We start from the raw sequence: 57671 nt of genomic DNA, 5'->3' as shown, positions 1-57671 counted from the left end.
AACTACGGAGATACTGCGAGTGATACCAAGTCTGTGCTTAAAGGCAACGGTTCTAGCTCCGACGCTAAAGTAATTGCAGTAGGTACGGGATCACAGAAACTGAATTACACCACTCAAGCTCAGCATTTTGGCAAAAGCACACCAAGTGATATGATCACTCGTGCAGTTATGCGTGATTCTGCTACTTCTATCATCAACGGAATCACCAAGATTGAGAAAGGTGCTACTAGAGCGGATGGCCAGCAAACGGAAAAAGTATTGATGCTGAGTCCAAAAGCCCGTGGTGACGCCAATCCGATCCTGCTTATTGATGAAGATGATGTTACAGCCGGCCATGCCGCTTCCGTAGGACAGGTCAATCACGAGCAAGTCTTTTACCTAATGTCCCGCGGAATTACACGGCATGATGCAGAGACTCTGATCATCTACGGCTTCTTGGCTCCTGTTGTGTCACAAATTCCACTGGAGGGACTGCGCAATCAGCTCCAATCTCTTGTGGAAAGGAAGTTAGTTCAATGATTAGCAACGCCATCCGGGAGCAATTTCCCATACTGAACCAAAATGTGAACGGACATCCACTAGTCTATCTGGACAGTGCTGCTACTTCACAGAAGCCTCGGAAAGTGATTGAGGCGGTCAAGTCGTATTATGAGTGGGACAACGCCAACGTACACCGTGGCGTCCATACTTTAGGCAGCCGAGCAACCGATGCCTACGAGGGAGCCCGGGAGAAGCTAGCTAAGTTTATTAACGCCCGCAGCACTAAAGAAATTATCTTTACACGCGGAACGACTACAGCATTAAATATTGTGGCCTCTTCTTACGGACCCTCTGCTGTGGGTGAAGGCGACGAAATCGTCATCACCTTAATGGAGCATCATAGTAATCTGATTCCATGGCAGCAGCTCGCTAAGAAGACAGGTGCTACATTAAAATATATACCGTTGCAACCTGATGGAACGGTTACGTTGGAAGCTGCCGAGCAGACGATTACGGATAAAACCAAGATCGTTGCTATCGCTTATGTATCCAACGTTATGGGAGTAACTCATCCTATTAAAGAGCTTGCGGCTATTGCTCATCGTCATGGTGCAGTAATTGTCGTAGATGGTGCACAAAGCACACCACATATGAAGGTCGATGTGCAGGATCTGGATTGTGATTTCTATGCACTATCTGGTCATAAAATGCTTGCACCAACCGGAATTGGCGCTTTGTATGGCAAGAGAGCACTTCTCGAAGCCATGGAGCCCGTCGAATTCGGTGGCGAGATGATTGATGATGTGGGTCTTTATGAATCCACATGGAAAGAACTGCCTTGGAAGTTTGAAGGCGGTACGCCGATCATAGCTGGTGCTGTTGGTTTAGGTGCAGCCATTGATTTCTTACAAGAAATCGGATTGGATGAGATACACCGCCATGAGAAAGCTCTTGCAGCGTATGCAGAGCAACGTCTGTCAGAGATCGAGGGTCTGAACATTTATGGTCCTCGGAATCGTGAAGTCGGCGTTGTCACCTTTAATCTGGGTGACGTTCACCCGCATGATGTCGCTACAGTGCTAGATGCGGAAGGTATTGCCATCCGCGCTGGTCATCACTGCTGTCAGCCGCTGATGCGCTGGCTGGAAGCCAGCTCTACAGCACGTGCAAGCTTTTATCTGTATAATACTGAGCAGGATGTAGATCGACTGGTGGACGCTTTAATCAAGACAAAGGAGTACTTCAGCTATGAACTTGGATGACTTATACAGACGCGTAATTATGGATCATTATAAAAGTCCTCGGAATCGCGGTTCATTTGAAGATGATGCTCTAAAAATCGAACTGAATAATCCAACCTGTGGTGACCGTATTACTCTTCAGCTTAAGGTAGAGGATGGAATTGTAAAGGATGCCCGTTATAATGGTGAAGGCTGTTCGATCAGTATGTCATCGGCTTCGATGATGACTGAGGCGATCAAAGGACAAACGGTTGAACGTGCGCTTGAACTGGCCGATAACTTCTCCTTACTGATGAAGGGTGAAGACGTGGATTTTGGAGATTACGAAGACATTGAAGCCCTTTCGGGTGTGAATAAATTCCCTGCGCGGATCAAATGCGCAACACTGGCTTGGAACGCACTTCGTAAAGGAATTGACGAAGAAGAGCAACATAAATAACAGTAGAACAAGGAGGCTGACACCATGGCTAAGAAAGCGCCTGATATGGAAGAATACCAGTACGGGTTCCGTGATGAGCATAAGTCGATATTCCAGTCTGGTAAAGGTTTGACGGCCGAAATTGTTAAAGAAATTTCAGCAATCAAAAACGAACCACAGTGGATGCTTGACTTCCGCTTGAAATCTTTGGAGCAGTTCCGTAAAATGCCAATGCCTACATGGGGCGGCAATATGGATGATTTGGACTTCGAGGATATTCAATACTATGTAAGACCTTCAGAGAAGCAAGGGAAGACTTGGGAAGAAGTTCCTTCCGAAATCAAAGAAACCTTTGATAAACTGGGAATTCCGGAAGCGGAACAGAAGTTCCTCGCCGGCGTATCGGCACAATATGAATCTGAGGTAGTCTATCACAGCATGCAGAAGAGCCTTGAAGATCAAGGGGTTATTTTTACAGATACCGACACTGCATTGCGTGAGCACCCAGAGCTTCTGAAAAAATATTTCGGGACGATCATCCCTCCAACCGATAATAAGTTTGCCGCACTTAACAGTGCAGTTTGGTCAGGCGGCAGCTTCATCTATGTTCCTAAAGGTGTGAAATGTGAAGTTCCTTTGCAGGCTTACTTCCGTATTAACTCCGAGAACATGGGACAATTCGAACGTACTTTGATCCTTGCTGATGAAGACAGCTTCGTGCACTACGTAGAAGGATGTACTGCTCCAATCTATAGCACGAACTCTCTGCACAGTGCGGTTGTTGAAATCTTGTGTATGAAGAACGCCCGCGTTCGTTATACCACAATCCAGAACTGGGCTCCAAACATCTACAACCTCGTTACCAAACGTGCGGTTGCAGAAGAGAATGCTACCATGGAATGGGTCGATGGTAACATCGGTTCCAAGCTGACCATGAAATATCCTGCGGTTGTTCTTAAAGGCCGTGGTGCTAAAGGTTCAGTACTATCCATCGCGGTAGCAGGTAAAGACCAGCATCAGGATGCGGGTGCCAAAATGATCCATTTGGCTCCAGATACAACATCCACCATTGTATCGAAATCCATCAGTAAACATGGCGGTAAAGTAACTTACCGTGGTCTAGCTTCCTTCGGCCGTCAAGCAGAAGGTGCGAAATCGAACATTAAATGTGATACGCTGATTTTGGATAATGAGTCCACTTCGGATACTATTCCTTACAATGAAATCATGAACGATAACATCGTTCTTGAACATGAAGCAACCGTGTCTAAAGTTTCTGAGGAGCAACTGTTCTACCTGATGAGCCGTGGCCTCACAGAAGCTGAAGCGACTCAAATGATCATCATGGGCTTCATCGAGCCGTTCACAAAAGAACTGCCGATGGAATATGCGGTCGAAATGAACCGTCTGATCAAGTTTGAGATGGAAGGTTCAATCGGTTAATAAGAGCGCTTATGAATGGAGGCCCGTCCTCCTAACGTTTATATTTCTTCAAAGCATCCGTAGATATTTTTCTACGGATGCTTTTTTTATGGGCACAATTGAAAAAATCCCCGAATGCTCCGGGGACTTACCTTTAATATTTTCAACTATCCATTTCCGGCAACGGCAATTCCACTGAAGGATCTGGCTCCCAGAGATGCCGTTCTAATCGCTGATGCTACAATGGTGTATTGGATCTGGCCAGTAAGCACATCGGTCGAAGGCGGATAGTCGACAGCGGTGATTCCAACCATTTCATATTGGGTCGTTGTATTATTAATGTTTCCGGGGTAGGTTGTACTGAAAATTAATACATTATTGCGGTAAATACTAAAAGTAACATCATTCTGAACTATAATGCTGACATCAACACTAAGTCTGGCAAAAGCATTCAATGTGACTCTCACTAAGCCTGCATTGGCAGGGGTAACATTTACTGTCTGAAGTCCAATGTCACCGAAAACTGCACCTGAACGAACCAAATTAAGACTTTGTGCATCCATAGTGCTGCCCTGTGAAATCCGCATATCAAGAAACTGTATACTCATCCTATTCACCTAACCTCTCATTGTTGATTTTATATTTTATGAGAGAAAGAATAGAATGGCACCAAATCATTGGCGGGGTTTTTTATATAGTAAAGGCTACTGTTTTGCCAGATCATTCACTTCTTTATTAAAAGCCTCTGAATATTGATTAAATTTACCTGCATCAAGTGTTAAGCTGTCATCGTTTGCTTTTGGAGGTGTCTCCTGGATCTGCTTATATAAAAGATCAATTTCTGGTGAAAGCTTGGCCCATATTTTCTTAATAGAATCATACTTAGTATCTAACTTGTTCATATATGTATCGTATTCTTTTTTCTCTTCCATGGCTTTGCCAAGCTGTTCGACCGTAAAGTCTATGTCCATGCTCGCTCCTGTACTGCTTGTACCACTTCTAGTGTATGAGATAACATCTACAAACCCTACATTCCAAATGTCGGCAATAACAAAATTGCTTATTTCTCTTAGCGTTTTTTCAGGTGAGGGTGCTGCTGTATCTGCTTTTGAGGAAATTTCCCCGAAATTAAACAAGTTTTTAGATTCGTTGATCGCTGTGTTTGCGTCCGTAGGGTTATTGTTATTTGTATTGCTACACCCTGAGAGAAGAATAATGGCGGTAATACAATATAAAATAAGCTGCTTTTTCAATATAGTTCCCCTCCATAATATAAGTAAAAAGTGTTGTATTACTATATTACGGTAAATTGTGGTAAAAGTTTTACATCTGAGGCAAATTTAAGACGGCGAAAAAGTGAACTCTTCGAAACCCGGAATAAATTCCAATAATTATGCAAAAAACCGAATAAAGGTCCTCCTAATATTACACGATGATTACAATATTCATGTAGATTCTTCATTCATCAGGATTAAGGAGGAAACACGAGCATTTTAAGATAACGAGGGTCCTTTATATCATGTAGATGCTGCTTTTTTCCGAAATAACCGCAAAAACGCGCAATTCTCCCCTTTGCCGCATTAAATTATGGATGATACACTGCATAAAGTCACTAAATTGTAAGCGCTAAAAAAAGCTAGCTTACGATGTAACATTTGCTTTATACAAAAAAACGCTTACTAGGTAAGCCTTAAGGAGGAGAGATATGGATGTTCTCAGGCAACTGCGCGGTTATTATCGAGAGAAGCTGCATTTTCTGATTCTTTCGATTATATGTTTGGCCGCTGCAACTGCAGTGGGGCTGATTACCCCCAATTTGTTAAGAAAGCTGATCGATGATGTTATTGTGCCACTTAAGTTTACAGAGGTGCCAGTGCTCGCATTGAGCGTGTTAGCTGTAGTAATAGTAAAAGCATGCCTGCAGTTTGCACATGGTTTTTTTGGAGGACGGCTAGGTAACTTTCTTGCATACCGGCTGCGTAATGCTTGTTATGAGAAGCTGCAATTCCTATCTTTCCGTTATTATGATACCGCGAAAACTGGGGATTTGATGTCCCGACTAACCGGAGATTTGGAAGCGATTCGTAACTTTATCGGTTTCGGTTTTGCTCAGTTGCTAAATGTCTTTTTTATGGTCATTTTTGGTTCGATTATGATGTTCTCACTCAATTGGCAGCTTACTCTAGTAACTTTGATTACGATGCCAATCCTGGCGTTTATTGCGCTAAAATTTGAGTCTAAGATTCACCCGGCCTTTCAAGAGATGCGCCTTGCGCTCAGTTCTCTGACTACGGCTGTACAGGAGAATATCACGGGTGTGCGCACCGTCAAATCGTTTGCGAGAGAGGCTCATGAAGTAGAGAAATTCTCGCACCGTAACGAACGTTATAAGAATAACCAGATTTTTGCTGCTGAGCTCTGGAGTAAGTTTTTTCCAGCGATGGAGTTTTTAGCATCGATCAGTGCAGCTATTCTGCTTGGAGTAGGCGGAACGTTAGTTATTAAGGGGAAAATGTCACTGGGCGAACTGGTTGCTTTTTTCAGCTTAATTTGGTACATCATTGGACCGATTTGGGGTCTTGGATTCCATATTAATAACTATACACAGTCCAAAGCATCGGGAGAACGTGTATTGGAAGTACTTAATCAGAATATTGATGTGAAGGATAAAGAGAACGCCCGTGAACTGGTACCTTCTGAGGTTAAGGGAGATGTAGCGTTTAATCACGTCACATTTGCTTATGGAAACAAAATGCCTGCGGTTACAGACATTGATTTTGAGGCTAAATCTGGTGCGGTTATAGGGTTCCTTGGAGGAACGGGCTCTGGTAAATCGACCATTACACAGCTGATGATGCGTGCTTATGACGTTAATGAAGGCAGCATCACACTGGATGGGATGGACATCAGAGAATACAATGTTCGCAGCTTGCGTTCACAGATCGCGACGGTCTTTCAGGAGACCTTCCTGTTCTCCTCCTCAATTCGCAACAACATCTCCTATGGGTTGAAAAATGTAAGCATGGAAGAAATTATCCGAGCTGCACAACTTGCCAAAGCCCATGATTTCATCATGGAGATGGAAGATGGTTATGACACTGTGGTGGGTGAGCGCGGAATGGGTCTTTCCGGTGGACAAAAGCAACGGATTGCCATCGCTAGAGCCCTGCTTAAGAATCCGCGGATTCTTATCCTCGATGATGCGACCAGCGCTGTCGATATGGAGACGGAGCACGAGATTCAAGCCGGATTCCAAGAGGTCATGAAGGGGCGCACTACACTTATTATTGCCCATCGGATCTCCTCCTTGCGCCATGCGGATCAGATTATCGTCATGAACGAAGGTCATGTACAGCAGCGTGGTACCCATAAAGAGCTAATTGAAGTGCCGGGTCCTTATCAGGATGTATACCGGATACAGTATGCTGATTATCTGGCCAGAGCGACCGGAAGAGGGGAGGAGTGAGGCATATGAAACTTGAAGCCAAACCAATGACCGCTACGGGAGCAAAAAATAAAGCAGCCGAGCAGCAAGAGCTGGATGAACGTTTTGTATATAAAGATGATGATGTCATCGATAAGGCTTTTGACTGGAAGCAATTCACCAGACTGTTCGGGTACATGAAGCCTTATGCAAAGCAGATGCTTCCATTGGTGTCCATCATGATGATTCTGGGAACTATCACGAAGTTGACCGTCCCGTTCCTAACAAGTTTAGCCATTGACCGTGCGATTGCACCAAAGGTGGGGAATCCCAGCTTATCTCTGCTATATTCGCTTACAGCAGGGGTAATCGTCTTATATCTGATTCAATGGATTGCGGGAGTATACCGGATTAAATACACGAACATCATCGGCCAAAGAGTGATTTATGATTTGCGCTCAGATTTGTTCAAGCATATTCAGAAGCTCTCCTTTAACTTCTTTGATAAACGTCCGGCAGGTTCGGTATTAGTGCGGGTAACCAATGATATCAACTCTTTGCAGGATTTGTTCACAAACGGGGTTGTCAATCTGATGATCGACTGCGTGCAGCTTATGGGGATTACCATTATTCTGCTAGTGATCAACTGGAAGCTAGGTCTTGCAGTAATGGTTACGGTTCCGATTATGTTCTTTGTTTCAACTAAGCTGCGCCAAAAGATTCGGATCGCTTGGCAGGATGTGCGGATGAAGAACTCCAGAATTAATTCTCATTTAAATGAATCGATTCAGGGAATCAGAGTCACACAAGCCTACACCCAAGAACAAGAAAATATGAATTATTTCGATGTTATGAATACCGACAGCAAAAAATCCTGGAACAAAGCCTCTGCGATGAACCAGGCGTTCGGTCCGATTATTGAGGTCACAGGTGGTTTTGGAACAATGATCCTCTTTTGGCTGGGGGCTTATCTGATCCAATCTGGAGAACTCACAGTAGGTATGCTGGTAGCATTCAGTTCTTATGTCAGCAACTTCTGGGACCCGATTAATCGCCTTGGGCAGATGTACAATCAGCTGCTTGTGGCAATGGCTTCCTCGGAACGGATCTTTGAATATTTGGATGAGCAACCTGCGGTTCAAGATAATCCTGGTGCTAAGCCAATGGGAACGATTCGTGGGGATATTAACTTTGAGAAGGTCATTTTTGAATATGAAAAAGGCCGGGCTGCATTAAAAGGTATTGATCTGGATGTAAAAGCAGGACAGTCGATCGCGCTCGTAGGTCATACAGGTTCTGGTAAAAGTACGATCATTAACCTGATTGGCCGGTTTTATGATATCAAAAGCGGCCGAATCACGATAGACGGTGAAGATATCCGCGGGGTTACGTTAGACAGCCTGCGAAGGCAGATCGGAATCGTGCTGCAAGATACCTTTATTTTCTCGGGAACGATTCGGGATAATATCCGTTTTGGCCGTCTGGAGGCTACAGATGAAGAAGTGGAAAATGCTGCAAAAGCCGTGGATGCCCACGACTTCATCATGAAGCTGCCCGGTGGGTATGAGACAGAGGTGGAAGAGCGCGGCAGCGCGTTGTCGATGGGACAACGTCAGCTTCTCTCCTTCGCCCGGGCGCTCTTGGCAAATCCGCGTATTCTAATCCTGGATGAGGCAACTGCCAGCATTGATACGGAGACAGAGCTGAAGATCCAGGAGGCACTCAAAATCCTGCTTCAAGGCCGAACCTCCTTTATCGTAGCGCACAGACTTTCTACCATCCGCCATGCGGATAAAATAGTCGTCCTCGATCACGGAGAGATTAAAGAAGAAGGAAACCATCATGAGTTGACATCCCGTGATGGGGTATACAACGGTCTGATCGAAGCGCAATTCCGCTTCCTATAGACCGACAGAACAGAACAGAACACAACAACAGCTCATTCCCGTTGCTTAGGCAACTGCGGTGTGGGCTGTTTTTTATAGGGATATAGGATGTAGAGATTAATGGGTCCGGGGTTAGAACAGGCAGACCAGAGTAGAGTGGAATATGGCATATAGGTATTACGGGACAAGGCAAAGGAAGAACGGCAGAATGGAAGAACAGCAGAACAGCAGAACAGCAGAACAGGGGAACGGCAGAACGGCAGAATGGAAGAACGGCAGAACGGAAGAACGGAAGAACGGAAGAACGGCAGAATGGAAGAACGGAAGAACGGAAGCACGGAAGCACGGAAGCACGGAAGAACGGCAGAACGGCAGAATGGAAGATTGGAAGAACGGCAGAACGGCAGAACGGCAGAACGGCAGAACGGCAGAACGGCAGAACGGCAGAACGGAAGAACGGAAGAATGCAAGAACAGCAGAGCAGCAGAACATAATACAGCAGGGTTAGATTTCTATTCAGTTACTTAGGACGTTTGGATACCCTGCCCGTCACACGCAGCTCAAACATTTGTGCACAAATATCTTGATGCCATTGTAGATCAGCTGTCTGTTCCGCTAATTGGATTTCATTTTGCAATCGGGCCAACTCATAGCAGTAGGTAGCGTTTATTTGCAGGCACTGCTGTTGTTCCGTTTCCTCAGCAGCAGTAAGCTGCCGTCTACGGCTCAGGGTGAACAACTCGGCAAGGCGTTCATGGACAGGAAGCATGCTTTTTTCCTCCTACAGCAATTTAAAACCACATATTAGTTTCGCCATGAGAAGAGAAATTCAAACGTTACGTCAGATAATTAAATTGAGGGGCCTTACTATGTTGAGGGTAGGAGGAACTATCTTCGAAGTCAGAAGGAAACAAGTAGAGGTGAAAATCGAGGGAAGTTTAGGAGTAATCAGGAAACGAATCGTTTAGTTGCAGTTTGTACAATAGTAACCGCCATTCTTGTTATAAAAATACTGTTAATTGCACTTTGTGCAGCTATTTTCGAGAAATGTGCTTATTAAGGGCATTTTCCTTAATTCTAGTTGCACAAAGTACAACTAAATCAGAAATCGGCTCGCTAGACGTGGATTTAGTTGCACAAAGTACAACTAAATCAGAAATCGGCTCGCTAGACGTGGATTTAGTTGCAAAAGTACAACTAAATCACAATTCAGCTCGCTAGACGTGGATACTGTTGCACAAAGTACAACAAAATCAGAAATCGGCTCGCTAGAAGTGGATTTAGTTGCACAAAGTACAACTAAATCACAATTCAGCTCGTTAGACGTGGATACTGTTGCACAAAGTACAACTAAATCACAATTCAGCTCGTTAGATGTGGATTCTAGTTGCACAAAGTACAACTAAATCAGAAGTCAGCCTGGTAGACATGAATTTTGTTGCACAAAGTACAACTAAAAAATCCCCCGTAGTCAAACCGGGGGATTTAGTGTACAAACAGCAGCTGTGAACCTTTTGCTAAACAACGCAGGACCTCAAGAAACGCCCTAGTCCATGTAGATTTCCACAATCGTAACGTTACGTTCGCGGGCTAGATCGACAAATAATCCATCGATCTTTACCAGCGGACGGAAAATATCAACTGGATTGTTCATGATAATCACACCTGTGTCCCCCGTGTTCAGTAATACTCGCTTGCCGATAAAGTTAGGCATTAAATGCTGTATAAAGGCTTGAACCGTTCTGCCGTTCAGCTTACCAAAGCTGAGGTCATTTAGTTCACGTAGGACAGAAATAAGCTCTTGCTTGGACTGATAGACGCGTTTAGAAGTCATCGCACTATAGATGTCAGCTACAGCAGCAATTTGCGCATAAGGATGAATATCGGATTTGGTTAGCTTATTAGGATAGCCAGAGCCGTCCTCACGTTCATGATGCTGCAAGGCTGCCAAGGCTGTATGTGAGTCATCCATAGAATTGCGGATAATTTCGTAGCCGTACTTAGTATGTAGTTTAACTTCTTCGAATTCTTCCGCGGTTAATTTCCCAGGCTTATTTAATAGTGCAGGTGAGATTCTACATTTTCCAATATCAATTAAATATCCAGCTCGTCCAATCTCATAGCATTCTTGTTTGGAATACCCAAGCCAGATTGCAATATAATAAGAGAGCATACCTACCTGCAAAGAGTGATTGTAGGTATAATTATCTTCGCGATCGAGCAGAAGCAGCAGGGAGACTACATCCTTTTGCTTGTCCAACGATTGAAGCGAAGGCTGAAGAATGTCGTTAACCACGGATTGGTTAAAGCTTCCTTTTAATAGTGCTTCCATATAAAGATTCTCAAAGCCGTCAATCATGGTATCAAAACTAGTGGTCACCGTCTGAATAATTGAAGGTCTGCTTAATGGGGCAGGTTCTTCCACTAACGTCTGGATATCAACATAATCAACTCCATGCTGCATCAGCTTGGCGATATCATCTATCTGGAGCAGCGATCCCTTTGGTAATACATGCAGACCTCTTGAACTATAAGCGTCTGAGTTGAGGTGATTACCAGGTTTTAGATCCGAGACGTGTACTCTCAATGCCTATGCCACCTTTTATCCGATTTTATCCAGAATATCAACAAAGTGCAGATTTTTCAATGAAAAAGGAGTGAAGATTAATTGTGGAGGGAATCGGCAGCCTTTTGTTCAGAGCCTACCCAGTGCTGGCCTGATTCATTGATGTCTTTTTTCCAGATAGGGACGGTCTGTTTCAGCAGTTCAATGGCCAGACGACTAGCCTCGTAACAGGTATCGCGATGAGGGGTAGAGACGGCAATGATAACGCTTGCTTCCTTCAGGCCTACAAGCCCAATGCGGTGGGAAATCGCGCAGCGTGCATTCCAGCGATTCTGCACCTCGTCACCAATTTCTTTCAGCTTGCTTAAGGCCATAGGAATATAGGCTTCATAGTCTAATGCTGTTGTACGTAGTTCTCCGGTCATTTCGCGTGTAGTTCCTACAAATAATAGGGATGCTCCATGATTGGCGTCGAGGACGGCATCCAGAAGCTTCTCAGCATTTAAAGGCAGATCCGTTATGCTATAGAGGCCGTCAGAAGTGCTCTCATATAAAGAACCATTCTCTCCACCGGAAACGGGAGGGATTAATGCAACTTCGGCAGACTCGGTGATGAGGGCTTCATCAGGTGCATATTCCCGGTCAATGGCGACCAAAGAAGTTCCAATTAGGGATGCTGCATCCGGATAAGAGGTTGAAAGGAGTTCTTTTAACTTCCCAGCGGTTAAGGGATTCTCTGTCGCATGAAAGGTCAGAGAAGATGAGCCGATAATCTCAGCCAAACCCGCGAACAGACGGATTGTGATATGCATACTTATTCACCTCTGAAATATGTTGTAATGTCTACAATATACCATAATGAGCCTGAAAATGTTATGCTAGGCTCTATAAGATCATGCATCGGCTGCTTCATTAAAGAGCGGCTCAACAGGTAGGAGGAATGTTGCTAATGGGGCATGTGCCGCAAAGACTGACCATACTTCATACCAATGATATACATAGCCATTTCGAAATGGTGAGTCCATTGGCAGCAGAAATCGAGAGACAAAGAGCTGCAGCGGGGGAAGAGCCTGTGCTGTTGCTGGATATTGGCGATCATATGGATCGTGCAGCCGTCGAGACAGAAGGAACTATGGGTCAGGCTAACATCGATGTACTTAACTTAACAGGATATGATACTGTAACCATCGGTAATAATGAGGGGTTAACATTCTCACAGGAGATGTTATCCTCTATTTTCTCCGGCTTACAGTGCCCAGTGGTATGCTGTAATTTTGTGGAGACTGCAACAGGGGAACCTCCCCACTGGATGAAGCGTCATGCCATCTTGGAGAAGGATGGAATCAGAATAGGAATAACTGGAGCGACAGCGGCATTTAGTTCGTTCTATTCCTTGCTGGGCTGGGATGCCCTGGATCCCGAGACAACCCTTCGGGAACAATGCCTTCTTTTAGCTCCCCAGGTGGATATTCTAATCATCCTTTCTCATTTGGGGCTTCCCGCAGATCGAATTCTGGCAGAGCGGCTGGAAGGTGTGCATGCTATTCTTGGTGGACATACGCATCATATGCTGGAAGAGCCGCTCATGATTAACGGAACAGCTGTATGTGGAGCGGGGAAATTCGGGCGTTACCTCGGGCGGCTTCAATTTGAGCGGAGAGAGGGACAAACTGGATTCAGTCTGGTGGCAGGTGAATGTATTCCGATTGACCCAGAACTGAAGGAAGAGGTTGTAGGTCCTGCCGCTACTATTCATTTGGAGCGTGGTCGTGAGGCTCTTCAGCAGACCGTTGCGATCACAGATCGTGAGCTTCCTTTGAATTTGCAGGGAGAATCCCCTTTTGGCAATCTTTTAGCCCAAGCTGTACGTAGATTTACAGGCGCCAGTTTGTCGATAGTTAACACAGGTCAGCTTCTAGGACCTTTGCCTGAAGGGGAGGTTACAACGGGAATGCTGCACGCCCTATGTCCTTCTCCCATTAATACCTGCGTAATCAAGCTGAAAGGCCTAGATATTCGCATAGCTTTGGAGCAGAGTCTTACGGAAGAATTTTATAATAAGGTGATTTTTGGGTATGGCTTTCGCGGGAATTATCTGGGCAGCTTAGCAGTAGATGGGATAAAAATCTTGTACGATCCGCAGCAGATACCGTATGATAACAATATTGCAGTTTTTGTCGAAGGAAATCCGCTGGAGGATGATAAAGAGTATAATGTTGGTACGCTGGACATGTTTACTTTCCGTGCAGGCTATGAGACGATCGCCAATGGGAAGGATCCTTTATTTTTGCTGCCTCATTTTTTACGCGACCTGCTTGGGATGGAATTGCAGCGCCCGGACAGTCTTGATGAATGCATGCTCACTCGCTGGCAGATCAAGTCTGAGTAAACCTGCAGCTTACAAGATTTACTTTTTGATTCCATTTAGACAGTGCTAGATTCCCAAAAAAATAGGAGGAAATTATGGACACGATTACAGCTATTATTTTAGCAATTGTCGAAGGGATCACTGAATTTATTCCTGTTTCTTCTACAGGACACATGATCTTGACCTCGAAGCTTCTGGGCTTTGATGAGCAGGATTCGATTATGAAGACTTATGAAATCGTTATTCAGCTAGGGGCAATATTGGCGATTGCGCTTGTTTACCGCGAGCGTGTGCTTAATTTGCTGGGCATTGGGCGTAAGAACTCAGGAAGAGGCGGTGTGATGCCGGCGTCTCGTTTGAACTTAATCCATGTAATACTTGGGATTGCCCCAGCACTAGCTGTGGCATTTTTTGCCCGCGATTTTATAAAAAGTCTCTTTGGGGCCACGACTGTTCTTTGGGCGCTTGTCGCCGGAGGGATTCTAATGATTATCGCAGAATGGGTAAATAGACGCAAAATTAGAGTTACAGCGCATGAGCTAGACGATCTTTCTTACGGACAGGCGCTGGCTATCGGGATGTATCAGATTATTTCAGTGCTGTGGCCAGGATTTTCCCGTTCGGGATCTACGATTTCCGGAGGGATGTTAAGTGGAGTTAGTTATAAAGCTTCTGCGGATTTCTCCTTCCTTATAGCCATTCCTATTATGTGTGCGGCTTCCGGATATGAACTGTTGGATTCTTATAAGAACTTCACTAGTGAGACGATTGGCTATTTTGTAATTGGATTTCTGATTTCTTTTGTAGTGGCTTATGTAGTGGTCATTTTGTTTATGAAATTGATTCAAAAGATTAGATTGACGCATTTCGCGATCTACAGATTTATTCTTGCTGCTATATTCTGGTTGTTTATTATGCGTTAATGCCCATAGGCAAAGACCTAGACACACCCGATGTTCTTCATGGTGCACCTGTCTGATCTCTACATAAACGGTATAGACAAAGCGTGTGACCCAAGGATTTCAAAACAGAATAGCATTTTACCGTTAAAGGCAGGAGTGAGCTAAGTGCGTTTAGTATCCGTGAATCAGCTTCAAGCAGGCATGAAATTAGGTAAAAAAATATATAATGATGAAGGTCTAACTCTCCTCGCGGATGGGGTGGAGCTTACTGATGCGTTGATCAAGAGGCTTGCAAGAATTGACATCGGTTATATTTACATAGAGGACTCTGTCACGGACGATGTTGAGATTATAGGTATGCTTCAAGATGAGACGCGCAATCAGGCACTGAAGGTGATTCGTAATCAGTTTCAGCAAATGACAGGCGCTTCAGGAATAAGTAAGGGATTCTACCATCTGGATAAAAAATTCTCAAAAATCATGGATAGCATCCTGGATGATTTGTCTTTACAAGAAGATCCGATGATCATGCTGCTTGATATGCACACTGCTGATAACTACTTGTACGTCCATTCCCTGAACGTCTGCTTGTACACTTTGGTGCTTGGCATTGCGCATGGGTACAGCAAAGAGGAGCTTCGAGTGATTGGTCTGGGTGCGCTGCTGCATGATATTGGCAAGACCCAAGTCCCGATAAAAATCATTCAAAAACCCGGCAAGCTCAGTGAAGATGAATTTCGGCATATGCAGGCACACACCGAGATCGGGTATCAGATTCTCAAGGAAGAACCGAATATCCCGCTGCTCGCGGCTCATTGTGCGCTTCAGCATCATGAACGCATTGACGGATCCGGATATCCGCGGGGATTAAAAGGACCTCAAATTCATGAATATGCCAAATGGTTGGGCGTGGCTGATTCCTACGATGCCATGACCTCCAACCGGGTCTACAAAAAGGCTATGCTGCCACATCAAGCCGTTGAGGCGCTTTATGTAGGTTCCGGTACATTGTATGAGCAGAAGCAGCTAGAGTTATTTAGAGATCGTGTGGCTATCTATCCACTTGGTCTTACGGTGAAGCTCAGTACGGGTGAAAGTGGAGTTGTTGTCAAAATAGATCCAAGTACGCCTCACAGACCGATCGTACGTGTGCTTACAGGGCCTGAAGGAGAGAAAGTCGTACCGTTCGAAAGGGATCTAGGAAAAGCCCTCTCCGTTGTTATCGTTGACGTCGCAGATCAAGGCGATTCTGTGGGAACGCCAAAATATTTATCATAGCAGCGAAGAGAGAAGAATAGGCTTGTCCGCATAACTCGCGGAAGCCTCTTCTTCGTCTCGCTGCTATTATTTTTTACAGTGAGAAAGCTTGTGAGGACAGTCCGAAAGACATCCGAAGTGCAGTTTTTCTGACTAACGTGGTATGATATAGGATAAGACACCGTTCAATCTTCATGATTATGGGTTAATAATAGGAATAAGATTTAAAGGAGCTAGTACAAATGAATGTTTTAAGACCATTAACATCTTCACCGAAGGAGCTGTCGCCAAGCTACGATCCATGGGATCCCATTACTTCTTTACGCAAGCATGGACGCCATGTGCTAACGAGTGTGGAATTTACAGTAACCAATTTATGTAATATGCGGTGTGAACACTGTGCGGTAGGTGATAGTTTAACCTCTAGAGAAGGGGATATGCTGCCGCTTAAAAATATGTTGGACCGTTTAGATGAAGTAGAGCATCTGGAGACTATTAGTATTACCGGCGGAGAGCCTATGTTTTTGGCCGGAACGGTGGATAATATCATAGTGCCGCTCTTAAAGTATGCCAAAGAGCGAGGGATTAGATCGCAAATTAATTCTAATCTGACGATGCCGTATGCTCGATATGAAAAGCTGCTTCCGTATTTGGACGTTATGCATATTTCTTTTAATTATGTGAACGGAGACGATTTTCATGAAGTTGGTTTTGCCAACAGCGGGCATGCTGTTTCAAAGGAAAGTGCATATCGGTTATATAATGCAATGATTGAGAATTCTCGACGGCTAAGTGAGGATGGTATGCTAATTTCTGCGGAAACTATGATTAATTACCGTACACATACTAAGCTGCCTGAAATTCATAAGTTGATTCTCGATATGGGCGCCAAACGGCATGAGGTACATCCTATGTACAACTCCAGCTTTGCTTCGGCGTTGCCAGTGTTGTCCTTGAATGAGATGCGGACGGCAATCCATAAACTACTGGATACCCGTGATCCGGAGATTTGGATGCTGTTTGGGACCCTTCCGTTTTTTGCTTGCAGCTTCCTGGAAGAAGACCAGAAGCTGATAAGCAGAATGCGCGCCGAGAAGAATGTTACCCTTCGCAATGATCCGGATGGCCGGAATCGAGTGAACGTAAACATGTTTACGGGTGATGTTTTTGTTACAGATTTCGCTGATATCGCAGCCTTTGGCAACATCGAGAACCAAAAGCTGGATGATATATTTATCGATTGGCAGACTAAACACCCGCTGAACCAAAAGGTGAACTGCCACTGCGATGCAGCAGGCTGCTGCGGACCTAATCTGTTAGTGGCGGATATGTATTATCCGGAAGTTGACTTCAAAACTAGAAAAGCGATCAATCTGTAGAAATGAGGCGTTGTTAAGTGGTGCATACGGAATTTGAAGTAGGGAGATTATTGCTTAATCTTTTGCTGGTTCTGGTGCTCGTATTATTGAACGGTATTTTTGTAGCAGCGGAATTTTCATTAGTTAAGGTCAGGCAGTCCCGCCTGACCCAACTTGTCAGTGAAGGTAATAAAATGGCTGGATATGCTCTGAAAGTAAATAAGAGACTGGACTCCTATTTATCCGCCACTCAGTTTGGGATAACACTTGCATCGCTGGGCTTAGGTTGGGTTGGAGAGCCCGCGATTTCTGAGCTGTTGGTCGAACCTTTAATGTACCAGATGGGGATCACCGATCATACCCTGATTTCTACTGTATCTGTGATTATTGGATTTTCGATCATTACATTTTTACATATTGTACTTGGGGAGCTTGCTCCTAAATCGCTCGCGATTCAAAGAACAGAAGGTTCGGCACTGTTGTTATCTGCACCCCTGATGTTCTTCTATAATGTGTTCATGCCTTTTATCTGGGTGCTGAATGCTTCAGCCAACGCGTTACTTCGGTTAGTCGGTGTGGAGCCTGCAAATGAAAGTGAAGCAGCACACTCGGAAGAGGAAATACGTATTCTGATGAATCAGAGCGCCAAGAGTGGCGTCATTGACAAAGATGAAATGAAACTAATGGATAATATCTTTGAATTCTCAGATCTGCTTGCACGTGAAGTCATGCTGCCTCGTACAGATATGGATGTGCTTTACAGCAATCTTTCGTTAGAAGAAAATATGAAGATTATTACCGAAACGAGACATTCACGTTATCCGGTTGCTCTGGAAGATAAGGACCGTATTATCGGATTTATTCATATTACCGACCTGTTGTTTGCTCCACCGGAGCAGCAGAATGATCTTACAACTCTGGTTCGGCCTATCCTTAACGTTCCGGAATCGATGGAGATCAGTCATACTCTTCGTTTTATGCAGAAGAATAAGGCGCAGCTAACGTTGGTTGTCGATGAATATGGCGGCACAGCAGGTTTGCTGACAGCAGAAGAGATTCTGGAAGAAATCGTAGGAGATCTGCATGACGAGTTCGAAGATGAGCGTCCAAGTGTGGAACATAACGGGGAGTATATCTCTGTTGAGGGCCGGATGCTGATTGAGGATGTCAACGATCTTACGGGTGTTGTGATTGAAGATGATGAGGTGGATTCCATCGGCGGCTGGTTGTTTAAGGAGCTGGAGGGTAATCCAACCAAAGGAAAACGTGTCAAAGTTGAAGATGTTATTTTTGAAGTCGAGGAATCAACAAGATTGCGTATCACTAGAATTAATATCCACCGGGAACCCCGTGTTGAGGATGAAGAAACCTCATCAAAATTGGACGAGGATAAAGAATAACCTATTAAAGATTGTAACGTATTGTTCCGGTTGATCAGGGATATAATGAACTCCTCCTGTAAGAGCTTTATGGCTCACGACAGGGGGAGTTTTTTGTGGACACATAAAGGACATAACGCTCGTCTATGCTAATGTTTATAAATTGTTTGAAAGCGGGGTCTAGATTGAAAAAGAAACTTCTTCTCGTTGAGGATGAAATTCGTATTCGTGAACTGGTATCTGATTATTTCTTACAGAATGATTGGGAAGTACTTGAAGCGGATAATGGAAGAGATGCATTGGTTTGGTTTGATTCACTGTTGCCGGATCTGCTGATTCTGGATATCATGATGCCTGCTATGAATGGCTTTGAAGTGTGCCGTGAAGTTCGTGAGAAATCAGCGGTACCCATCATTTTGTTAACCGCCAAGTCTACAGATGACGACAAAATCTATGGATTTGAATTAGGAGCCGATGATTATGTTACAAAACCATTTAGTCCAAAGGTGCTGGTAGCCCGGGCAAATGCACTCATGAAGCGGGTTGAAGGCACCCATCAGCCTGAATCTGGCATAATAAAATTTGGTTCCGGGATGTTTAATACCTTAGCTCATCGGTTGGAGGTAGAAGATGCGGAAGTGGAGCTTACCCCTAAGGAATATGATCTTTTATGGCTTTTAATACGAAATAAAGGGATTGTCATTTCAAGGGATACGATCCTCAGTCGGATCTGGGGAATTGAATTTGAAGGAGATTCCAGAGTTGTGGACAGTCATATTAAAAAGCTGCGAAGTAAATTGGGTTATGAATCACGTTTTATTCGTACGGTAATTGGCACAGGATACATGTTCGAGGAAGAGGCATGAGAAGACGGGGAATTACTTTTAAACTGTTTGTGATGACCGTTATCTTTTTCCTTTGCTTCTATGGCATGGTGATTCTAAGCCAATTGCTGTTGTTTGACAATTTCTATCAGAAGCAAAAAGAGCACCGCGTGGAGAAACACCTTAAGAGCTTTGCGGCAAGATATATAAGTGAGCCATGGGGAAGCACTCGAACCTCTCAGGAGCTTGTCCGGTTTATGCTGCGGAATAAAACACAAATGGTTATTTTGAAGCTGGATGGAAAGATGAATTCAGAAGATCCATTTCATATAAAGCTAATCGATGATGACGGGAAGAGTATGGTTGTTTCTTTATCCCTATTCATGAATCAGTACGGAGATTCACTGAGAGCAGCAAACATTAAAGTAGATGATCAGTTGAGCGTGGAAGGCGAACTTTTGGACGAAGACAGTGCTTCACCCGTTATACTCTACCCCATAAGCATTACAAAAAAAGGGGGCGGAACAATAGGGGAGACGGGAGAGACTGGGACGATTCATGCATCTGGTACTGTTGCCGAAGTTGTACTGCCTGATTTGAAAATATGGAATCCACGCCAGGGAATACTGTTTGAGGCTCTAGAGGAATGGTTTCCTTTGACACCGGCGCAGGCAGAAGACTTCAAAAATTTGAAAATACAGAAGCAAGACTGGATTGCTCCCTGGAGTGGGAGTCGCAATTCTGTGGTTATTCTGCCCCTGAAGCAAAGTAACGGAGAAATTGAATTACTATTCACAGTCACTTCATTACAGGAAGTTAAGGATTCGAACGATGCGTTGCGTTGGTTCTTTTTATATCTGGGAATGGGTGGTTTTGTCCTGATTCTGGTGCTTTCTCTCTTTTTCTCGAAAATGGTAACGCGTCCGCTAATTAAATTAAATAACATAGCCAAACGTATGGTTTCTCTGGATTTTACAGGGGACACATCGATTCGGCAGAAGGATGAGTTAGGCAGCCTTTCTAACAGCATGTTCACCTTATCACTAAGTCTGGATTCTGCTTTACGAGAGTTAAGAGAGGCCAATCAGCAGCTAGTTGAGGATATGGAGCAGAAACAAAGAATGGAGATCATGCAGCAGGACTTTTTTGCCAACGCCTCCCATGAATTGAAGACACCACTCAGTATTATCAAAGGTTTTGCTGAAGGCTTGGAAGATGGCGTTAGCGCCGGCAAGCAGGATCACTACATTAAGGTAATTATTGAGGAAGCCGATAAAATGGAGTTTCTTGTTAAAAATATGCTAGATCTAGCGCGGTTGGAGTCGGGCACGATTAGACTTCGGAAAACTTCCTTTATGTTAAGTGAACTGACGGAAAAGGTGACGGACAAGCTGGTCCACTTGCTGAGTGAAAAACATTTGGAAGTCATCATTATTCCTGCAAATGAATTACCGGTCTATGCGGATGTGAACTGGATCGAACAAGTTATGCTAAATTTTATGACCAATGCTATCAGGCATGCGGAAGAAAGAAGTTCTATCACCGTCAATATTGAGAGTCATGCCCAGACTATTGTATTCACTATTCAAAATATAGGAGAATCAATCCCTGAAGATCAGCTGGAGCAGATCTGGGAACGGTTCTATCGGTTGGAGCCATCCCGCAGTCGAATGACAGGCGGTACGGGTCTGGGGCTTTCCATTGCGAAGCGAATACTAGATATGCACGCTTGTCTTTATACAGTAAAAAATACGGAGAACGGTGTCAGCTTTACTGTGACCTTTGAAGGTTAAATCGGATCAACAGAAATACTGCTATGAAAGGGGTGAAATTGTATGAAATTGAACTGGTTGCCTTCAACGTGCACACTAGGAAACTTGGGACTAGGATCACTATCCTTGTATTTTACGATTCAAGAACGATATAGCCTAGCTCTATTAATGATATTACTCGCGGCAATATGCGATGTACTGGATGGATTACTGGCAAGAATATTGCAATGTACTAGTGAATTCGGTAAACAATTGGACTCATTGGCGGACATTATATCATTTGGTTTAGCGCCTACCTTCCTTATCTTGTTGTATAGGTTAGAAGATGCCCACTGGATTGGACCTGCAGCTGCAGTTTTCTTTTTGATCTGTGGCGCACTTCGTTTGGCCAGATTTAATCTGTCGGCGCCTTCCAAAGGGTTCGTGGGGATGCCGATTACTGCTGCTGGAGTCATTCTGTCGATGATTTCTTTACTAGATGAACGTATGAAACCAGGACTGGTCATCGGATTAATGGCATTGCTGTCCGTAATGATGATTAGCCGTATCCCATTTCCGTCCCTTAAAAAATCCTTCAACAGGAAGTGATACACCCATGCCTTGGATTATAGAGTTTATTTCACAGTACGGATATTTAGCCATATTTGGCCTTATGGCACTTGGGATTATCGGACTTCCTGTGCCTGATGAGGTGTTAATGCTGTTTGTAGGCTATTTATCCTCCGTTATGGTTTTGGATTTTTCACTTTCTGTATTGGTTTGTTTCATGGGATCCATCACAGGAATGCTTATCAGCTATACCATTGGTCTAAGGCTAGGGCAACCTGTGGTAGCAAAATTCGGCAAATGGGTTGGCCTTACACCCAAGCGTTTTGCGAGTATGAAAAAATGGTTTTTGCGGTTCGGAAACTGGGCGATTTTTATTGCTTATTTTATTCCCGGTCTGAGGCATGTATCGAGCTATATCTCTGGAATCAGTGCTATGTCTTTCAAAAAATATATACTCATAACGACTGCAGGAGCGCTAACCTGGTCACTTCTTTTTGTTTCCATCGGCTTTTTTGTGGGGGCTAAGTTTTCCTTTTTATAGCCATTGAAGTTTAACATTATTAATCGCAATTGAATGGAGCAAGATCAATGAATGTATTCAAGCGATTCTACGCGAATAGGACTACCAGACGCTTTTTTATTCTCGCACTTATTGGGTTGCTGCTGTACATGGTTCGAGGAATGCTTAATCTGGTACTGCTGACGTTTCTGATTGCTTTTGTCATGAACAGCTTTCAGATTGTGCTCAGCAAACGAATTGGTAAATTCATGAAGGTTAACAGTAAGGTGATTATTGTCATTTTATACCTTGCTTTAATCGCATTGATTGTACTGGCCCTTGCAAAATATCTTCCTAAAGTATTGGAGCAGATTAAGCAATTAGCCATCTTCCTCACCAATCTCAAGTCAGAGGATCTTCCGCAGAACAAGATTACATTATATTTGTATGATATGCTCAGGGACCTTAACTATCAGTCCTATATCAAAAGAGGCATCGATTATGTGCTGCAGGTTAGCAACTGGGGTGCAACTTTCGTTCTATCAACCATTTTAAGCTTTGTGTTTATTCTGGAGAAGAACCGGGTCGTCAGTTTCACTTCTAGGATGAGAGAGAGCAGGATTGCCTGGTTTTATATAGATCTGGAATATTTCAGCCGAAAATTCATCGTTTCCTTTGGGAAAGTAATAGAAGCGCAAATTCTCATTGCCATGTTCAATACCTGTCTTACTGTTATTGGCTTGTGGCTGCTTAACTTCCCGTATTTATTTGCCCTGGCGATTTTGATTTTTTTGCTCAGTCTCATTCCGGTGGTTGGTTTTTTGATTTCGCTCATTCCGCTTTTAATAATTGGTTACAACATCGGCGGTCTGATAACAGTTACTTATGTGCTGGCGATTATTGCGGTGTTGCATTTTATCGAAGGCTATTTCTTGAATCCTAAGCTGATGTCCACAAAAATGAATTTGCCTATGTTCTTCACCTTTAGCGTGTTGTTGTTCTCTGAGCATTATATAGGTGTCTGGGGACTTATTCTTGGTATTCCTATCTTTGTATTTATGTTGGATATCCTTGAGATTACCCACGAAGATTCGTTCAAAAGAGCGAACCCCTAAGCTGAATACTAAAAGACTCAAGTTATAAGCTGTTTCCGGTACTTTTCCGGAGACAGCTTATTTGTCGTGCACATTGCTCAAAAAAATTGCTAATGGGCTTTTTTTGTAAATAACGTTTTATATTGTGTCCTGCTGTCATAAGTTAGCTAAGGGAGTAATGTTCAGAGTCTTTAAAGAAGGAACAGGAACAAAGGAGGTACAAAAAAGATGGAATCACAGCTGCGGAGGTATACCCCCTTTAGGGGCCCGTTTGATCCTTGCCCACCGGTGCCGTTCAAGACGTATGTAGTTCCACCCAATCAATTTATCACCTTTCAGCCACCCGATTTGCCACAGTTTAGTTTGCAGGAGGCTCTGAAGTATGGAACGCTCTGGCCAGCACTATTTAGTCCGTATGAATCCAAGTGCAAAGGAGGAGGAAAATAGACTATGGAGGCAAATCCTTGCGACCAACGTTATTATGAATTGCTTGAACAGTTGCAGACCCTTGATTTTGCCTTAGTGGAGTTGAACTTATATCTAAATACGCATCCTGACGATCTGAGAAGTATTGAACAATTTAATCAGCTTACGCTGGAACGAACCAAGCTAGCGAATCATTTTCAGGAGTTATATGGTCCGCTGCAGAATTTTGGCCGCGCTTATTCTAAATGTCCATGGGAATGGAATCAACCCCCTTGGCCTTGGCAGGTGTAAGAGGAGTATAACCGTAAGGAACTATTTTTCTAGAGGAGGGAAGTTCCCGAATGTGGATATACGAAAAAAAACTGCAATATCCGGTACGGGTGGGTAAATGTGATGTCCGGATGGCGCGTTATTTGAGTGAGCAATACGGAGGAGCAGATGGCGAGCTCGCCGCTGCACTACGCTATATGAATCAAAGATACACGATTCCAGATAAAGTTATTGGCGTGTTGAACGATATTTCGACTGAGGAATTCGCTCACCTTGAGATGATTGCCACGATGATCTACAAGCTGACGAAGGATGCTTCGGTATGTGAATTAGAGGAAGCGGGATTAGGGCCACATTTTGTAGCGCATGATCATGCCCTGTTCTACACGGATGCTAGCGGAGTTCCATTCACCGCAGCCTATATTCAAGCTAAGGGAGACCCTTTGGCAGACCTTTATGAAGACATTGCGGCTGAGGAAAAAGCCCGGGCTACATATCAGTGGCTGATTGACATGACGGATGACGTGGATCTGCAGGATAGCCTCAAGTTCCTGCGGGAGCGGGAGATTGTGCATGCATTACGGTTTAAGGAAGCGGTGCAGATTATTATTGATGATCGGAATCAGAAGCGGGTGTTCTAAGGATTTCTGTGAAAATAACATTTAAAGCCGTTCTCTTTTAAAAGAGAACGGCTTTTTTACGTTAGAAAATATGGAGCGGCCAACAATCCAGCCATGCATAAAGCCATTTTTCAAGCCTTGTTTGGTCATTTCAATGGTAATGGTGAAAGCAGTAAAGCTCTTGCAGCCATTGGAGATGAGACACGTTAATCCATCAACATTGCTTTGATTGAAGGTGAAAGTGATTGCGAAAAAGAAACAGATATAATCGAATATTTGAAAAAAATAGCCATGTCAGCTTCGGCTAACAAGGCTATTAATAATGTCACGAGTTCTGGTTTCCATTATTTAATTGTTATCTTTATCGGTTTGTTTGATCAGTTCATAAGCGATATACCCCATCATTCCCAAGAACAACCCTGTGCCTGCAATAATGTAAACGATCGTAAATATTTTTCCGAGTGCTGTCTGGGGAACAAATGTTGGATGACCTAATGTACTAAGCGTTGCAACACAGAAATAAATAGCATCCAGGACAGACAAACCTTCCTGTTTGACATAAAAAATGGTTCCGGACAACAGCGTCATCAAAACTAATAAGAATAATGCTTGGAAATTTTTACGTTTGAGCGCTTTCCATAAGCCCGAAAATAAACGTTTTAAAGTTAGTAAAAATGATAACATGCAGCTCCACCCTTCATTTATATTAGAGCATACATAACAAATTAACGTCAAATTTAAAATAGATTTGCAGGAAGAAACCGAGGAGGATGTGGGGAGCTTGAATTTCTAACACTCAGAGCAGAAACTGGTCGCAATCCATTCAAAGCAAGTCTAAGCTATGTTATTATTACCTTATATTTTCCTATAAATAACAATATATAGAGTTTGGAGGTTTATGAATGAGAAGTAAGCGTAGCTTGATAATGCTGTTATTGTTTGCTTTGACGATTATACTTTCAGCCTGTAATGATAAAAAAACTGCAATATTATCCATGGATGAAATACAGGATCTAGCTCATCAAGGCGAGGCGTTGTCGTGGAAGGATTTTGAAGGTTATCCCTTTGAAGATGTCGGTTCAGGCTTGTACATCCGTAAATATGAAATCAATGAAAACTACCATGTGCTGGTGGGTGGCGGAAGTGTTGATGCAGCTCCTCTGTATATAAATCTTGTCAAAAGAAACGGAGAAAAGATCGATATCCGTTATGATGACATCGATCATTTTATCCTCAATTAAATGAGGGGCATTTAGGTCTATGGTTGGCGGGAATGGTGCGGAGAAATGTAGATCCAGAACAACGCGCCAAAAATGTAACTCCATCGGAGCTGGATGAGATTGTGAAGGTAGTTATTTTGAGCAGTCTGAATGGGGAACAACTTATTCATAAGCTGCAAAATCTGCCGATTGAGATCTACCAGCATGGACAAGAAGATATTATGGATATAAGTCCCCAAGGTGTAAACAAATGGACAGGACTAAAAAATTTAGGCATAGAACCGCAGCAATTTATTGCTTTTGGTAACGATGCTAATGATATAGAAATGTTCAGACATTCCGCACACTCGGTTTGTGTTGGCGATCATATAACCTTGGGAGAAGTTGCAACGGAAAAGGTTAGTAGCGGTGAAGAGCAGATTGTTAGAAAAATAATGGAGCTGGCGGGAGGGCTGCGATAATTGTTGGGATGGTGATCACCAGCTCAGAGGTCATTGTTGCGGACTGTATAGTCGCTATTTCAGGATTTAGCTTCATTAGGCGGAGTGTTCGGACTCAGGAGGCGTTATCAAGTCAGAAGACAGCGGTTTTTGCACAAAAACAACTCAATAACGACTCTGGGGTCCGAAAAACCTCGTTTCTGCCTATTTCGAAGCCAATAAGGTCATTTGAGTCCGATGGTGGGAGGTTGGTCGCTATTTGCAACAAAACAACCTGCCATGAAATCAGCAGGTTGTTGCAGGGATGAGCAGAAGTAAGTGCGATAACTATTCTATATAAGTTCTTGGCGGCGATTTAAATAACGATATAAAACACAACCGGATATCGCGCATATAGCTGCACATAAACCGATAAAACCATACCCAGCTTGAAGTCCACGTAGCAAGCCAGTTTGTGTTTCTGCTCCGTAAAGCCGCTTCACACCTTCGATCACTGCACCTATGGCATAGTTGCCAATCACGCTACCGACTCCCATTAGTGTAACTGTAAAGGTGATGGCAGTGTCACTGCCATGCGGATACCTTTTTGCGATAAACGCCATGACGGTCGGATAAATCATAGCGATACCTATGCCTGCTGCTGCAAATAGAAACGCGAGCTGTTCCCCACCCAAAATAGCAGCAAACGTACATAAGGCAGAGAAGGCTGAAAAGATGATAAGCGATAGATTGAAACCAATCTTATCTGTAACCGGCCCCAGCAGGAGCCTTGCTAGCGAGAAGCAGAGAAAAAAGGTGGACAACATACCAGAAGCTGTAACTGTATCCCACAAGTATGCTTTTTCTAGGAAATTCACTAGCCATCCACCTACTGCAAGTTCTGACACTACACCGAAAGAAAGAATAAGCACCATCAGCCATAAAGCGGGATCGCGCACCAGCGTTTTTAATGGGATCCGGTCCTCTTGTGGAAGATCGTCACCCGGAAATGTACTGCGCAAGGCAGATAGAATAGGCAGTAAAGATAAGCTTAGCATAATCAAATACATTCCGCGCCAGTCGAGTGGATGGCCAAATATACTTACCGACATGAGTCCTGTTGCCAGCAGTGGAGCTAAGGTTGAACTAAATCCGTAGAAAAAATGGGATAAGTTCATCATCGTCCCGGTATTTTTTACGAAGATGCGTGCTCCCAAAATGGCAAGACCAATCTCCAGCATTCCGTTTCCGATGTACATCAGGAAATAAGAAGCTGAGAAAAAGGGGTAGCTGTGGGAGATATAGATTAACACTCCTGAAAATATCATGGATGCAAAAGCAATGATACTGACAGCCTTGATCCCCCACTTCCGAACCAATACAGCTGTAAAGGAGCAGGCGATCAAATAACCTAATGCATTTAGGGATAAAAGGGTGCCAAGCTGTTTCTCGTCCAGATTAAAGTCGAATTGGATTCGCGGAATGGCGGGTCCTTTAATATTTTCCGATATGCCAAACACTATAAATCCCAAAAAGATGGTCGCCAATTGCATGGCATAAATCTTGTTAAATCCCCCGAAGCGCTTTTTCAAATTAAGATCCTCCCAGAGCGGGTTACTTTATTGCTCAATGTCTCTGTAATACTCTTCCTTAAGTTTTTCCCAGTGTTGCTTATCGTCTTCGGTGATTGCTCTTAATACCTTGCATGGGTTACCCACCGCAATTACATTGTCAGGGATATCCTTAGTTACGACTGAACCTGCACCGATGATTACATTGTTGCCGATTTTTACCCCAGGATTAATTACCGCGTTTCCACCAACCCACACATTGTTTCCAATGGTAATTGGTGTACCGAATTCAAGCATACTAATACGCACGTCCGCATCTATAGGGTGACCAGCAGTATATACGCCTACTCTAGGTCCAAAGAGAACATTGTTACCAATCGTTACTTTAGCTACATCAAGGATAATGCAGTCAAAATTAGCGTAGAAGTTATTGCCAACGGTAATATTACTGCCGTAATCACAACGGAAGGGAGGTTCAACATATAATGATTCTCCTGTAGACTCAAATAATTGCTTGAGTAGTTCTACTCTATATTCACCTTGTTCTTCCGTCGTATTGTTAAATAAACGAGTGAGCATTCTGGATCTTTTGTTATCCTTTGCTAATTCTTCACCGCCTGCCATATATAGCTTTCCTGCGATCATGTTTTCTTTGTTTGTTGCCATTCGTAGTTCCTCCTGAAGTGTATGTTAGTTTTATGTTTTTAACGGCGCTTCTCAACCAACTGCAATGAGTAGGTTAAGCTTTCAAGTGTGATCGCAATTAATCCGTTCATGTAATGATCATCAGGTTGATCCAGCACAATTAAGTGAGGCATATGCTCCTCTGGAATCACTTCCAGACAACGTTGATAAATCGGCCGCACATTCTCTTGTTTGACTTGTTCTCCTGTGAGAGCTATGGTCTCTGGATTAATAATTGCAATCAGGGACGATATAGTGTGAGCCGCCAAAGGGATGAAGGTATCCGTGTGGTCCAAGCTACTCAATTGCTGTTCACGCGAGATTCCAAACGGTAAAAAAGAGACTTCACCAGCAAATCTAGTATTACCTTTGTGGATATGCCCGTCGATCATCATCCCGGCGCCTGGAAAAGCTCCTTTGATAAAGGTCACCACGACAATGGTTTTATCCTCTTCATAATCCTGCTGTTTATAGAACCCGTAAACGGTCAGATTCATATCATTTTCAATCGTGACTTCAAGCTCGTATTTTTCTCTGAGCAGTGATTCTAAGGGAGCATTAATTAACTCTTTAATGTCACAGATATTAATGACACCTTGGTGAGCAAGGCCGGGAATTCCAATCCCGACTGCCTTGATGTTGTTATATTGTTGGATAAGCGTATCCAGCAGATGGTCGATGGCTGCAGCATCTATGTACTCTAATTCCATCCATCCATGATCCACACGATCACCAACTGAATTGGTCACCGCATAGGTTATGGATTTCTGGCCATCCTCAATTTTGGCATAGATACATGCAATATAGGAAAAATCAGCGTTATAGATAAATCGTCTGGCCGGTCGACCTCCATTTGATGCCTCCAGTTCAGTCTCAATGACTTCACCAGTCTCCAGAAGTTCATTCAGGATATTTCCGCAGGTAGCAATACTTAATCCGGTGGCACTTGCAATCGTGGATTTGGTTCCTTCTTTCATCGATTTCAAGGCCTGCTTGATAAGCTCCTGATTTATCTTTTTAACACGAATAGAATTGTTTGCGATTTGGGTTATTTTATTCACCTCTAGACTTTTAAAAATGGTTATTAAAAGTATTATCAATACTATAACTTGGCTCTATATAATTGTCTAGCAATCGACAGTTTTTTATTATGGATTTTTTTGAAATGACATGTGGCTTTTAATCAACCTGCGGTGTCTAATTAAATGTAAGGTCAAGAGGAGGTTCTTACAATGTCTGGAGCTCATGACAAATCCACTGTTTATCCGGATGCACAGGGAGACAAGCAAAGCTTTGAAATCACTTATAATCAATATCGCGAAAGAATCCATAAATATCTTTTGTTGAAAGTAAACTCGGGTCAGAGCAAATTCATAATCTTGTTATTCCTACTTTTCAATAATTAAATTCCGAGGGCTGGGATCTTTAAACGATCCGAACTAGAGTTGCATGAACAATTTGTTGTATATTTAAAAAATAGATAGTTAGATTTCTATTCAAGGGAACCCAGAAGCCATCTGGATGACTTCTGGGCCCTGAATATTTCGATGGAATGCCTAATATGATTAGCGGGTTTAAATCAGAATGTTAGCTTTAATTGGCATCCGCTTGTATAACAAAAGCATATCTATATTCTTTTTCTCCCCAGCTTGCCGTTATGCTAAAGCCTCTATAGTCTTTTTTGTTCTCTTCGTAAAACGAACTCAATGAAGAAGCCATATGCTTTTCGATCGTAAAGGAATATTTACCGTCTTCTTTTGTAATTGGAACTTCTAGTGTTTCTCTGGATGAAAATTGATAAGCTCCACTCTTATTTAGTACGCTATCTTCGAGCGATACATTATTTGGCTCAGAATCTCCAAAGTCTAGAGTAATGATTTCTCCATTTTTTAAATATTGAATATTCTTTACTGCATCCTGCTCAAAGGCGAATTCAAATCCACTTGCTTCAGCGTTTGAGGATAAGTCACTCTTCGCGTTAGCTAATTTAGTGTTAGATAATGTTGTACTTTTAATTTCTTGATCTCCTGCGCTTATCTTAAGATCTCCTATATTACTCTCTGCACATCCACTTATACCTATTAAAGAAACTATTAAAAGAATAGACAGCATCATTTTTTTCATCGAACAATAATCCACCTTTTCCGAAGAGTTTCACAAAAAGACCACTTGTAATGAGTGTACACTATGGAAATTAATAGAATCAATGTTATATAATTCACTAAGATACAAGCTGAGAATGTTCACTCATAATTTGAACCGGGGACATAATCTAGGGAAAATTTATATTCGGCCAGCCAGAACCTTCTGGTTGGTCTTTTTAATGTGATGCGTCTACTTTGTAGGCGATTTCGTTATATTTAGTAGATTGGTAGATTGGAGGGGAATTAAATCGGAGAGGACAAATGGGTCACAGAAGCGCAGCAGGGCAATGAGGCAGCGGTGGAATTATTAATTCGGTATACCTATAGCGATATTTATCGATTCATCAGATGGAAAATACATAATGACGAATTAGCCTGGGATCTTGCACAGACGGTGTATGAAAAAGCATGGGCCAAGCTTGGCAGCTATCAAAATAAACAGGGGAGTTTTCGAGCTTGGTTGATGGCGATCGCGCAAAATGTCTGCATTGACTATTTTCGCAGCAAAAGTGCTCGGCAAGCAGAGTTGAATCAAAGCTTATCTGATGAAATCACAGTCGAAGGAGACTTTCTTGAAGGAATATTACTTCGTGAAGAGGTTAAGCAGGTATACGCCGCGATTTGCTCACTGCCAGAGGAACAGAGGGATGCGCTCTTGTTAAGGTATAAATATGAATTTACGTTTACAGAAATAGCTGCCGTAACTCATGAACCTGAATCAACTGTGAAGTCAAGGGTAAGTCGATCACTGATAAAATTACGCGATTTACTAAGGTATTCCAAGCAAGAGGATATATCCCAACCCCTAAAGAAAGGAGCAGGGAAATGAGGGTTAAACGTAACCATCAAGATTACCTCAATCTAAATTTACAGGATGAGATGACAGCAGAGTCTGTAGAGGAGATCGTGAATTCCATCAAGTGCATTCCTGAACCGCCACTCCTTGACGGTTTTGCAGAAGAAGCCATGAGCAGGTGGAGAAGATCCAAGCGGGCTTTACCTGCGCCAGTCCCACCAGTTCCTCTATTTGTACGGGAACAGATGAGGATTCTTTTTTCACAGGGATGGTGGAGAGAAGTTGTGCTTGGTGTGATCTTGTTTGTAGTAGGATATTTGGTTCTGAGTGTTACGGAGATTGTTAGCCCTATGTTTATTCTGTCCATCGTGGGTTGTATTCCTTTACTGGTGGTCGTCTCTCATACGGCTCGGAATACGCTCTGTGGAATGGGAGAACTCGCACGTAGTTTTAGAATCCCGTTGCATCGGTATGTGCAAGCTCGGTTCCTTATGGCAGGGCTGATCTCACTAATGATTAACTTTAGTGTTACTGCTATGGTAACCCCTTTAGGGGGAAAGGAGTTTATGCTGCGTATGACCTTGCTATGGTGCATCCCAATCCTAATGAATGCGGCGGTAGCGTCAGTATTATCTACGCTGATACGTAATTTTAGACAATTAACGACCGTACTCTTCAGTTTGCCTCTCTTTTGGATGATTTTATTTTCCGGAGAATTTGCAGTGAGCTGGACGACGTCGGTTGAGTTATTTTGGTTAATGGGATTGGGTGTTCTGTCGGCAGTGTTATTTGTCTTAGCCATGAGGTTTCAATCCAGAGTATTGAGCAAGGGAGGGTTTCTGATTGGAGCTTAAACTATGTAATATCGTACATGATTTCGGCAAAAAGCGAATTTTGAATACTATTAACCTTTCTATGTCACCTGGTGTGTATGGTCTTCTAGGACCTAACGGAACAGGAAAAACGACATTGATGCGTATTGTCGCAGATGTTCTGTATCCGACTCGTGGAAATGTACTTTTAGATGGACAAAACAAGGATGACATGGGGGATCAGTACCGGGCTCAGATTGGTTATTTACCACAGGAACTGGGGATGTACAATCATTTTTCAGCTCGTGATTTCTTGTATTATGTTGCTGCCCTAAAGGGGTTGACCAAGAAGGAGGCGAGTGATCGTATAGAGGTTCTGGCTCAAACGGTTAATCTATCCGGTGAAATGGATAAAAAATGCGGAAAGTACTCCGGCGGGATGAAGCGTAGACTCGGTATCGCACAAGCATTGCTTAATAATCCGAGCATCCTCATATTGGATGAGCCCACAGTAGGACTTGATCCCTCGGAACGCGTAAGATTTCGAAATTTAATTTCTGAAATATCAAATGAGCGCATCGTTATTTTGTCTACTCATATCGTTTCTGATGTTGATCATATAGCTAAACAGGTGCTACTGATGGGGCGAGGAGAGTTACTTCGTCAAGGAACAATTAAGGAGTTGACCGATGAATTGCAAGGAGAGGTTTGGGAGGTTCATATCCCTGCACGGTTGCTGGCTCAAATCGAAGAGAAGGGAACTGTATTGAATGTGCAGCAGTCAGATACTGGACTAGTGGTTCGGATAGTCAGCAAGAATTCGCCAGTTGAGAATGCGGTGATGGTGAATCCTTCATTAGAAGATGTATATATGCATTATTTTCGGAGGGGATGATACACATGAACCGTCTGGTGATGTTTGAATTACGCAAAATTATGATTCCCAGAGTCTGGATTTCTATAGCTGGAAGTACTGCATTAGCCATTTTTTGTTTTGTTAGTTTCTACCCATCCGGTACGGATAGTCTATTGGTTGTAAACAAGGAAAAGCCTGAAGCTATCGCCGCTCATCTAGGACCGATTCAAGCAGATTTAGTTTTGAAATACGCTCCTAGACTCAAAGAAGAATATGCCGAAGACAGCGCTTGGCCCAAAGAGGAGAAGATGAAACGAATTCTGGAGCAACACTATGCTGGTACAACTTATATGGTAGATCAATTCAACAGAAATTTAACAGAGCTGAGAGAGCGGAAGGTTTTATTGGAGAAGCAAGAACCAGGATCATATGCACTAAGAGATGTTACTAAAAAACTCTCCATGCTGGAGGAGGGAAAACCACGGGGGTTTTATGTAACGGAGGACTGGGACTTATTACATATATTTTTTTCAAGCTCGCCTGGCGTCGGCGATCTTCTGATCGGTCTTATTCTAGTATTTGCGCTGGCACCCTTGTTCTCTGGTGAGGAAAACTATAGAATGGATGCACTTATTCTATCTAGTAGATACGGAAGATTGAAGATTGTTGCGGCAAAACTATTAGCTGGATTTATAGTTACGCTTAGCTGGGTAACTCTTTTTTACGGAATTTGCACATTGCTGGCCTGTTTACCGTTCGGCTTCGTGGGCTGGAATGCCCCGCTGAATAGTTACTTTTATTTTGATGAGACTCCATATGCCTTAACCCAGCTGCAGGGATTTGCCCTGAAATATGCTGTAACCTTGCTGGCTGCATGTGGTCTATTGTTATTGACGGCGCTGATATCCGCTTTGTGTCGGAGTAGCTTAAGCAGTCTTGGACTGGCAGCATTCGTAGTTATTCTTCCCCTTTTCTCTTTGCCTGGAATGTTGGGCAAAATAATCTCTTTTTTACCGTCAGGTGTAATGGTTAGCAGATCCTTAATCGAAAAATATGTATCCTATAACATTTTTGGCATCCCTATATTACATCTACCCTTGTCAATCCTTTCGGTGATAATCATAGGTATACTTGCTATAATGCTTATCCCCAAAGCTTTCGAACGTCGATTAAAGGTCTAAGTAGTAGGTAGGTTAAGATCGTTCCCGCTATGAAGGGGAGCGATCTTTTTGGCTTTTCTTGTGAAAAAGGAGAGCAGTATATTTACGAATCAGACTTTTTACCCGATAGTTAAGATAAAGGGTTAATCACGATAAACCTGACAAAGAGAGCAGGAACCCCTTACCGATAAGAACGAAAGGGATTATTAAATTGAAGATAATGAAGCTATTGGTACTAGGTCTTATCTCAGGGACAATTGTGACATGCGGCAACGTGAGTTATAGAGTTCATGCTGAAACGACAACGTACGAGAATACAGGGACATATGAAGAAGTGGAAGAGGACGGTGAGGAGGATCCGGCATCTTCACTGTTCACTGACATTCAAGGTCACTGGTCTGAACCTTGGGTGCGCTGGGCGTTAGGCAACCAATTGATGGTTGGTTATGATGATGGGAGCTTTCGACCGGATCAGCCGATTACGGAAGCGGAATTTTTGAAATTATTTTTTCTTTCTTTCGGCTATCCAAAGGCTACTAGCATAGGCGAAGAATGGACAGCAGCACCGTATAGAATGGCTAAGTGGTGGAATCATCCAGTTACTGGACTACAATATCCAGTGGCAAGATCGACTCCAATCACCAGAATGGCCGCCGCAAGGTTAGTTGTATCTGGTCTAGGGATGAATTACAACGACACGGATTCCGTCGTTTATTTGCTGGGTAACTCTCTACTTCCACTTCCCGGGGAGCCAACTTTAGTCGGTTTTAAAGGAAATCTCCCGCTTACAAGAGCAGAGGCTATACAATGGATGAGAATGCTCAAGCTTAAGGGAATATATACTGTAAATTCTCGTCCAGAAGAACGATCGGATCGGAGTCTATTACCGTCATTACCGGAACAGGGTACAGGCTTGAAGGACTTTATAGCGGCTCCGGTAACTGATAGTGATTTCGGAATAGCGGATAGTGTACGTAATCTTTTTATTGATTTTGGGAGTTCAAGAATGTTAGTAGAGGAACATTACGGGGATTCAACAGGTCAAGATGTATTCAATAATGAAATGTATAAAGAAGTATCTGTACATTATGATACCGAAGGTCGGCTGAACGCTTGGAAAATAGACAAAGATAATGAGCGCATTGATCCAATCCACATAGGTACATTGAACAATATTCGACCTGGGGTAAGTACATTGGAAGATGTGCTAAAGGCATACGGTACATACGTTGCAGTGGATAACGAATACGGGATTATAGTGAGTTACTGGTTTGAGAACAAGGGTGGAGTGTATGAGCCCCGATTGTCACCTTTTGAAATGGATAATATGGAGGGTGGGTTCTATATAGGCTTCATTATTGACAAACAATCTCTGAAAGTTCAAACCATACTCATATCTACAGCTCAGCAGGCAATGAATCCTACGGATATATAGGAATTGTACTGGAACCTTATTCATTCTTTAAAATGTGACGGCATGTCTTTCTGAGGCAGCCGTCTTTTGTTTTATAATTTTTTTCACCTCATAAGCTAACATTCCGAGAACTTTATCGTTATACATACGAAGGGAGGTGCAGGATGAAGCCCGGGCAGCTACATCAGATACTTCAACCTAAAATGTTAGAAATTCAAAAATACTTGATTCGTCTCGGGGCACCTGCAGCCGACGCTGAAGATATCGTACAGGATACGGTGTATAAGGCTCTTTTGTATATTGATTCCATTGATGAGAACAAATTCAGTGCATGGTTATATAAAGTAGCGATCAACCGCTACTATGATCTGTGCCGCCGACGCAAGCGGATAGTCATTCCTATTGACTATGTAGATGTGCCGGATATGGAATTGCCAGAGGATCATGTGCTGTTAAAAGAGAAACGGGAAGACATCGAAAGAGTGTTGGATGAGCTTCTACCGCTCCATAAACAACTCATTATTATGAAATATGAGCTGGAGCTGTCCTATCAGGAGATAGCTGAGCTTCTGGGAATTACGACAGATACAGTGAAATCGGCATTGTTTCGTGCCCGCAAGCAATTTCAAAAAAAGTATAGAGGTGAAGCGGAATGACAGCTCCATGGGAACAAAAGGATGATCAGAACCTTTCAAAAGTAATTAAGAAGGCAAAACGAAAAACAATGATTCGAAACACAATCATTTCTCTAGTGGTGACGGTTATAGTATTATTCGGCGGGATGCTGGGTAACGCCCATCTGACAAGCTGGTTGGCGATGCGTGGTTTGGATGAAGAGAGGATCATGATGAAGATTAGCAGTCCTAACCTTCAGGAGTTGAGAACTGAACTTGATTTAGGGTTTCTATCGGGTAAAGTTGAACTGAGCACTTACAAAGTTGTTGAGGGTGTGCCCATCGTATGGGATACTAAAAAACTGTATTTCGATATGGGCAGCCGGTTTTCTCTGCTTAATAGGGGATACTCTAGTATAAATGTTCCTGACCCGGTAATGACACAGCAAAATTATGAATACTACCGAGGATATAACAGTCAAAATGCTCAGCGGGAAATGATGTTTTATGTGCCTGGAGTGAATTATAACGAAAAAGTGCTGAATGACCTGCCTGCACTCGAACAAATGGAACCTGGTAAGCTCGTAGAAATGGCAGTTTCTTTTGATAAAGGCTACACTCAGGCAGAGGTAGAGAAGATGCTGCCGGCGGGTTTGACACAGACATGGTATTGGGTGGATACGTATGACGATAAAAGGAACCTTGAGTTTATTAGGAATGACAGCGGTCCGAATAAATATGCCTTACCGGAATCAGCTAGACAAGTATATGGCTACGGTGGGGAATGGGAGGGGTTATTTAAGCCGAAACCAGAGGATTTTTTACAATCCTTAACCTATGGGCTTCAGATGAAGGGCAAGCATTACGGAGAGTTTGAGCGAATCTCGAATTACTTGAAAAAGGATAAAGCGGCGCCGGACGCCAGTGATGTACAGCTATTGGGAGTTGTCGTTACTGGAACAGCGAAAGAGCTGCAAAGCCTCAAAGGAAAACCCTATGTAAATACGGCAGTTCTCGGCGCGATTGTGGATAAATATTAGATCAATATAGTAAAAATGTTGGAGGGGTTGTTCTACAGGTGGATTTTCTACGAAAGAAGACAGCCTCTGCTGACCTCAAGCGGCAATTTGTCTATGACGTGATCACAGAAATCGCTGGTATCTCCGGTTGTTTTCAGTTAACCAAATACGCATTCCGACTCTATAATTAGGGGATTTTTCCCTATAATTCTTAGATATTGGGTCATCTAACTTATAATTAGGGAAAACCTCCCTGTAATTTACCTGATTTGGTGAAAAAGAAAGGAATCAACCCGATTTTTAGGGAGAAATTCCCTCATTATGCTCTTTTTTAGCGAATATCGGCTATTTTTAGGGAGTTTTTCCCCAATTACACTAAAGCGCACATCACACATCGCACACCGCGGCGCATCACACACAGCACACCGCACACCGCACACCGCACACCGCACACCGCACACCGCACATATCCCCTGGGTTAAAGTAAGAATCCATCCATTGTATAGCCAATTTATAAAAAAGAAGCTGCCCTATAAGTAGAATTCTCTACTTTTTGGACAGCTTCTTATTTCATCAGTCACAACCAGCTCAAGCTAAGTCCATTTCGCGGACCACAGCTTCATTTCCTTCAAAATTTGATGTAAATCCTCGCCTTTGGGAGTAAGCGAATATTCTACCGTAACAGGAACAGTCGGAAATACGTGACGTTCAAGCACACCATGCTCCTCCAGATGGCGCAACGTAGTGGTCAGTGCGCGGGGAGACACATTAGTGATTTTTCGTTGCAGTGCCCCAAAACGCTGCGTGCCGTCGAATAGCTCTCTGAGGACAAGAAAGGCCCATTTTCCACCTAATACTTCAAGTGTTTTTTCAACATTACATTCAATAGTAACAGGGGTTTTGGGGATATAATTATTAGTAGATTTAGCTGTCTTCAAGGTATCTCCTCCTGTTTGTGAAGCTACTATACTCTAGTATAGTAACTACACTAGAGATCACATAATAAACTAATTTTCACTTCTTTCTATTATATACAAACTATTCTAGAATGAATATGAGTGCTAAGCAACCTGCCAAAATCAAACACGGAACTATGGAGAGGAGCAGTTATTATGAAATATCGCAGATTAGGTGGAACCGGTTTAAAAGTCAGTGAGATTAGTTTGGGAAGCTGGCTGACATACGGAGGCTATGTGGAAAGAGATAATGCTGTTAATGCCATTGAAACCGCTTACGACTTAGGCGTGAATTTTTTTGATACTGCAAATGTTTATGAAAAAGGTGCTGCCGAGAAAGTACTAGGTGAGACTTTACGTAACTACTCTCGTGAGTCCTATGTATTAGCTACTAAAGTATACGGGGAAATGGGCTCGGGACCTAACGACCGTGGACTATCCCGCAAACATATTACGGAACAGTGTCATGCTAGCTTGAAACGTCTCGGAGTAGAATACGTGGATATTATGTATTGCCACCGTTTTGATCCGGAAACTCCAATTGAAGAAACCTTACGTGCGCTGGATGATCTGGTTCGGCAAGGCAAGGTATATTATGTCGGTGTTAGTGAGTGGACGGCGGCGCAAATGACCGATGCGTTAGCTGTAGCAGACCGCTATTTGCTAGATCATATTGTTGTTAATCAGCCGATTTATAATATGTTTAACCGTTATATTGAGAAAGAGATTATTCCGCTCGGTGAGCGCCGTGGGATTGGACAGGTGGTATTTTCTCCACTGGCTCAAGGGCTGTTAACTGGAAAGTATAACACGGACATCCCTGAGGATAGCCGTGCTGCTAAGCTGGATCGATTAAAAGATTCGATTACAGAAGAAAAGATTGAAAAAGTCCGCCAATTGAGTGGGATCGCCACGGAACTGAATATTTCTGTTGGGAATTTGGCTTTGGCTTGGATTTTGCGTCAACCTAATGTAGCTAGTGCACTGGTGGGTGCCAGCCGTCCGCAGCAGGTCGAAGAGAATGTTAAGGCTTCGGGTATGGAGCTTTCGGAAGAGATTTTGAAGCAGATTGAGGAGATTCTGGAGTAGTTGTTAGCTTCATAAAAAAGGAGACACGCTCATGGCGAAAGTAGTTGTTACAGGCGGCAGTGGGATGTTGGGCAGATGGGTGGTCCGGCATTTTGTAGAGCAAGGGTATGAGGTTGTGAATGTAGATACGCAAAAATCCGCAGATTCTTTGTGCCCAACGATGATTGCTGATTTGAATAATTTGGGTGAAGTATATGGTGTACTTGCTGGCGCTGATGCAGTTGTACATTTGGCTGCGATCCCAGCTGCAAATATAAAGACGAGTGAGGTCACCTTTCAAAATAATGTAGTATCTACCTATAACATTTTGGAGGCTGCAGCGGGTCTCGGGATTCGAAAAGCAGTGATTGCTTCCAGTGAATCCTCCTACGGAATCTGTTTTGCGGTTAATCCTTTGGGGCCGAAGTATGTGCCTATGGATGAGGAGCATCCACAGTTGCCTGAAGACAGCTACGGTCTGTCTAAGGTTGTGAATGAGCAAACCGCTGAGATGTTCTATCGCAGAAAGGGTATACAGGTCGTTTCCCTAAGAATCGGAAATGTTATTGATCCATCGGCGTATGAACGTTTCCCTTCCTTCATTCATGATCCAGCGCAGCGCGATCGGATTCTATGGAGTTATATTGATACACGGGATGTAGCAACAGCTTGCCAATTGGCAATCGAAACGGATGGATTGGGCGCGGTTGCTCTTAATATATGTGCAGATGAGACCAGCATGGCTGTTCCTAGCAGAGAGCTAATGGCCGCACGTTATCCAGAGGTGACGGATTTCCGCCAGCCGCTGGAGGGTCACGAGTCGCTACTCAGTAATGAGAAGGCCAAAAAGCTGCTGAATTGGCAGCCGAAGCACGTATGGCGAGATTATGTTAACCAGTAAATAACGAGCCGGATTCACTATAAGGAGCGTGCAAAATGAAGGTCTTATTTATTGGAGGTACGGGATTAATTAGTCAGGCTGTATCCCCGTTGGCTGTAGCTCAAGGAATCGAGCTGTATTTGTTCAACAGAGGACAGCGGGATGAATTCGTTCCAGAAGGTGCAAAAGTAATTAAAGGAGACATTCGTAATCCGGCAGAAGCCGCATTAGTATTACGAGATTACGAATTTGACGTAGTGGTAGACTGGATTGCTTTTACACCGGAACATGTGCAGGCAGACATTGACCTGTTCACTGGTAAAACGACGCAGTACATTTTCATCAGCTCAGCCTCTGCTTATCAGAAGCCGCAGCGTAATTATGTAATTACAGAAGAGACACCGCTGGAGAACCCTTATTGGGAGTATTCGAGGAATAAAATTGCGTGTGAGCAGCTGTTGATGGAAGCTTACAAGGCGAACGGATTCCCGGTTACGATTGTTCGTCCTTCCCATACCTATGGAAATACAGCCATCCCTGCGGCACTTACGAGTGGCCAGCATCCTTGGTCACTGATCGATCGTATCCGCCGCGGCTTACCTTTAGTCATACATGGAGATGGAACCTCTTTGTGGACACTGACGCATAATTCGGATTTTGCCAAAGGTTTCGTTGGATTGCTTGGACATCCGGAAGCGATAGGTGAGGCCATTCATATAACTTCCGACGAGGTATTAAATTGGAATCAGATTTACGCGGCCATCGGACAAGCGGCAGGTGTGGAACCTAAAGTTGTGCATATCTCCACAGACTTTATCGCAGCCTTTTCCCCTCCAGGGACAGCGGATGGCTTGATCGGTGATCAAGCGGTAAGCAGTGTTTTTGATAATAGCAAAATCAAACGTTTCGTGCCTGACTTTCAGGCTACTGTGCCTTTCTCCGAAGGGATCAAGCAGTCGGTTGCTTGGTTCGAGGCTCATCCTGAGCAATGTACGGTCGATGCGGAATGGTCTGCGTTACTTGATAAGTTGATCGAGAGACATGGTATTGAGGCCAAACCTCTTTCATTCTACGCATAAGGTTTATACAGTTATATTTAAAGACGGTCTGTTCCTAAGGGAGCAGCCGTTTTTTTGGGTTTGTCTCGTTCAATGTAAGGTTATGGAATGAATCAGCAAATCATGAATATACTCTCACTACCTAAAATTCCGTTGAAAAAGGAGTCCTGGCCATGCCAACCCATCCCTTTGTCTCGCGTTTTTTCGTAAATTCAGATGCACGTCGTGAGAAGTTGATTTATGATCTGCCGGAATCATGGTGGAGCCGTCCCTTTGAATATGAGTGGTGTATTAACTTTATTTCTCCGCATGGTGTTGTGCTGGATGCCGCCTGTGGGATTCCTCATCCCTTGAAGTTTTATTTGGCAGGGGTTTGTGCAGAGGTCTATGCCTGCGATAAGGACAGTAGGGTTATTTACCCGAAAGCTATCCAAGAATGTATTGAGAATGAGATTGGGGAAAAAGCGGCGAAGCAGGTTATCGCTAGAAGAACAAACAACCTGCATTTCGCTCAAGCTAATCTGACGGATCTGCCTTATGAGGATGAGAGCTTTGACACTGTCTTTTGCATATCAGTATTAGAGCATTTGAGCTTTGAGGATACAGTGGGTACTTTACGGGAATTTCACCGGACGTTGAACGAAGAAGGATTATTGGTATTGACATTTGATTACCCGACGGTAAATCTGAGTCTTATGAATGACCTGCTGCTGCAAACTGGATTTCAGTATTGGGGGGAGACGGATTTTGAGTTGCCTGCGGATGCTGTGCATACGGATGCGTGGGGCGGATTAAATTGCTTCAGAGCCGTTCTGAAAAAAGCAAAGGAATAACAGGTCTTTCTACTCTTAATTTAGTAACCTCTTTCCAGTATGCTAGGATCATAGCTAATAAAAAGATGAGAGGAGGCTGTGTTTTTTGAGATTAGGATCGAAGGTTTTGCGTAGAATAGCACTTATTACACTTATGTTATCACTAATAGTTCCTGTTACATCTGCTTCCAGTGCAGCTTCACTATCTTCAGATCCTATAAAGCTTGCTTTTGCGGGTGATATCCTTTTGGATGGTTTTGTTGGCGATCAGATTGCTAAATATGGGGTGAACTTTCCGTTTGTAAAGGTCGCACCTACGCTGCAAAAGGCTGACATCGCCTTCGCCAATCTGGAGACGCCTGTGTCTATCCGAGGGAAAGCGGCAGAGAAAACCTTTGCCTTCAGATCCAAACCAGCAACGTTAGGTGGCTTAACCTATGCCGGGATTGATGGAGTGTCCTTGGCGAATAATCATATTTTGGATTATGGAAAAGACGCTATGCTCGACACGCTGATCCATTTGGATCGAAACAAGATTGGCCATACAGGAGCTGGCAAAGATGAAGATGAAGCGTTCAAGCCTTATACTAAGACAGTAAAAGGGAAAAAGATCGCCATCCTTGGCGTTAGCCGTGTGCTTTCAGATCCTTCGTGGTATGCCGGCAAAAACAAACCGGGAGCCGCTTCAGCTTACACCTCGCAGCCTATGCTTAGCGCCATTCAGAAGATGTCCAAGGAGAATGATTTCACGATCGTATATATTCACTGGAATGAAGAGTTTAAGGATTTCCCTGAAAAGTACGCTCGCACACTAGCTAAACAGATGATTGATAGCGGGGCAGATTTAATTCTTGGCGCACACAGTCACTGCCTTATGGGCATCGAATACTATAAGCACAAGCCCATTTATTATTCACTTGGGAACTTTGTATTTAATCGTTCCACACGTGGTGGGGAAAAGACACTTAATTCTATGCTGTTGAATGTTGAGATTAAGGAATCCAAGATGACCAGCAAGATTACACCTGTCAAAATTATTGGCGGACAGCCTAATTTCATGGATGATTCCTACAATAGGAAAACGATTAAGCTCCTGAACACCCTATCTTTTAATGCCAACATAGATGCTAACGGCAGGGTCACGGAGAAGTAGCTCTATTAATACAAACTCTGATTAACTATTCACGGATTGCGCTCGATCTCGTTAGAATGCGAAATGTGTGGAGTACTTATGGAGTACGTATGAAGATGCGTATGGAGTACCTATGGATTACGTATAGAGTACGTATGATGTGGGGTATGGAATACCTATGGAGTGCCCATGAAGTATCATTGTTGTAATTGTGAAATAACTGCATTCTATACACCTATTTTATATGTAAAACGGACCATTCTGCTTTTAAGTGTATTCTATACAACTAAAAACTAGAAAATCGGCCTAGAGGGCATTAAATCAAGAGAATAGTTGTACGAAATACAGCTATATCCATCGGCCGAGCGAGTTGCAGAGTTATAGTTGTACAAAATACAGTTAAACTACTAATTAGTATTGGAACGTCTGTATAAAAAGCTGACTGTAGCAGTATGCAAAGTATTGGAACGTCTGCATCAAAAGCAGACTGCAGCAGTATGCAGAGTATTGGATTGGAATGCCTGCAATAAGGGGGAGATCCATATGGATCTCCCCCTTTTTATGCAGAAGCTAGGTTTGGATCAGTTAATCAGCCCTTCACCGCCCCCGCAACAACACCCTTAACGATGTACTTTTGCAAGAAGATGAATACTACGATTGATGGCAGCACCGCCATGACCATAGCTGTCATCGCATATTGCCAATCTGAGGTATATTGGCCCACGAAGGTGTAGGCAGCCAGTGTCAGCGTTTTGGTATCTGGGGAGCCGTTGACCATAAGCAGCGGGAGCAGGAAGTCATTCCAAATCCACATTACGTCGATAATGACAATGGTTGTTGTGACCGATTTCAGCAGTGGGAAGATGACACTGAAGAACAGGCGGAAGCCGGAAGCTCCATCAATCGTGGCACTCTCATCAATTTCAACCGGAATACCCTTGACGAATCCATGGTAGATAAACACGGCGAGTGGAGCACCGAAACCCCAATATAACAACCCAAGTCCCCAAGTACTCTCAGAGAGATTTAAGGTCTTAGCGGTTTGCAGAACGGTCAGCATGATCGATTGGAACGGAATCAGCATCGGCATAATGCAGAGGAAATAAATCACCCCGCTCAGTCTGGATTTCGTCCGTGCCAGCTTGTAGGCTGCTATGGATGAAATGAACACAATACCCAGAAGACCTACACCGGTAATGACAAAGTTGTTCAGAAACAGCTTCGGATAGTTGATAAACTTCCACACGTAGGAATAGTTGCCGAATACCAGATGTTTTGGCAGGGCGATGACATCCGTCATGACTTCGCTAAAGCTTTTTAACGAGTTGATAATCGTCAGAAATAGCGGATATAGAAACAGAAGAGAGAGGATGACCATAACAACTTCTAGAATGATTCGGCCTGCTTTGCGGTTTGTATTCATTATGCCTCAACCTCTCTTCGTTTGAAGAATGCTAACTGGAGAATGGTTACCACCAAGACGGCCAGGAACAGGATAAGCGCTTTCGCTGTACCGTATCCATACAGATTGTTCTGGAAGGTATCCCGGTAGATATCGTAAGCGATACTGTAGGTAGTTCCGCCAGGTCCGCCCCCGGTTAATGACAGGATGACATCGAACACCTTGATCGAATTGGTCAGTGCCATGAACACAGAAATCGTAATGGATGGAGCGAGCAGCGGCAGTGTAATACTGAAGAATTTTCTCATGGGACCAGCGCCATCAACTGTGGCTGCTTCTTTGAGATCCTCAGGTACAGATTGCAGACCGGCAATATAAATGACCAGATAAAATCCAATCGACTGCCAAATGGAGACGGCCAATATGGAGACGAAAGCAAGTCCCGGCGTCCCTAGCCAGCTTAGACCAAATATGGACCAGCCGGTACTTTCTCCGAGTGAGTTGAAACCTTGCATAAAGATAAATTTCCAGATAAAACCGACAATGACAAGACTGAGGATATAAGGAATAAAGAAAGCGGCTCTCAGCCAAGGGGTGCTCTTCAGCTTCATGTCCAGAACTAGTGCGAGCAGAATGGCCAGCACGTTAACGAGAACAATGTACAGAATCGCATACTTTATGGTGAACCAGGCTGAATTGGCGAAGTTGGTGTCGCCCATAAAGATTTGTTTGAAATTATCAAGTCCGACAAACTTAGGGTGTTTCGAAATTCCGTTCCATTTGGTCATCGAATAGCGGATAGTCATGGCAAACGGAATGTAGAATGCTACAGCGATACAGATGAGGACTGGGAGAGTGAATAATCCGAATTCTGTTTTCTCGCGCCATCTTTTGCCGAGTGATTTTAACATGGATGCACCTCTTCTTGATTTGTTGGGTGGTAATATCGACTAGGCTTGCCACACATAACCATTCCGGTTAGTCTATATTGTGTATTATAGAGCAGTACCCTATACTCAAAAATGGATTTAAGAGTACAGTTAGGGGTAAAAAGGTGAACTGAAATATTTATAATTAAGCCTGTAAATCGTGGGGGAGGTTGCCGGTCATTATTAAAAAATGGATCATAAAGCGGTTTGAACCCGTGCTGGAGCTTGTCTCACGCAGGTTGGCGAACAAGCTTATTTTGCTGTTTACAATCATCATTGTTTTGGTGGTGACCTCACTGACGTTCATTTCATACGGCATGCTGCGAAAAGAATCGGTGGATAACAGCATCGCCAGTACGAGCAACAATCTGTTGCTTGTCGGCCGGAATCTGGAGAGTTATTTGGACGGCATCGAGCAATTATCCCTGCCGCAAATATCGTATGACGAGATCACCTATGCGATTTTGCATGAATCGGAGGATTATGCCTCGAAGATGTATGTGGAGGACTACTTGAAGAACCTGTACTTCTCCCGCAATGATCTGGAAGCTATCTACCTGTATGTGATCAAAGAGCACAAGTATTATTATGTCACCAAAGAGAACTACAATATTACCGTGCGGGTCGCCGAGCATCCGTCGATTGAGAATCTTTCCTGGTATAAAAAAGCGCTGGCCAGCCCGTTTAACCGTTCTTACCAGTCTTTTGTAAAAAACCAATCCTCGATGATCAATAGCTCCGACTACCCTATAAATAAGGATAAAAGCTTCATGGGCTACCATCGATTGCTGCGCTCCATAGTCTCCAGGGAGCCGCAGGCGGTACTCTCCCTTTATTTCAACTCCTCGGTTACGGACGAGATTATGAAGGATATTCCCTTCAGTAAAGGGCAGCACCTAATGTACGTCAGTCCCGATAATGAACCTTTTGTGGTGGATGACCCCGGGTTTTATCAACAGAGCGAACAAGCGGGACTGCTTAAGGAGCTGACACCAGCCTCAGGAGGACGCGTGACGTGGTCGGATAAAGAAGAGAAGTATCTAGTGATTTATGACATCAGCAAAAAAGAAGGCTGGAAGCTGATTAAGCCGATTCCCTACAAAGAAATTTATGAAGCGGCCACAACAACACGCAAATTGAACTATTTCATAGGACTGTTATTTTTAATCGTTTCGGTCATCTTGGTCAGCTTTATTTCGAACAAAATAACGAGCCCGCTAAAGAATCTGTCGCTGCAGATGAAGCGGTTCAGTACAGGCAGCTTTGACGCTGAAGCACAGGTTGAAGGAAAGGATGAAATTGCCTATCTGTCTCGCCACTTCAATAAGATGGTGGAAAAGACGAATGAGCTGATCAATGAACGGTACAAAATGAAAATTGTCGAGAAAAATGCTGTACTCAAAGCACTGGAAGCTGAGATCAATCCACATTTCTTATATAATGCCCTGCAAGCCATTTCCACCAAGGCGCTGAAAAACAACAATGATGATATTGTCGATATGGTCGATAATCTTGCTATGACGCTGAGATACTGCATTAGTGGCAAAGATGTGGTCCATGCCAGAGAGGAATTAAAGCATATTGAACGTTATTTAGCGCTGCAGAAGGCCCGTTTCGGAAACAGAATGCAGGTGGCCTACCAGTGGGAAGACCCTTTGCTGGAGCTGGAGATTCCGAAGCTGTCCATTCAGACCTTGGTAGAAAACTGCATCAAGCATGCGCTGGAAAAAGTATCCACAACGATCACAATTACCATTGAAGCGCATGTGACGCCTAGCCATACTGTTATTTCAGTGACGGATGATGGACCGGGGTTTAGCGGGGAGCGGCTGGAGCAAGTGAGAAATTCTCTTCAAATCCAGTGGGAGGATCAGGGCGGAGAAAACGCTGCAGAAAGTGACACGGAAAGCATCGGACTGAAAAATTTGAACACGCGGCTGAAGCTTTTGTATGGTGAGGCTGCGGGTTTGGCCATTACCAGTGATGCTGGCGGAACAAAGATGGACATGCGGTTACCGCGGGGAGGGATTAACCATGTATAAAGTACTGATTATAGATGATGAGGAACCGTTGCGTGAGGCGATCAACATCCTGGGAGACTGGAAAGGACTAGGTGTCGATCAGGTACTGGAGGCTACGGATGGAAGTATGGGCCTAGCCATGCTGCGTGAGCAAAAGATCGATCTCGTATTGGTCGACATGAAGATGCCGGAGCTGAACGGAAGTGAGCTGCTGCAGATCGTGGAGAAGGAGTTCCCGGAACTGCTGACGATTGTAATCAGCGGCTACAATGATTTTGAATATACCCGCCAGGCTATCCGTTCTAAGGTAGTTGATTATTTGCTGAAGCCGGTCAACCGGGCGGATTTGAATGCGGCCTTGCGTAAAGCTATAGATGTGCTGGAGGCCAAACGCAAGAAAGAAAGTGAGTTCATCAACAGGAACATTACGCTCAACATGTCTCTGCCGAAGCTAAAGGAGAAAATCTATCTGTCGATCATTGAGCGCAGCTTCAAAAATCAGTCCAACGAGGCTTTTCTGCCGTTGATCGGCGCCGATACGACCGGAAACTATTTTGCTGCGGGTGTACTGCGGGTGCTCAATTTGGAACAAGTGCGTCGTAATCGCTTCCATGAGGACCGGGATTTGCTGCATTTTGCCGTCACAAATGTGATTAATGAGAATAGCGATGAGCATTTTCAGGCTTTCAGCTTCGCCAGCCATAAGGGAGAACGCGAGTTTATCGCCATCTTCACGATGAAAGGCGGCTATGAGGAGGACGCAACTTTCCGCTCTTTACATCATATGAAGAAGTTAGTCTCGACGCTGAAAGAGCTGTTCGGAATTGTTGTTGCCGGAGGAATCGGACAGCCCTATGGTGACATTATGGCGCTTGCTCAATCCTATGAGACTGCCAAAGCCTCTCTCGACGGGATTGATCTCCTGACGCTGAAGGGAGCGATTGTCACAAATAGCAGCAACGATACTTCCCAGGGGAAAGATAATCCTTCCTTGACGGGACGTATGCCCTTGATTCGCAACGCACTGGAGAGCGGGAACATCAATCATGCCAAAAGTATTTTAAGCGAATTCACGAAGAAATGGGAGGCTTCCGGACGTTTTAATCTGGGCGAGGCTGACCGGCAGATAGAGGAGTTTATTATTTTGCTGAACGATATTGCCACGGAGCTGGATGCGATCCCCGAACGTATTCGCGGCGGTAAAGATAAAGGATTGCGCGGGCTAGGCATCGGGAGCGATTTTGCTTCCTTTGGCGAATTTGAGCGGGTGCTGAGCGGAATTCTAGATTGCTATGGCAATGAAATCAGCAAAAGCCTTGCTGGCAATCGCCCCAGCGTATTGGAAAATATTAAAGCATACATTGATAATCACTATTTTGAGAATATTAAAATATCGATGTTCACGGATAAATATTTCCTGAGCAGAGAATACTTGATGAAACTTTTTAAAGGGCAATATGGTTATGGCATACATGAGTATGTACAAAAGGTAAGAATGGACAAGGCAAAGGAGCTGCTATCCACCCCCGATTTGAAAATCCAAGACATTTCCGAGATGTTGGGGTACAAGGACAAAAATTATTTCAGCAAGGCGTTCCGTAATTATTATGACTGTTCACCTTCTGAATATCGGGTTCTGCTATTGAACGGGGAGGAGTGAAGCGGTTACATGAACACACTTTTTTACCCTAATAAGTTCACTTATGTACATTCTTATCCTTTTTCTTTTTCTTTAGAATTGTCTCAAGACCACTAGATGCATGAGGAAAAGGGGGCAACATCATGTTAAAAAGATTTATGGCTTTATCTGCGAGTCTGCTGCTCGTCGGCGGATTATTGGCGGGTTGCGGCGGAAACAACAATGCCGCTAACAATAGCGGAACAGGGAATACTCCTGCCACAGATTCTGGCAAGCCGGTCACGATTAATATGTTCACCGCATCACCCGAGTACACTGATGCTTTTAACGCTTATATTGCCGAGTACAAGAAAGTTAAACCGAATGTGACGATTAATCTGGAGATTATGCAGGCTGACTACAATACGGTGCTCAAATCGAAGATTGCTGCGGGAAGTACACCTGACGTATTCCAGACCACAGCGGGCGGAGATATTGATACTTTTGCGGAGTATAGTGCTGACCTAACTAATGAGCCACTGGCTGCGGCGATGACCGATGCAGTGCGTTCTAACATGAGTTCTTCGGACGGTAAAGTGCTCGGTCTTCCGGTAAAAGGAAATCTATTTGTCCTGATGTACAATAAGAAACTGTTGGCTGATGCTGGGATTACAGAAGTTCCTAAGACAACAGCCCAAATGGACGATGCGATTACTAAGCTTGAAGCTAAAGGCATTACTCCTTTTGCCAACGCTTATAAAGAGTGGTGGGTATGGAAACACATCTTCCAACACTTCGTAGATGCGGCAGCCCAAGATGCGGGTACGGATGCTAAGACACTAGTAAACGATTTTATTGCCGGAAAAACCACGATCAAGGATCACCCGGTGCTGTACAATAACTTCTTCAGCTTCGTTGATACTACTGTTAAACATGGCACAGACAAACCGCTTGAACGGGACAGCAATGCTGAAGTCAGCGACTTTGCATCCGGCAAAACAGCGTTCATGACGGGTAAAGGCGCATGGGATGAAGAAGCCATTAAGAAAATTACACCGGACTTCGACCTGGGTATTATGGGTTACCCAGTCAGCGACAAGGCTGAACAGTCCCAGATTATTACTGGTGCGGATCAGGCCCTGCGTATCAATAAGGATTCTGCTGTAGCTGGTGAGACTATTGAATTCTTCAACTGGCTGTATACTTCTGAATACGGTAAGAACTGGTTCTCTACAGTAGCTAAGGTTATTCCTCCAATTAAGGATGCTCCTATGCCTGACCTGCAAATGCCAAAAGAAATGGAAGAAATCCTCAAAACAGAGAAATCCGGCGACCTGTCCGTGAACTATTCTCTGGATACCTTCCACCAAAAATTTGGTGAGCTCATGCAGGCTTACATCGGCGGCAGCAAAACTAAGGATCAAGCCATCGATGAAATTCAAAAAGCTTGGATTCAATTCGGATCGGCAGAATAACTAGGTTGAGATCAGGGGGCGGGCTCCAAGGTAAGATTCACTTACTGGAGAACCGTCCCTTTTTTATATGTTATATAATCATAAGAAGATACTGAGACAAAGTCAGGAGGTACATTATTGTGAATAGCAAAATGATTGAAATCATTGAAAATGGACTATATCTTACGATTGAAGTTACGGAAGATCAAGATGTTCGGCTATTGCATTTTGGCGCGGCACCTTTGGAAGCAGCCATAGCGGATAAGAACAAGCAAGGCTTCCGGCTGCTGGAGCTGCAATTATCGGGCGAAGACCGCGCCGAATATCACGGGCGCACACACCGAGCATCCTATCCGGGTCTTCGGATGGTATATGCGGGACACAGCGATACAGTGAATGCGCTCGGGCGTAAATTGGAGCTTAGCTTGGCTGATCCGATTACAGGAATCCAGGCAGTGCAGCATTTTCAATTCTATAAGGGTGTGCAAATCGTTCGAAGCTGGTCAGTGTTAAATAATGCTGGAGAAGCTGAGGTGGCAGTGGAATACATCTCCTCCTTTGCTCTTACAGGTGTAGACAAAGAGGGGGGCAGGGAGCGCAATGATAAGATTGAAGTAACCCTTGCCCACAGCGGATGGCAGAGTGAACTTCAGTGGCGGACCTACCGGCTGCCTGAGCTCGGGATGTATCATTTGGCAGACCGTGGCTCCAAACGAATTGCCGCAAGCAATACAGGCTCTTGGTCAGCAGCGGAACTTCTGCCGATGGCGGTTTTGCATAATAAGGAGAGCGGGACAAGCCTGTTCTGGCAGATTGAGCATAACGGCTCTTGGCATTGGGAGCTGACGGATCAATACGATCAGCTTACACTACTGGTCAGCGGACCTACAGAACATGACAACCATTGGTGGCTGAAGCTAGCTCCCGGTGAAGAGTTTACTTCGGTGCCAGCAGCTGTGGGTGCTGTGCAGGGAGGATTTCAGAGCGCGGCAGAACAGCTTACGGTATATCGCCGGATGATCCGCAGACCTAATGAGGATAATGAGCTGCTGCGGATTATTTTTAATGACTATATGAATTGCCTATGGGGGAGCCCAACGACTAAGAAGCTACTGCCTTTAATTGATGCTGCCGCGGAAGTAGGTTGTGAATATTTCTGCATTGATGCTGGCTGGTATGCACCCGGAGAGTGGTGGGATGGTGTAGGCCAGTGGGAGCCTTCCAGCGATCGGTTTCCGGAAGGGATTAAATATGTGCTCGACTATATCCGCAGCAAAGGGATGATTCCCGGACTATGGCTTGAGCTGGAGGTTATGGGCATCAACAGCCCGAAGCTTGCGGAGACTGATGACAGCTGGTTTTTCATGCGGCATGGTAAAAGGGTTAAGGACCGTAGCCGCTATCAGCTAGATTACCGCAACCCGAAAGTCATTGATCATGCAAACGGTGTTATTGCGCGTCTGGTTGAGCAGTACGGTGTAGGATACATTAAAATGGATTACAACATCAATGCAGGCATTGGGACAGAAACGGATGCGGACAGCTTCGGAGACGGGCTGCTACAGCATAACCGCGCTTATCTGGCTTGGTTGGACAGCATCTTTGTTCGTTATCCGAACCTTGTCATCGAGAACTGTTCCAGTGGGGGAATGCGCATGGATTATGCGATGCTTAGCCGACACAGCATCCAGTCTACCAGCGACCAGGAGGATTATGTACAGTATGCGGCGATTGCCGCAGGTTCTCCGGCAGCACTGACACCGGAGCAGTCCGCAGTTTGGTCTTATCCGCTGCGCGAGGGGGACGATGAGGAAGTCATCTTCAATATGGTTAATGCGCTGTTGCTTCGTGTACACCAGAGCGGTCATTTGGCGGAGCTTGAACCCCACCGCAGGAAATTAGTTAAAGAAGCGCTGGATTATTACAAAACCATTCGCAGTGATATCCCACACGCCACGCCCTTCTGGCCGCTCGGCCTGCCTGACAGTGAGGGCGAATGGGTCAGCCTTGGCCTGCGGCGCGGCGAACGACGGTATGTTGCAGTATGGCGGATTGCCGGAGAAGCTGCAAATGTCCAATTGTCGATAGAAGAGCTGAAGGGATTTGAACCAGTGATCGCCTGTGCCTATCCTCAGCAGCATAGTTCAACTTGGAATTGGGATCAATCGGCAGGGGTTTTGACGGTGGCACTCCCACCAGGAAAAACAGCGAGATTGTTTGAGATTACTTCGTAAAGCTTGCGGCGGGCCTGCTCCCCTTCAGTCTGCTGTTGGGGAGCGGCCGCTGTACTTGCTAGGGAAATAGTTTTTTTCACTGCCTTTCTAATTCGGTCAGGTTTGGCTTAGCTGCTGAAAGTATGTTTAGAAAAGGTAGTACAATGATTGTTTCGAATTCATTATTTTGAGCGTTAGTAACTAGATGACCTCCGTATTTTTCGGTGACACTTTGAATATTTGTTAAGCCGAATCCGTGAAAAGCGGGATTCTCTTTAAAATTATGCTGCACTATAGTGCTAGAATTGTTCCGTGAGTTGGTGACTTGGATAAACAATGAAGTATCGGTAGTGAAAATTAGCAGCTGAATAAATCTATCTTCTTTTTTTGGAACTCTTGCAGCGGCGTTTAGAGCATTATCCAGCACATTCCCGATCACGGTACATAAGTCAAACCGATCAATATCAATAGCTTCGGCGTGTATATGAATATCATACTTAATAGCAATTTTGTGTTCACAAGCAATATTTAGCGCGTTGCCAATTAAAGAATCAATTACCAAATTACCTGTTGATAGTTTGAGAGAAGGCTGATGAATTTGACCGAGCATTGAATTGATATGATGGATAGATTCCTGAATCTCATTGTTCTGAATACAATTCCGGACATATACCAAATGCTTGTTCGTATCATGGATAACTTGTTTGATGCTTGTAAGGGAATGTGTGGTTTTTTCATAGCTGATGTGTTGATAATCCATCTGTTTATGTAATTGCAGATTTTCTTTAGTCAGTTTGGTGTTTTCATTAATTTTACCGAATAAAAGGATGGTTTCTCTGATTAGCAGAATAAGCAACATCATGATGACCATTGATAGATAAAGAGTCATCCTCGTTCTTTGAATTGTGCAATCATATAATAGGCGTAGGCTTCTTTAACCTCTTTTGCCTGAGTACGGCCAATAGGAAACTGCTCTTGATTGTGCATGACTACGGAAGTAGCTGTAAACTTATGGACATGTTCCAGATTAACAATAACGGAACGATGAATAAGCATAAATGGACGGTTTAGTTTACTTATATATTCTGAAATTGTACCTGGAATTATGTAATGCTGCGTAGAGGTAATGATCTTTAGTCGGTTTTTAGCCAAGGAATGTTTGATTTTAACAATCGCAATAATGTCAGAATTTTTGATCACCATATGTCCATCTTCAGTTTTAATCATTAGAAACCTATTTACAGAAGAAATGATATAGCTACATAGCTTTATTATCTTTGCCTCAAAACACTCATAGTTTACTGGTTTAATCAAATAATGGTAGGGTTGCACATCAAAGCTGCTCATTACGTACTGCGGATAGTTTGTCAAGAATATAATTTGAACCTCCCGATCCGGAAGTGCACGGATTTTTTTTGCAACCTCGATTCCATTTAATCCTCTCAGTTCAATATCCATTAGAAGTATATGAAAAGGATAACTACTCTGTTGATTATAATAGTGAAGCAATTCCTCACCGGAGGTAAAATATTGAGTCTCGAAAGAGTAAGCCGTGCTTTTCATAAGTCTTGGGAGATATTCCTTTAGCAAATCGTGTTCCTTTTTCTCGTCATCGCATACGGCTATGCGTAACAAAGCCATCCCCCCCATAATTAAATTTGTTAATCTTCAGAGATACCAAAACCTGACACGAAACGTCATTCAGCCTCCTATTCCAACCATTAGCTACCAAATTACCCCAAATATTCTTTTATATGATATATTGATAGCGTTATCAATGTCAAACCGAAGCTTGAAAGTAGAAGAGGATATATTCTATGAATGATAAGGATACCCTTGAAAAACTTATCGGATTATTTAAAGCGCATAAAAAGAATTTATGTATTATTTTTCTGCTCTTAATATTTTCTACTTTGATTAGTTCCATTTTGCCGATGTTCAACAAAATTATTATTGATGAAGGATTTATGAAATCAGATGTTAGAACCATTATTTTAACGGCAATCTACATCTTTCTTTTGTCTATGTTCAGTAGCTTTTTAGATTTGCTCAAAGAAAAACGAAGAATAAAAATAGCTTCAAATATTATCTACTCCTTGCATAAAGCTGCATTTGATCGACTTATGAAAGTGAAAGTGAAATATTTCACTGATAAAAACTGCAGTGAAATTTTAAATCGCGTTAGCACCGATATATCGAATATTTCGCAAATAACGGATGGTAGCATGCTTTTTATTGTTAGTCAGTGTTTTAGTTTGGTAGGAGGAGTTATTGGACTTTTTATCATAAGTTGGGAACTTACACTTATTGTGCTTATTTTAATTCCTATAGAATATTTAATTTTGAAATCGTTTGCTAAAAAAAGAAAGTCTCTTGCGGAAAAATACATCACGAAGGATGGAGAATATTCGCATTGGTTTGAGGATAGTTTGAATGGTGTGAAGGAAACAAGGCTTTTTAATTTATTCATTTTCAAAGAAAAAGAATTTGCAGACAAGCAGAATCAAGTAATAACCTCCCATATGGGAATCAGTTTATTGGATAATTGGCGGATTACTGTGGAGAGATTTCTAATTGGAGGACTAGTTCTTCTAATATATGCTTCTGGATCGACGATGATATTAGATTCAAAGCTTTCGGTAGGAAGTATATTTGCATTTATTACCTATAGCGCTTATGTGACCACTCCTATCTCATCGATGTTGAATATTGGATACTTATTGTCGGGAATAATGCCTTCTGCCCGAAGGTATTATTCATTGCTCGAGGAAGAAATCGAAGCTTGTGATGTAGAATCCGCCAACATTGGTATGAAGCGACTCAACCCTTTTGGGAGCATTCAGTTTGAAAATGTAAGCTTTGCTTATGATACTGAACTGATCTTGTCAAATGTGAATTTCACGATTGGCAGCCATGAGAAAGTGGCCATTGTAGGAATGAATGGTTCGGGGAAGTCTACAATCCTAAATTTAATCCAGAGGTTTTACGAACCACTTGCAGGAAAAATTTTATTTGACGGAGTGGATATTAAGGCTATTAATTTGAATGAATATCGCGAATTAATTTCGACTGTTAGTCAAGAGATATATCTTTTTGACACAACCATCGAAAATAACATAAAACTTTACAGTGAAAACCATGAGGAGCAGTATAGACAGGCTATTGAGGCTACCCAATTATTAGAGAAGGATACAAGCCGGTTTGAGGATTATGTCGTAGGTTCTAATGGGAACAAGTTGTCCGGTGGACAAAAACAAAAAATCGCGATAGCCAGAGCATTAGTAAAAAGCAGGCCTATGGTGATTTTTGATGAAGCGACCTCCAACCTTGATCTTCACTCTGAACAAGCCATCAACCATCTATTAGATACAGCACTCAGTAACAATACAGTGATTATAGTCAGTCATAGGCCGGAAATTCTGAAGCATGTGGATAGAGTAATCTTTTTAGAAAAAGGCCAGGTCTCCGCTATTGGACTTCATGAGAAGTTGTCTTATACAAATGAAAGGTATCGGCTCATCACACAACAGCATCAATTCGTTTAATGGGTTTACCCTTCGAGTGATTTAAATATCAAATATTGATATTTAGATAAATACGATTTGAAAGGAGGAATAGGCATATGAAACAACTTGTAAAAAGAACAAATGCAAATTATGAAACGTTGGAGGCATATGCAGCTTGCAGTGCATGTCCTTGTTATGCATGTACATGCAATGCCAGCGGATCAAACAAAGCAGCCATGAAACAAGTAACCTATACTGGTAACTCCATGAAGATGACTGCTATTGGAATCGGGTAGTAAGTGCAATCTTAAGTATAGCTAAGAGCAGGATGGCTAAATGGCTTTATTAAAAAAGCTGTCCTGCTTCACTTTTAGAGTGGGGGGAGTTCAGGTGCCAGTATTTCATTTATTTGAAACGGTAACGGGAAAATATATGTTCGATGCGAATGCAAATACATTTCTTAAATTAAATGAAAGATCTTATCAGGCTTTGTTGAACTATAGAAATTCAAACTTTGAACAAGTGGAACCGGAGATTCAAAACTTATTTGATTCCGGTTTTTTGGCGGAGAAACAGGATTTTGAGATGATTCATCCCATGAGCGACTCTTTGCAGCACAATTTAAGCAGAAGCGTTGGCTCGATAACTTTGCAGGTCACGCAAAACTGTAATTTAAGATGCAGCTATTGCGCGTATTCAGGGAGCTACTTACACAGAGTACATACCAATAAGAGAATGAAAAAAGAGGTTGCTTTGAAAGCAATTAAGTTTTTGATTGAGCACTCCGTAGATTCTCCAATTATTAATATTGGATTTTATGGAGGAGAGCCCTTACTGGAAATGGACTTAATAAAAGCTTGTGTTGCTTATGCCAGAGAACAAAGTGCGGGCAAAGAACTAACGTTTAACCTTACTACAAACGCAACTTTAATTACCGACGAAACCTTAGAGTTCTTATCTTCTAATGATTTTAATTTAACGATCAGCCTGGACGGCGATGAAGTCGCGCATGATAGAAACCGAGTTTTTGCGGTAAATAATAAAGGCAGTTTTCAGACTATTATGGATAATATTGAAAATATCAAAAACAAAACACCAGACTATGTTGATAAAGTGATGTTCAATGCAGTAATTGATCCAAATTCAGATTTTAGCTGT

At 43.4% G+C, this 57671-nt stretch carries 57 protein-coding genes (2 of these 57 cut by a window edge); 42 read left to right on the top strand and 15 right to left on the bottom strand.

Annotated features, from left to right (window positions below; all coding sequences use genetic code 11):
- The 4 genes in view from sufD to sufB are tightly spaced (at most 24 nt apart) and all read left to right on the top strand, a layout consistent with a single transcriptional unit that may run on beyond the window.
- A protein-coding gene (gene sufD / locus MKY63_RS01680) for a Fe-S cluster assembly protein SufD (RefSeq protein WP_036684344.1) crosses the window boundary here: on the top strand, positions 1–519 show its 3' end. Its footprint begins 783 nt before the window's first position; 519 of the gene's 1302 nt are visible here — the last part of the coding sequence; its start codon lies off the left edge, out of view; it ends in the stop codon at positions 517–519.
- Positions 516–1742 carry a cysteine desulfurase gene (locus MKY63_RS01675; RefSeq protein ID WP_036684342.1) on the top strand — a complete coding sequence of 409 codons (1227 nt, stop codon included), beginning with the start codon at positions 516–518 and terminating at the stop codon, positions 1740–1742. The genes sufD and MKY63_RS01675 overlap by 4 nt, the downstream gene beginning before the upstream one ends.
- Complete coding sequence (gene sufU / locus MKY63_RS01670; RefSeq protein WP_036684339.1) at positions 1729–2160, top strand: Fe-S cluster assembly sulfur transfer protein SufU; 432 nt, start codon at positions 1729–1731, stop codon at positions 2158–2160. The genes MKY63_RS01675 and sufU overlap by 14 nt, the downstream gene beginning before the upstream one ends.
- Positions 2161–2184: 24 nt before the next feature.
- Positions 2185–3582, top strand: coding sequence for a Fe-S cluster assembly protein SufB (sufB, locus tag MKY63_RS01665; RefSeq protein ID WP_036684335.1), 1398 nt, complete (start codon positions 2185–2187; stop codon positions 3580–3582).
- Positions 3583–3728: 146 nt separating this feature from the next.
- On the opposite strand, the gene MKY63_RS01660 is transcribed toward sufB, so the two are convergent.
- Positions 3729–4169, bottom strand: coding sequence for a hypothetical protein (locus MKY63_RS01660; protein WP_036684106.1), 441 nt, complete (start codon positions 4167–4169; stop codon positions 3729–3731).
- 96 nt (positions 4170–4265) lie between these two features.
- A complete protein-coding gene (locus tag MKY63_RS01655) occupies positions 4266–4814 on the bottom strand; it encodes a hypothetical protein (protein ID WP_051491316.1) in 549 nt (182 codons plus the stop codon).
- Between the two features lie 452 nt (positions 4815–5266).
- On the opposite strand from MKY63_RS01655, the gene MKY63_RS01650 reads away from it, so the two are divergent.
- The 3 genes from MKY63_RS01650 (at position 5267) to MKY63_RS01640 (ending at position 9379) form a co-directional block, all read left to right on the top strand.
- A complete protein-coding gene (locus MKY63_RS01650; protein WP_036684103.1) occupies positions 5267–7027 on the top strand; it encodes an ABC transporter ATP-binding protein in 1761 nt (586 codons plus the stop codon).
- A 26-nt stretch (positions 7028–7053) separates the two neighbouring features.
- On the top strand, positions 7054–8892 hold the full coding sequence (locus tag MKY63_RS01645) for an ABC transporter ATP-binding protein (protein WP_036684176.1): 1839 nt from the start codon (positions 7054–7056) through the stop codon (positions 8890–8892).
- Positions 8893–9079: 187 nt separating this feature from the next.
- Complete coding sequence (locus MKY63_RS01640; protein WP_036684102.1) at positions 9080–9379, top strand: hypothetical protein; 300 nt, start codon at positions 9080–9082, stop codon at positions 9377–9379.
- 12 nt (positions 9380–9391) lie between these two features.
- Here MKY63_RS01640 and MKY63_RS01635 read toward each other — a convergent pair whose 3' ends face one another.
- The 3 genes from MKY63_RS01635 to MKY63_RS01625 form a co-directional block, all read right to left on the bottom strand.
- On the bottom strand, positions 9392–9640 hold the full coding sequence (locus MKY63_RS01635) for a hypothetical protein (RefSeq protein ID WP_051491314.1): 249 nt from the start codon (positions 9638–9640) through the stop codon (positions 9392–9394).
- A gap of 777 nt (positions 9641–10417) precedes the next feature.
- Positions 10418–11458 (bottom strand): HD-GYP domain-containing protein, encoded by a 1041-nt coding sequence (locus tag MKY63_RS01630; protein ID WP_036684091.1) that lies wholly within the window; start codon positions 11456–11458, stop codon positions 10418–10420.
- 77 nt (positions 11459–11535) lie between these two features.
- Positions 11536–12249 carry a molybdenum cofactor biosynthesis protein MoaE gene (locus MKY63_RS01625; protein ID WP_036684088.1) on the bottom strand — a complete coding sequence of 238 codons (714 nt, stop codon included), beginning with the start codon at positions 12247–12249 and terminating at the stop codon, positions 11536–11538.
- A gap of 137 nt (positions 12250–12386) precedes the next feature.
- Here MKY63_RS01625 and MKY63_RS01620 point away from each other — a divergent pair, with 137 nt between their 5' ends.
- The 13 genes from MKY63_RS01620 to MKY63_RS01560 all read left to right on the top strand — a co-directional run bounded on the left by MKY63_RS01620 (position 12387) and on the right by MKY63_RS01560 (position 24776).
- Positions 12387–13826 (top strand): bifunctional UDP-sugar hydrolase/5'-nucleotidase, encoded by a 1440-nt coding sequence (locus MKY63_RS01620; protein WP_036684085.1) that lies wholly within the window; start codon positions 12387–12389, stop codon positions 13824–13826.
- Between the two features lie 74 nt (positions 13827–13900).
- Complete coding sequence (locus MKY63_RS01615; RefSeq protein ID WP_036684081.1) at positions 13901–14728, top strand: undecaprenyl-diphosphate phosphatase; 828 nt, start codon at positions 13901–13903, stop codon at positions 14726–14728.
- 144 nt (positions 14729–14872) lie between these two features.
- Positions 14873–15985 (top strand): HD-GYP domain-containing protein, encoded by a 1113-nt coding sequence (locus MKY63_RS01610; protein WP_036684079.1) that lies wholly within the window; start codon positions 14873–14875, stop codon positions 15983–15985.
- Positions 15986–16206: 221 nt separating this feature from the next.
- Positions 16207–17343, top strand: coding sequence for a radical SAM/CxCxxxxC motif protein YfkAB (gene yfkAB / locus MKY63_RS01605; RefSeq protein WP_036684078.1), 1137 nt, complete (start codon positions 16207–16209; stop codon positions 17341–17343).
- A gap of 20 nt (positions 17344–17363) precedes the next feature.
- Positions 17364–18722, top strand: coding sequence for a hemolysin family protein (locus MKY63_RS01600; protein ID WP_036684171.1), 1359 nt, complete (start codon positions 17364–17366; stop codon positions 18720–18722).
- Positions 18723–18886: 164 nt separating this feature from the next.
- Positions 18887–19567 (top strand): response regulator transcription factor, encoded by a 681-nt coding sequence (locus tag MKY63_RS01595; protein ID WP_036684076.1) that lies wholly within the window; start codon positions 18887–18889, stop codon positions 19565–19567.
- A complete protein-coding gene (locus MKY63_RS01590) occupies positions 19564–21318 on the top strand; it encodes a HAMP domain-containing sensor histidine kinase (protein WP_036684074.1) in 1755 nt (584 codons plus the stop codon). The genes MKY63_RS01595 and MKY63_RS01590 overlap by 4 nt, the downstream gene beginning before the upstream one ends.
- Before the next feature lie 42 nt (positions 21319–21360).
- The gene (gene pssA, locus MKY63_RS01585; protein WP_036684073.1) at positions 21361–21885 is read left to right on the top strand and encodes a CDP-diacylglycerol--serine O-phosphatidyltransferase; all 525 of its coding nucleotides are present in this window, start codon (positions 21361–21363) and stop codon (positions 21883–21885) included.
- A gap of 7 nt (positions 21886–21892) precedes the next feature.
- Complete coding sequence (locus tag MKY63_RS01580; protein WP_036684072.1) at positions 21893–22387, top strand: DedA family protein; 495 nt, start codon at positions 21893–21895, stop codon at positions 22385–22387.
- A 47-nt stretch (positions 22388–22434) separates the two neighbouring features.
- Positions 22435–23460 carry an AI-2E family transporter gene (locus tag MKY63_RS01575; protein WP_036684071.1) on the top strand — a complete coding sequence of 342 codons (1026 nt, stop codon included), beginning with the start codon at positions 22435–22437 and terminating at the stop codon, positions 23458–23460.
- A 207-nt stretch (positions 23461–23667) separates the two neighbouring features.
- Complete coding sequence (locus MKY63_RS01570; protein WP_036684070.1) at positions 23668–23886, top strand: spore coat associated protein CotJA; 219 nt, start codon at positions 23668–23670, stop codon at positions 23884–23886.
- A gap of 3 nt (positions 23887–23889) precedes the next feature.
- Entirely contained in the window at positions 23890–24156 is a 267-nt protein-coding gene (locus tag MKY63_RS01565) for a spore coat protein CotJB (RefSeq protein ID WP_036684069.1), read from the top strand.
- Between the two features lie 50 nt (positions 24157–24206).
- On the top strand, positions 24207–24776 hold the full coding sequence (locus tag MKY63_RS01560) for a manganese catalase family protein (RefSeq protein WP_036684067.1): 570 nt from the start codon (positions 24207–24209) through the stop codon (positions 24774–24776).
- A gap of 327 nt (positions 24777–25103) precedes the next feature.
- On the opposite strand, the gene MKY63_RS01555 is transcribed toward MKY63_RS01560, so the two are convergent.
- Complete coding sequence (locus tag MKY63_RS01555) at positions 25104–25439, bottom strand: potassium channel family protein (RefSeq protein WP_076104570.1); 336 nt, start codon at positions 25437–25439, stop codon at positions 25104–25106.
- Between the two features lie 218 nt (positions 25440–25657).
- Here MKY63_RS01555 and MKY63_RS01550 point away from each other — a divergent pair, with 218 nt between their 5' ends.
- Both MKY63_RS01550 and MKY63_RS01545 read left to right on the top strand, forming a co-directional pair.
- Positions 25658–25996, top strand: a complete 339-nt coding sequence (locus tag MKY63_RS01550; RefSeq protein WP_038569602.1) for a hypothetical protein — start codon at positions 25658–25660, stop codon at positions 25994–25996.
- A 32-nt stretch (positions 25997–26028) separates the two neighbouring features.
- Positions 26029–26436: an HAD hydrolase family protein gene (locus MKY63_RS01545; RefSeq protein ID WP_081388120.1), complete on the top strand. Its 408-nt coding sequence runs from the start codon at positions 26029–26031 to the stop codon at positions 26434–26436.
- A 311-nt stretch (positions 26437–26747) separates the two neighbouring features.
- Here the strand turns inward: MKY63_RS01545 and MKY63_RS01540 are convergent, their stop codons facing one another.
- The 4 genes from MKY63_RS01540 to MKY63_RS01525 form a co-directional block, all read right to left on the bottom strand.
- Positions 26748–27947 (bottom strand): MFS transporter, encoded by a 1200-nt coding sequence (locus MKY63_RS01540; RefSeq protein WP_076104606.1) that lies wholly within the window; start codon positions 27945–27947, stop codon positions 26748–26750.
- A 66-nt stretch (positions 27948–28013) separates the two neighbouring features.
- Entirely contained in the window at positions 28014–28631 is a 618-nt protein-coding gene (locus MKY63_RS01535) for a sugar O-acetyltransferase (protein WP_038569607.1), read from the bottom strand.
- A 38-nt stretch (positions 28632–28669) separates the two neighbouring features.
- Complete coding sequence (locus tag MKY63_RS01530) at positions 28670–29578, bottom strand: ROK family protein (RefSeq protein ID WP_051491321.1); 909 nt, start codon at positions 29576–29578, stop codon at positions 28670–28672.
- Between the two features lie 664 nt (positions 29579–30242).
- Positions 30243–30773, bottom strand: a complete 531-nt coding sequence (locus tag MKY63_RS01525; protein WP_339811311.1) for a hypothetical protein — start codon at positions 30771–30773, stop codon at positions 30243–30245.
- A gap of 318 nt (positions 30774–31091) precedes the next feature.
- On the opposite strand from MKY63_RS01525, the gene MKY63_RS01520 reads away from it, so the two are divergent.
- The 8 genes from MKY63_RS01520 (at position 31092) to MKY63_RS01485 (ending at position 37655) form a co-directional block, all read left to right on the top strand.
- Positions 31092–31622, top strand: a complete 531-nt coding sequence (locus MKY63_RS01520; RefSeq protein WP_051491311.1) for an RNA polymerase sigma factor — start codon at positions 31092–31094, stop codon at positions 31620–31622.
- Positions 31619–32443: a hypothetical protein gene (locus MKY63_RS01515; RefSeq protein ID WP_038569608.1), complete on the top strand. Its 825-nt coding sequence runs from the start codon at positions 31619–31621 to the stop codon at positions 32441–32443. Before MKY63_RS01520 ends, MKY63_RS01515 begins: the two co-directional genes overlap by 4 nt.
- Complete coding sequence (locus MKY63_RS01510) at positions 32433–33296, top strand: ABC transporter ATP-binding protein (RefSeq protein ID WP_339811306.1); 864 nt, start codon at positions 32433–32435, stop codon at positions 33294–33296. Before MKY63_RS01515 ends, MKY63_RS01510 begins: the two co-directional genes overlap by 11 nt.
- Positions 33297–33301: 5 nt before the next feature.
- Positions 33302–34438 carry a hypothetical protein gene (locus MKY63_RS01505; RefSeq protein WP_339811304.1) on the top strand — a complete coding sequence of 379 codons (1137 nt, stop codon included), beginning with the start codon at positions 33302–33304 and terminating at the stop codon, positions 34436–34438.
- Between the two features lie 199 nt (positions 34439–34637).
- Complete coding sequence (locus MKY63_RS01500) at positions 34638–35852, top strand: S-layer homology domain-containing protein (protein WP_339813418.1); 1215 nt, start codon at positions 34638–34640, stop codon at positions 35850–35852.
- A 143-nt stretch (positions 35853–35995) separates the two neighbouring features.
- On the top strand, positions 35996–36487 hold the full coding sequence (locus tag MKY63_RS01495) for an RNA polymerase sigma factor (RefSeq protein WP_036684055.1): 492 nt from the start codon (positions 35996–35998) through the stop codon (positions 36485–36487).
- Positions 36484–37485, top strand: a complete 1002-nt coding sequence (locus MKY63_RS01490; RefSeq protein WP_076214333.1) for an anti sigma factor C-terminal domain-containing protein — start codon at positions 36484–36486, stop codon at positions 37483–37485. Before MKY63_RS01495 ends, MKY63_RS01490 begins: the two co-directional genes overlap by 4 nt.
- A gap of 38 nt (positions 37486–37523) precedes the next feature.
- Positions 37524–37655: a hypothetical protein gene (locus tag MKY63_RS01485; protein WP_254924624.1), complete on the top strand. Its 132-nt coding sequence runs from the start codon at positions 37524–37526 to the stop codon at positions 37653–37655.
- 402 nt (positions 37656–38057) lie between these two features.
- Here MKY63_RS01485 and MKY63_RS01480 read toward each other — a convergent pair whose 3' ends face one another.
- Positions 38058–38402: a helix-turn-helix domain-containing protein gene (locus MKY63_RS01480; protein ID WP_036684053.1), complete on the bottom strand. Its 345-nt coding sequence runs from the start codon at positions 38400–38402 to the stop codon at positions 38058–38060.
- Between the two features lie 174 nt (positions 38403–38576).
- Here MKY63_RS01480 and MKY63_RS01475 point away from each other — a divergent pair, with 174 nt between their 5' ends.
- The 5 genes from MKY63_RS01475 (at position 38577) to MKY63_RS01455 (ending at position 43391) form a co-directional block, all read left to right on the top strand.
- Positions 38577–39509: an aldo/keto reductase family protein gene (locus tag MKY63_RS01475; protein WP_036684051.1), complete on the top strand. Its 933-nt coding sequence runs from the start codon at positions 38577–38579 to the stop codon at positions 39507–39509.
- A 31-nt stretch (positions 39510–39540) separates the two neighbouring features.
- The gene (locus MKY63_RS01470) at positions 39541–40389 is read left to right on the top strand and encodes an NAD(P)-dependent oxidoreductase (protein ID WP_036684049.1); all 849 of its coding nucleotides are present in this window, start codon (positions 39541–39543) and stop codon (positions 40387–40389) included.
- Positions 40390–40424: 35 nt separating this feature from the next.
- On the top strand, positions 40425–41447 hold the full coding sequence (locus tag MKY63_RS01465; RefSeq protein WP_036684048.1) for an SDR family oxidoreductase: 1023 nt from the start codon (positions 40425–40427) through the stop codon (positions 41445–41447).
- A 152-nt stretch (positions 41448–41599) separates the two neighbouring features.
- Complete coding sequence (locus tag MKY63_RS01460) at positions 41600–42259, top strand: class I SAM-dependent methyltransferase (protein WP_036684047.1); 660 nt, start codon at positions 41600–41602, stop codon at positions 42257–42259.
- 85 nt (positions 42260–42344) lie between these two features.
- A complete protein-coding gene (locus MKY63_RS01455; RefSeq protein WP_235219502.1) occupies positions 42345–43391 on the top strand; it encodes a CapA family protein in 1047 nt (348 codons plus the stop codon).
- Between the two features lie 568 nt (positions 43392–43959).
- Here MKY63_RS01455 and MKY63_RS01450 read toward each other — a convergent pair.
- Both MKY63_RS01450 and MKY63_RS01445 read right to left on the bottom strand, forming a co-directional pair.
- Positions 43960–44793, bottom strand: coding sequence for a carbohydrate ABC transporter permease (locus tag MKY63_RS01450; protein WP_036684045.1), 834 nt, complete (start codon positions 44791–44793; stop codon positions 43960–43962).
- Positions 44793–45683 carry a sugar ABC transporter permease gene (locus MKY63_RS01445; RefSeq protein WP_036684044.1) on the bottom strand — a complete coding sequence of 297 codons (891 nt, stop codon included), beginning with the start codon at positions 45681–45683 and terminating at the stop codon, positions 44793–44795. Before MKY63_RS01445 ends, MKY63_RS01450 begins: the two co-directional genes overlap by 1 nt.
- Before the next feature lie 197 nt (positions 45684–45880).
- On the opposite strand from MKY63_RS01445, the gene MKY63_RS01440 reads away from it, so the two are divergent.
- The 4 genes from MKY63_RS01440 (at position 45881) to MKY63_RS01425 (ending at position 53028) form a co-directional block, all read left to right on the top strand.
- Positions 45881–47743, top strand: coding sequence for a histidine kinase (locus tag MKY63_RS01440; RefSeq protein ID WP_339813416.1), 1863 nt, complete (start codon positions 45881–45883; stop codon positions 47741–47743).
- Positions 47736–49382: a response regulator gene (locus MKY63_RS01435; protein WP_076308245.1), complete on the top strand. Its 1647-nt coding sequence runs from the start codon at positions 47736–47738 to the stop codon at positions 49380–49382. The genes MKY63_RS01440 and MKY63_RS01435 overlap by 8 nt, the downstream gene beginning before the upstream one ends.
- 122 nt (positions 49383–49504) lie before the next feature.
- Positions 49505–50815 carry an extracellular solute-binding protein gene (locus MKY63_RS01430; protein ID WP_076179646.1) on the top strand — a complete coding sequence of 437 codons (1311 nt, stop codon included), beginning with the start codon at positions 49505–49507 and terminating at the stop codon, positions 50813–50815.
- A gap of 131 nt (positions 50816–50946) precedes the next feature.
- Positions 50947–53028 carry a glycoside hydrolase family 36 protein gene (locus MKY63_RS01425; RefSeq protein WP_076099998.1) on the top strand — a complete coding sequence of 694 codons (2082 nt, stop codon included), beginning with the start codon at positions 50947–50949 and terminating at the stop codon, positions 53026–53028.
- Between the two features lie 76 nt (positions 53029–53104).
- On the opposite strand, the gene MKY63_RS01420 is transcribed toward MKY63_RS01425, so the two are convergent.
- Positions 53105–53896, bottom strand: coding sequence for a GHKL domain-containing protein (locus MKY63_RS01420; protein WP_080742445.1), 792 nt, complete (start codon positions 53894–53896; stop codon positions 53105–53107).
- Positions 53893–54648: a LytTR family DNA-binding domain-containing protein gene (locus tag MKY63_RS01415; RefSeq protein WP_169744753.1), complete on the bottom strand. Its 756-nt coding sequence runs from the start codon at positions 54646–54648 to the stop codon at positions 53893–53895. The genes MKY63_RS01420 and MKY63_RS01415 overlap by 4 nt, the downstream gene beginning before the upstream one ends.
- A 176-nt stretch (positions 54649–54824) precedes the next feature.
- Between MKY63_RS01415 and MKY63_RS01410 the strand changes: the two genes are divergently transcribed.
- The 3 genes from MKY63_RS01410 to ccpM all read left to right on the top strand — a co-directional run.
- Positions 54825–56552 (top strand): ABC transporter ATP-binding protein, encoded by a 1728-nt coding sequence (locus MKY63_RS01410; RefSeq protein ID WP_036684028.1) that lies wholly within the window; start codon positions 54825–54827, stop codon positions 56550–56552.
- A gap of 77 nt (positions 56553–56629) precedes the next feature.
- Positions 56630–56809, top strand: coding sequence for a CLI_3235 family bacteriocin precursor (locus MKY63_RS01405; protein ID WP_036684027.1), 180 nt, complete (start codon positions 56630–56632; stop codon positions 56807–56809).
- A gap of 40 nt (positions 56810–56849) precedes the next feature.
- On the top strand, positions 56850–57671 hold the 5' portion of the coding sequence (ccpM, locus tag MKY63_RS01400; protein WP_217904434.1) for a Cys-rich peptide radical SAM maturase CcpM. 636 nt of this gene lie beyond the right edge of the window; the window shows 822 of its 1458 coding nt (coding positions 1–822); the start codon lies at positions 56850–56852; its stop codon lies off the right edge, out of view.

The organism is Paenibacillus sp. FSL R7-0189 (genome assembly GCF_037969925.1).
In the GTDB taxonomy this organism is placed as follows: Bacteria; Bacillota; Bacilli; order Paenibacillales; family Paenibacillaceae; genus Paenibacillus_AQ; species Paenibacillus_AQ odorifer.
Note: the sequence above shows the minus strand (reverse complement) of the source record. Positions and strands in the feature narration are given on the sequence as shown.

What these genes read in the sequence shown, in the direction of transcription:
- MKY63_RS01675 (WP_036684342.1), top strand. Translation starts at nt 516, where the DNA reads ATGATTAGCAACGCCATCCGGGAGCAATTTCCCATACTGAACCAAAAT.
- sufU (WP_036684339.1), top strand. Translation starts at nt 1,729, where the DNA reads ATGAACTTGGATGACTTATACAGACGCGTAATTATGGATCATTATAAA.
- sufB (WP_036684335.1), top strand. Translation starts at nt 2,185, where the DNA reads ATGGCTAAGAAAGCGCCTGATATGGAAGAATACCAGTACGGGTTCCGT.
- MKY63_RS01660 (WP_036684106.1), bottom strand. Translation starts at nt 4,169, where the DNA reads ATGAGTATACAGTTTCTTGATATGCGGATTTCACAGGGCAGCACTATG.
- MKY63_RS01650 (WP_036684103.1), top strand. Translation starts at nt 5,267, where the DNA reads ATGGATGTTCTCAGGCAACTGCGCGGTTATTATCGAGAGAAGCTGCAT.
- MKY63_RS01645 (WP_036684176.1), top strand. Translation starts at nt 7,054, where the DNA reads ATGACCGCTACGGGAGCAAAAAATAAAGCAGCCGAGCAGCAAGAGCTG.
- MKY63_RS01640 (WP_036684102.1), top strand. Translation starts at nt 9,080, where the DNA reads ATGGAAGAACAGCAGAACAGCAGAACAGCAGAACAGGGGAACGGCAGA.
- MKY63_RS01635 (WP_051491314.1), bottom strand. Translation starts at nt 9,640, where the DNA reads ATGCTTCCTGTCCATGAACGCCTTGCCGAGTTGTTCACCCTGAGCCGT.
- MKY63_RS01625 (WP_036684088.1), bottom strand. Translation starts at nt 12,249, where the DNA reads ATGCATATCACAATCCGTCTGTTCGCGGGTTTGGCTGAGATTATCGGC.
- MKY63_RS01620 (WP_036684085.1), top strand. Translation starts at nt 12,387, where the DNA reads ATGGGGCATGTGCCGCAAAGACTGACCATACTTCATACCAATGATATA.
- MKY63_RS01615 (WP_036684081.1), top strand. Translation starts at nt 13,901, where the DNA reads ATGGACACGATTACAGCTATTATTTTAGCAATTGTCGAAGGGATCACT.
- yfkAB (WP_036684078.1), top strand. Translation starts at nt 16,207, where the DNA reads ATGAATGTTTTAAGACCATTAACATCTTCACCGAAGGAGCTGTCGCCA.
- MKY63_RS01590 (WP_036684074.1), top strand. Translation starts at nt 19,564, where the DNA reads ATGAGAAGACGGGGAATTACTTTTAAACTGTTTGTGATGACCGTTATC.
- pssA (WP_036684073.1), top strand. Translation starts at nt 21,361, where the DNA reads ATGAAATTGAACTGGTTGCCTTCAACGTGCACACTAGGAAACTTGGGA.
- MKY63_RS01580 (WP_036684072.1), top strand. Translation starts at nt 21,893, where the DNA reads ATGCCTTGGATTATAGAGTTTATTTCACAGTACGGATATTTAGCCATA.
- MKY63_RS01575 (WP_036684071.1), top strand. Translation starts at nt 22,435, where the DNA reads ATGAATGTATTCAAGCGATTCTACGCGAATAGGACTACCAGACGCTTT.
- MKY63_RS01570 (WP_036684070.1), top strand. Translation starts at nt 23,668, where the DNA reads ATGGAATCACAGCTGCGGAGGTATACCCCCTTTAGGGGCCCGTTTGAT.
- MKY63_RS01565 (WP_036684069.1), top strand. Translation starts at nt 23,890, where the DNA reads ATGGAGGCAAATCCTTGCGACCAACGTTATTATGAATTGCTTGAACAG.
- MKY63_RS01560 (WP_036684067.1), top strand. Translation starts at nt 24,207, where the DNA reads ATGTGGATATACGAAAAAAAACTGCAATATCCGGTACGGGTGGGTAAA.
- MKY63_RS01555 (WP_076104570.1), bottom strand. Translation starts at nt 25,439, where the DNA reads ATGTTATCATTTTTACTAACTTTAAAACGTTTATTTTCGGGCTTATGG.
- MKY63_RS01550 (WP_038569602.1), top strand. Translation starts at nt 25,658, where the DNA reads ATGAGAAGTAAGCGTAGCTTGATAATGCTGTTATTGTTTGCTTTGACG.
- MKY63_RS01545 (WP_081388120.1), top strand. Translation starts at nt 26,029, where the DNA reads ATGGTGCGGAGAAATGTAGATCCAGAACAACGCGCCAAAAATGTAACT.
- MKY63_RS01540 (WP_076104606.1), bottom strand. Translation starts at nt 27,947, where the DNA reads ATGCAATTGGCGACCATCTTTTTGGGATTTATAGTGTTTGGCATATCG.
- MKY63_RS01535 (WP_038569607.1), bottom strand. Translation starts at nt 28,631, where the DNA reads ATGGCAACAAACAAAGAAAACATGATCGCAGGAAAGCTATATATGGCA.
- MKY63_RS01525 (WP_339811311.1), bottom strand. Translation starts at nt 30,773, where the DNA reads ATGAAAAAAATGATGCTGTCTATTCTTTTAATAGTTTCTTTAATAGGT.
- MKY63_RS01515 (WP_038569608.1), top strand. Translation starts at nt 31,619, where the DNA reads ATGAGGGTTAAACGTAACCATCAAGATTACCTCAATCTAAATTTACAG.
- MKY63_RS01505 (WP_339811304.1), top strand. Translation starts at nt 33,302, where the DNA reads ATGAACCGTCTGGTGATGTTTGAATTACGCAAAATTATGATTCCCAGA.
- MKY63_RS01500 (WP_339813418.1), top strand. Translation starts at nt 34,638, where the DNA reads ATGAAGCTATTGGTACTAGGTCTTATCTCAGGGACAATTGTGACATGC.
- MKY63_RS01495 (WP_036684055.1), top strand. Translation starts at nt 35,996, where the DNA reads ATGAAGCCCGGGCAGCTACATCAGATACTTCAACCTAAAATGTTAGAA.
- MKY63_RS01490 (WP_076214333.1), top strand. Translation starts at nt 36,484, where the DNA reads ATGACAGCTCCATGGGAACAAAAGGATGATCAGAACCTTTCAAAAGTA.
- MKY63_RS01475 (WP_036684051.1), top strand. Translation starts at nt 38,577, where the DNA reads ATGAAATATCGCAGATTAGGTGGAACCGGTTTAAAAGTCAGTGAGATT.
- MKY63_RS01470 (WP_036684049.1), top strand. Translation starts at nt 39,541, where the DNA reads ATGGCGAAAGTAGTTGTTACAGGCGGCAGTGGGATGTTGGGCAGATGG.
- MKY63_RS01465 (WP_036684048.1), top strand. Translation starts at nt 40,425, where the DNA reads ATGAAGGTCTTATTTATTGGAGGTACGGGATTAATTAGTCAGGCTGTA.
- MKY63_RS01460 (WP_036684047.1), top strand. Translation starts at nt 41,600, where the DNA reads ATGCCAACCCATCCCTTTGTCTCGCGTTTTTTCGTAAATTCAGATGCA.
- MKY63_RS01450 (WP_036684045.1), bottom strand. Translation starts at nt 44,793, where the DNA reads ATGAATACAAACCGCAAAGCAGGCCGAATCATTCTAGAAGTTGTTATG.
- MKY63_RS01445 (WP_036684044.1), bottom strand. Translation starts at nt 45,683, where the DNA reads ATGTTAAAATCACTCGGCAAAAGATGGCGCGAGAAAACAGAATTCGGA.
- MKY63_RS01435 (WP_076308245.1), top strand. Translation starts at nt 47,736, where the DNA reads ATGTATAAAGTACTGATTATAGATGATGAGGAACCGTTGCGTGAGGCG.
- MKY63_RS01430 (WP_076179646.1), top strand. Translation starts at nt 49,505, where the DNA reads ATGTTAAAAAGATTTATGGCTTTATCTGCGAGTCTGCTGCTCGTCGGC.
- MKY63_RS01425 (WP_076099998.1), top strand. Translation starts at nt 50,947, where the DNA reads ATGATTGAAATCATTGAAAATGGACTATATCTTACGATTGAAGTTACG.
- MKY63_RS01420 (WP_080742445.1), bottom strand. Translation starts at nt 53,896, where the DNA reads ATGACTCTTTATCTATCAATGGTCATCATGATGTTGCTTATTCTGCTA.
- MKY63_RS01415 (WP_169744753.1), bottom strand. Translation starts at nt 54,648, where the DNA reads ATGGCTTTGTTACGCATAGCCGTATGCGATGACGAGAAAAAGGAACAC.
- MKY63_RS01410 (WP_036684028.1), top strand. Translation starts at nt 54,825, where the DNA reads ATGAATGATAAGGATACCCTTGAAAAACTTATCGGATTATTTAAAGCG.
- MKY63_RS01405 (WP_036684027.1), top strand. Translation starts at nt 56,630, where the DNA reads ATGAAACAACTTGTAAAAAGAACAAATGCAAATTATGAAACGTTGGAG.